The sequence below is a fragment of the Tsuneonella suprasediminis genome (genome assembly GCF_003605755.1).
Lineage (GTDB): Bacteria > Pseudomonadota > Alphaproteobacteria > Sphingomonadales > Sphingomonadaceae > Tsuneonella > Tsuneonella suprasediminis.
The window spans coordinates 57,672-115,012 of record NZ_RAHJ01000017.1 but is presented as its reverse complement, the minus strand read 5'-3'; the positions used below and the strand labels follow the sequence as shown (position 1 = coordinate 115,012).

General features: G+C 63.0%; 56 protein-coding genes (1 of these 56 only partly in view). 38 read left to right on the top strand and 18 right to left on the bottom strand.

Translation table 11 applies throughout. The features are described 5' to 3' along the window. Nucleotides 1–302, top strand: partial view of an alpha/beta hydrolase family protein gene (locus D6858_RS06050; protein WP_338067271.1) — the final stretch only. 1,771 nt of this gene lie to the left of the window's left edge; only the last 302 of its 2,073 coding nucleotides appear in the window; its start codon lies beyond the left edge, outside the window; it ends in the stop codon at nt 300–302. Between the two features lie 103 nt (nt 303–405). After that, the gene (locus D6858_RS06045) at nt 406–1,212 is read left to right on the top strand and encodes an SDR family oxidoreductase (RefSeq protein ID WP_120108294.1); all 807 of its coding nucleotides are present in this window, start codon (nt 406–408) and stop codon (nt 1,210–1,212) included. A gap of 49 nt (nt 1,213–1,261) precedes the next feature. Here the strand turns inward: D6858_RS06045 and D6858_RS06040 are convergent, their stop codons facing one another. Continuing rightward, nucleotides 1,262–1,552: a 4a-hydroxytetrahydrobiopterin dehydratase gene (locus D6858_RS06040; protein ID WP_120108292.1), complete on the bottom strand. Its 291-nt coding sequence runs from the start codon at nt 1,550–1,552 to the stop codon at nt 1,262–1,264. 47 nt (nt 1,553–1,599) lie between these two features. Here D6858_RS06040 and ccmA point away from each other — a divergent pair, with 47 nt between their 5' ends. Beyond that, nucleotides 1,600–2,181, top strand: a complete 582-nt coding sequence (ccmA, locus tag D6858_RS06035) for a heme ABC exporter ATP-binding protein CcmA (RefSeq protein ID WP_120108290.1) — start codon at nt 1,600–1,602, stop codon at nt 2,179–2,181. After that, nucleotides 2,178–2,834 carry a heme exporter protein CcmB gene (locus D6858_RS06030; RefSeq protein ID WP_120108287.1) on the top strand — a complete coding sequence of 219 codons (657 nt, stop codon included), beginning with the start codon at nt 2,178–2,180 and terminating at the stop codon, nt 2,832–2,834. The genes ccmA and D6858_RS06030 overlap by 4 nt, the downstream gene beginning before the upstream one ends. A gap of 178 nt (nt 2,835–3,012) precedes the next feature. On the opposite strand, the gene map is transcribed toward D6858_RS06030, so the two are convergent. Then, nucleotides 3,013–3,840: a type I methionyl aminopeptidase gene (gene map / locus D6858_RS06025; RefSeq protein ID WP_120108284.1), complete on the bottom strand. Its 828-nt coding sequence runs from the start codon at nt 3,838–3,840 to the stop codon at nt 3,013–3,015. A gap of 33 nt (nt 3,841–3,873) precedes the next feature. Beyond that, complete coding sequence (locus D6858_RS06020) at nt 3,874–4,743, bottom strand: DUF3298 and DUF4163 domain-containing protein (RefSeq protein WP_165859648.1); 870 nt, start codon at nt 4,741–4,743, stop codon at nt 3,874–3,876. A 36-nt stretch (nt 4,744–4,779) separates the two neighbouring features. Here D6858_RS06020 and D6858_RS06015 point away from each other — a divergent pair, with 36 nt between their 5' ends. From D6858_RS06015 to glnA, 5 genes are all read left to right on the top strand, one after another. Further along, nucleotides 4,780–6,162, top strand: a complete 1,383-nt coding sequence (locus D6858_RS06015; protein ID WP_120108277.1) for a leucyl aminopeptidase family protein — start codon at nt 4,780–4,782, stop codon at nt 6,160–6,162. A 146-nt stretch (nt 6,163–6,308) separates the two neighbouring features. After that, on the top strand, nt 6,309–6,647 hold the full coding sequence (locus D6858_RS06010) for an SH3 domain-containing protein (protein WP_120108275.1): 339 nt from the start codon (nt 6,309–6,311) through the stop codon (nt 6,645–6,647). 6 nt (nt 6,648–6,653) lie between these two features. Beyond that, nucleotides 6,654–7,589 carry an N-acetyl-gamma-glutamyl-phosphate reductase gene (gene argC, locus D6858_RS06005; protein ID WP_120108272.1) on the top strand — a complete coding sequence of 312 codons (936 nt, stop codon included), beginning with the start codon at nt 6,654–6,656 and terminating at the stop codon, nt 7,587–7,589. Nucleotides 7,590–7,840: 251 nt separating this feature from the next. After that, on the top strand, nt 7,841–8,179 hold the full coding sequence (locus D6858_RS06000; protein ID WP_102156304.1) for a P-II family nitrogen regulator: 339 nt from the start codon (nt 7,841–7,843) through the stop codon (nt 8,177–8,179). A gap of 93 nt (nt 8,180–8,272) precedes the next feature. After that, complete coding sequence (glnA, locus tag D6858_RS05995; protein ID WP_120108304.1) at nt 8,273–9,682, top strand: type I glutamate--ammonia ligase; 1,410 nt, start codon at nt 8,273–8,275, stop codon at nt 9,680–9,682. Between the two features lie 270 nt (nt 9,683–9,952). Here the strand turns inward: glnA and D6858_RS05990 are convergent, their stop codons facing one another. Further along, nucleotides 9,953–10,201 carry a hypothetical protein gene (locus D6858_RS05990; RefSeq protein WP_120108269.1) on the bottom strand — a complete coding sequence of 83 codons (249 nt, stop codon included), beginning with the start codon at nt 10,199–10,201 and terminating at the stop codon, nt 9,953–9,955. Between the two features lie 87 nt (nt 10,202–10,288). On the opposite strand from D6858_RS05990, the gene D6858_RS05985 reads away from it, so the two are divergent. From D6858_RS05985 to D6858_RS05975, 3 genes are all read left to right on the top strand, one after another. Then, nucleotides 10,289–10,864 carry a lysozyme gene (locus D6858_RS05985; RefSeq protein ID WP_120108267.1) on the top strand — a complete coding sequence of 192 codons (576 nt, stop codon included), beginning with the start codon at nt 10,289–10,291 and terminating at the stop codon, nt 10,862–10,864. 74 nt (nt 10,865–10,938) lie between these two features. Next, entirely contained in the window at nt 10,939–12,048 is a 1,110-nt protein-coding gene (locus tag D6858_RS05980; protein ID WP_120108264.1) for a hypothetical protein, read from the top strand. Nucleotides 12,049–12,059: 11 nt separating this feature from the next. Next, nucleotides 12,060–12,650, top strand: coding sequence for a fasciclin domain-containing protein (locus tag D6858_RS05975; RefSeq protein WP_120108262.1), 591 nt, complete (start codon nt 12,060–12,062; stop codon nt 12,648–12,650). A gap of 40 nt (nt 12,651–12,690) precedes the next feature. On the opposite strand, the gene D6858_RS05970 is transcribed toward D6858_RS05975, so the two are convergent. The 4 genes from D6858_RS05970 to D6858_RS05955 form a co-directional block, all read right to left on the bottom strand. Then, nucleotides 12,691–16,923 (bottom strand): translocation/assembly module TamB domain-containing protein, encoded by a 4,233-nt coding sequence (locus D6858_RS05970; protein ID WP_120108260.1) that lies wholly within the window; start codon nt 16,921–16,923, stop codon nt 12,691–12,693. Then, nucleotides 16,923–19,199, bottom strand: a complete 2,277-nt coding sequence (locus D6858_RS05965) for an autotransporter assembly complex protein TamA (RefSeq protein WP_240623719.1) — start codon at nt 19,197–19,199, stop codon at nt 16,923–16,925. Before D6858_RS05965 ends, D6858_RS05970 begins: the two co-directional genes overlap by 1 nt. 1 nt (nt 19,200) lies before the next feature. After that, nucleotides 19,201–20,043, bottom strand: a complete 843-nt coding sequence (locus D6858_RS05960; protein ID WP_120108255.1) for an arginyltransferase — start codon at nt 20,041–20,043, stop codon at nt 19,201–19,203. Between the two features lie 220 nt (nt 20,044–20,263). Then, complete coding sequence (locus D6858_RS05955; protein WP_120108252.1) at nt 20,264–21,514, bottom strand: threonine ammonia-lyase; 1,251 nt, start codon at nt 21,512–21,514, stop codon at nt 20,264–20,266. An 88-nt stretch (nt 21,515–21,602) separates the two neighbouring features. On the opposite strand from D6858_RS05955, the gene D6858_RS05950 reads away from it, so the two are divergent. From D6858_RS05950 to D6858_RS05935, 4 genes are all read left to right on the top strand, one after another. After that, nucleotides 21,603–23,267: an amidohydrolase gene (locus D6858_RS05950; RefSeq protein WP_120108249.1), complete on the top strand. Its 1,665-nt coding sequence runs from the start codon at nt 21,603–21,605 to the stop codon at nt 23,265–23,267. Between the two features lie 377 nt (nt 23,268–23,644). Further along, complete coding sequence (locus D6858_RS05945; protein WP_120108246.1) at nt 23,645–23,866, top strand: hypothetical protein; 222 nt, start codon at nt 23,645–23,647, stop codon at nt 23,864–23,866. Nucleotides 23,867–24,039: 173 nt separating this feature from the next. Beyond that, nucleotides 24,040–24,504 (top strand): PaaI family thioesterase, encoded by a 465-nt coding sequence (locus D6858_RS05940; protein ID WP_120108243.1) that lies wholly within the window; start codon nt 24,040–24,042, stop codon nt 24,502–24,504. Further along, nucleotides 24,489–24,884, top strand: a complete 396-nt coding sequence (locus tag D6858_RS05935; RefSeq protein ID WP_120108240.1) for a PaaI family thioesterase — start codon at nt 24,489–24,491, stop codon at nt 24,882–24,884. Before D6858_RS05940 ends, D6858_RS05935 begins: the two co-directional genes overlap by 16 nt. Nucleotides 24,885–25,825: 941 nt before the next feature. Here D6858_RS05935 and D6858_RS05930 read toward each other — a convergent pair. The 5 genes from D6858_RS05930 to D6858_RS15965 form a co-directional block, all read right to left on the bottom strand. After that, a complete protein-coding gene (locus D6858_RS05930; protein WP_120108237.1) occupies nt 25,826–28,078 on the bottom strand; it encodes a transglycosylase domain-containing protein in 2,253 nt (750 codons plus the stop codon). A gap of 79 nt (nt 28,079–28,157) precedes the next feature. Continuing rightward, nucleotides 28,158–28,358: a hypothetical protein gene (locus tag D6858_RS15780; RefSeq protein WP_120108234.1), complete on the bottom strand. Its 201-nt coding sequence runs from the start codon at nt 28,356–28,358 to the stop codon at nt 28,158–28,160. Between the two features lie 5 nt (nt 28,359–28,363). Beyond that, on the bottom strand, nt 28,364–28,909 hold the full coding sequence (locus D6858_RS05920; RefSeq protein WP_133305249.1) for a hypothetical protein: 546 nt from the start codon (nt 28,907–28,909) through the stop codon (nt 28,364–28,366). 18 nt (nt 28,910–28,927) lie between these two features. Beyond that, a complete protein-coding gene (cobS, locus tag D6858_RS05915; protein ID WP_120108228.1) occupies nt 28,928–29,914 on the bottom strand; it encodes a cobaltochelatase subunit CobS in 987 nt (328 codons plus the stop codon). A 131-nt stretch (nt 29,915–30,045) separates the two neighbouring features. Beyond that, on the bottom strand, nt 30,046–30,744 hold the full coding sequence (locus tag D6858_RS15965; protein WP_205664890.1) for a winged helix-turn-helix transcriptional regulator: 699 nt from the start codon (nt 30,742–30,744) through the stop codon (nt 30,046–30,048). A gap of 63 nt (nt 30,745–30,807) precedes the next feature. Between D6858_RS15965 and D6858_RS05905 the strand changes: the two genes are divergently transcribed. The 4 genes from D6858_RS05905 (at nt 30,808) to D6858_RS05890 (ending at nt 33,536) form a co-directional block, all read left to right on the top strand. Continuing rightward, nucleotides 30,808–31,272 carry a VOC family protein gene (locus tag D6858_RS05905; RefSeq protein ID WP_120108226.1) on the top strand — a complete coding sequence of 155 codons (465 nt, stop codon included), beginning with the start codon at nt 30,808–30,810 and terminating at the stop codon, nt 31,270–31,272. 2 nt (nt 31,273–31,274) lie between these two features. Next, nucleotides 31,275–31,940, top strand: a complete 666-nt coding sequence (locus D6858_RS05900) for a glutathione S-transferase family protein (RefSeq protein WP_120108224.1) — start codon at nt 31,275–31,277, stop codon at nt 31,938–31,940. A 92-nt stretch (nt 31,941–32,032) separates the two neighbouring features. Next, nucleotides 32,033–32,845: a VOC family protein gene (locus tag D6858_RS05895; protein WP_120108222.1), complete on the top strand. Its 813-nt coding sequence runs from the start codon at nt 32,033–32,035 to the stop codon at nt 32,843–32,845. Between the two features lie 58 nt (nt 32,846–32,903). After that, nucleotides 32,904–33,536 (top strand): glutathione S-transferase family protein, encoded by a 633-nt coding sequence (locus D6858_RS05890; RefSeq protein ID WP_120108220.1) that lies wholly within the window; start codon nt 32,904–32,906, stop codon nt 33,534–33,536. A gap of 6 nt (nt 33,537–33,542) precedes the next feature. On the opposite strand, the gene D6858_RS05885 is transcribed toward D6858_RS05890, so the two are convergent. Next, on the bottom strand, nt 33,543–34,133 hold the full coding sequence (locus tag D6858_RS05885; protein ID WP_120108217.1) for a J domain-containing protein: 591 nt from the start codon (nt 34,131–34,133) through the stop codon (nt 33,543–33,545). Between the two features lie 52 nt (nt 34,134–34,185). On the opposite strand from D6858_RS05885, the gene D6858_RS05880 reads away from it, so the two are divergent. From D6858_RS05880 to D6858_RS05870, 3 genes are read left to right on the top strand one after another with little or no spacing between them, the layout of a single operon-like run. After that, nucleotides 34,186–34,464 (top strand): BolA family protein, encoded by a 279-nt coding sequence (locus tag D6858_RS05880; protein ID WP_120108301.1) that lies wholly within the window; start codon nt 34,186–34,188, stop codon nt 34,462–34,464. 35 nt (nt 34,465–34,499) lie between these two features. Further along, nucleotides 34,500–35,315, top strand: a complete 816-nt coding sequence (locus D6858_RS05875) for an SDR family NAD(P)-dependent oxidoreductase (RefSeq protein ID WP_120108215.1) — start codon at nt 34,500–34,502, stop codon at nt 35,313–35,315. Beyond that, nucleotides 35,315–36,211 carry an alpha/beta fold hydrolase gene (locus D6858_RS05870; RefSeq protein ID WP_120108213.1) on the top strand — a complete coding sequence of 299 codons (897 nt, stop codon included), beginning with the start codon at nt 35,315–35,317 and terminating at the stop codon, nt 36,209–36,211. The genes D6858_RS05875 and D6858_RS05870 overlap by 1 nt, the downstream gene beginning before the upstream one ends. 41 nt (nt 36,212–36,252) lie before the next feature. On the opposite strand, the gene D6858_RS05865 is transcribed toward D6858_RS05870, so the two are convergent. Continuing rightward, nucleotides 36,253–37,347 carry a DUF2332 domain-containing protein gene (locus tag D6858_RS05865; protein WP_120108210.1) on the bottom strand — a complete coding sequence of 365 codons (1,095 nt, stop codon included), beginning with the start codon at nt 37,345–37,347 and terminating at the stop codon, nt 36,253–36,255. 43 nt (nt 37,348–37,390) lie between these two features. Between D6858_RS05865 and hisG the strand changes: the two genes are divergently transcribed. The 10 genes from hisG to D6858_RS05815 all read left to right on the top strand — a co-directional run bounded on the left by hisG (nt 37,391) and on the right by D6858_RS05815 (nt 48,126). Beyond that, on the top strand, nt 37,391–38,032 hold the full coding sequence (gene hisG / locus D6858_RS05860; protein WP_120108208.1) for an ATP phosphoribosyltransferase: 642 nt from the start codon (nt 37,391–37,393) through the stop codon (nt 38,030–38,032). Then, nucleotides 38,029–39,318, top strand: coding sequence for a histidinol dehydrogenase (gene hisD, locus D6858_RS05855; protein ID WP_120108205.1), 1,290 nt, complete (start codon nt 38,029–38,031; stop codon nt 39,316–39,318). The genes hisG and hisD overlap by 4 nt, the downstream gene beginning before the upstream one ends. Continuing rightward, the gene (gene nusB / locus D6858_RS05850) at nt 39,315–39,782 is read left to right on the top strand and encodes a transcription antitermination factor NusB (protein ID WP_120108203.1); all 468 of its coding nucleotides are present in this window, start codon (nt 39,315–39,317) and stop codon (nt 39,780–39,782) included. The genes hisD and nusB overlap by 4 nt, the downstream gene beginning before the upstream one ends. An 88-nt stretch (nt 39,783–39,870) precedes the next feature. Continuing rightward, nucleotides 39,871–40,788 (top strand): thiamine-phosphate kinase, encoded by a 918-nt coding sequence (gene thiL / locus D6858_RS05845; protein ID WP_120108200.1) that lies wholly within the window; start codon nt 39,871–39,873, stop codon nt 40,786–40,788. Nucleotides 40,789–40,883: 95 nt separating this feature from the next. Continuing rightward, nucleotides 40,884–43,058, top strand: a complete 2,175-nt coding sequence (locus tag D6858_RS05840) for a sodium-translocating pyrophosphatase (protein WP_120108198.1) — start codon at nt 40,884–40,886, stop codon at nt 43,056–43,058. 204 nt (nt 43,059–43,262) lie between these two features. Beyond that, complete coding sequence (locus D6858_RS05835) at nt 43,263–44,339, top strand: GNAT family N-acetyltransferase (RefSeq protein WP_240623718.1); 1,077 nt, start codon at nt 43,263–43,265, stop codon at nt 44,337–44,339. Between the two features lie 3 nt (nt 44,340–44,342). Beyond that, a complete protein-coding gene (locus D6858_RS05830) occupies nt 44,343–45,215 on the top strand; it encodes a cupin domain-containing protein (protein WP_120108194.1) in 873 nt (290 codons plus the stop codon). Between the two features lie 51 nt (nt 45,216–45,266). After that, on the top strand, nt 45,267–46,172 hold the full coding sequence (locus D6858_RS05825) for an acyl-CoA thioesterase (protein WP_120108191.1): 906 nt from the start codon (nt 45,267–45,269) through the stop codon (nt 46,170–46,172). Nucleotides 46,173–46,257: 85 nt separating this feature from the next. Continuing rightward, the gene (locus D6858_RS05820) at nt 46,258–46,914 is read left to right on the top strand and encodes a helix-turn-helix domain-containing protein (RefSeq protein ID WP_165859647.1); all 657 of its coding nucleotides are present in this window, start codon (nt 46,258–46,260) and stop codon (nt 46,912–46,914) included. A 306-nt stretch (nt 46,915–47,220) separates the two neighbouring features. Beyond that, nucleotides 47,221–48,126, top strand: coding sequence for a GGDEF domain-containing protein (locus tag D6858_RS05815; protein WP_120108185.1), 906 nt, complete (start codon nt 47,221–47,223; stop codon nt 48,124–48,126). Nucleotides 48,127–48,762: 636 nt separating this feature from the next. Here the strand turns inward: D6858_RS05815 and uvrC are convergent. Then, the gene (uvrC, locus tag D6858_RS05810; RefSeq protein WP_120108183.1) at nt 48,763–50,718 is read right to left on the bottom strand and encodes an excinuclease ABC subunit UvrC; all 1,956 of its coding nucleotides are present in this window, start codon (nt 50,716–50,718) and stop codon (nt 48,763–48,765) included. A gap of 204 nt (nt 50,719–50,922) precedes the next feature. On the opposite strand from uvrC, the gene D6858_RS05805 reads away from it, so the two are divergent. Next, nucleotides 50,923–51,915 carry a division plane positioning ATPase MipZ gene (locus D6858_RS05805; protein WP_120108180.1) on the top strand — a complete coding sequence of 331 codons (993 nt, stop codon included), beginning with the start codon at nt 50,923–50,925 and terminating at the stop codon, nt 51,913–51,915. A 61-nt stretch (nt 51,916–51,976) separates the two neighbouring features. On the opposite strand, the gene D6858_RS05800 is transcribed toward D6858_RS05805, so the two are convergent. Together D6858_RS05800 and D6858_RS15615 are read right to left on the bottom strand one after the other, a co-directional pair. After that, nucleotides 51,977–54,988 (bottom strand): TonB-dependent receptor, encoded by a 3,012-nt coding sequence (locus D6858_RS05800; RefSeq protein WP_120108177.1) that lies wholly within the window; start codon nt 54,986–54,988, stop codon nt 51,977–51,979. Between the two features lie 13 nt (nt 54,989–55,001). Further along, entirely contained in the window at nt 55,002–55,190 is a 189-nt protein-coding gene (locus D6858_RS15615) for a hypothetical protein (RefSeq protein WP_133305248.1), read from the bottom strand. Between the two features lie 65 nt (nt 55,191–55,255). Between D6858_RS15615 and infA the strand changes: the two genes are divergently transcribed. Genes infA through D6858_RS05780 form a run of 4 tightly spaced genes read left to right on the top strand, consistent with a single transcriptional unit; the run spans nt 55,256 to nt 57,274 of the window. Then, nucleotides 55,256–55,501 (top strand): translation initiation factor IF-1, encoded by a 246-nt coding sequence (gene infA, locus D6858_RS05795; RefSeq protein WP_057883479.1) that lies wholly within the window; start codon nt 55,256–55,258, stop codon nt 55,499–55,501. Nucleotides 55,502–55,537: 36 nt separating this feature from the next. After that, entirely contained in the window at nt 55,538–56,140 is a 603-nt protein-coding gene (locus D6858_RS05790; RefSeq protein WP_120108174.1) for a Maf family protein, read from the top strand. Beyond that, nucleotides 56,133–57,083, top strand: coding sequence for an Rne/Rng family ribonuclease (locus D6858_RS05785; protein ID WP_120108171.1), 951 nt, complete (start codon nt 56,133–56,135; stop codon nt 57,081–57,083). Before D6858_RS05790 ends, D6858_RS05785 begins: the two co-directional genes overlap by 8 nt. Then, entirely contained in the window at nt 57,080–57,274 is a 195-nt protein-coding gene (locus D6858_RS05780; protein ID WP_120108168.1) for a DNA gyrase inhibitor YacG, read from the top strand. Before D6858_RS05785 ends, D6858_RS05780 begins: the two co-directional genes overlap by 4 nt. Nucleotides 57,275–57,341 lie beyond the last annotated feature (67 nt).

Below are 57,341 nucleotides of genomic sequence, written 5' to 3'. Positions count from 1 at the left end.
GCCCGCTGCTGATCGGACAGGGCGCCAACGATCCGCGCGTCAACAAAGCGGAAAGCGACCAGATCGCCGATGCGATGAAGGCCAAGGGCATCCCGGTAACTTACGTGCTGTTCCCCGACGAAGGGCACGGTTTTGCCAAGCCGACCAACAACATCGCCTTCAACGCGATCACTGAGAATTTCCTCGCCACGTGCCTCAATGGCCGGTCGGAACCGATCGGGGAAACAGTGAAGGACTCGACTGCGGAAATCATCCAGGGCGGCCAGTTCGTGAAAGGGCTGGACGACGCGACCGCGAAGTAACGCGTAACCCCCGTTGCATTACGCAACGGATCGCTGCACACACTATAACCGCGCGATGGGAACACCCTTTCGCGCGGTTATATATTTCGGGGAGAGTGCAAGGATGAGCGAACGCAAGGCGATCTTCGTCACGGGTGGCGGTTCCGGTATCGGGCGGGCCATCGCGGAATATTTCGCCGGGCGCGGATGGTATGTCGGTCTGGGCGATATCGATGGCGATGCGATGACGACCACGTGCAACGCAATCGGCGCGGATAGATGCTTCACTCACAAGTTCGACGTGCGCGACCGGCCTGCCTGGGACATCGCCCTCGATGCCTTTTCCGAAGCCGCCGGCGGGCGGATCGATGTGGTGGCGAACAATGCAGGTATTCCGCTGGGCGGTTCGCTGTCGGACAACACCACCGACGAAATCGACCGCTGCATCGATATCAATCTGAAGGGCGTGCTCTATGGCGCGCAGGCATCTCTGCCCCACCTGAAGAAAACTGCACCCGGCTCCTGCCTGCTCAACACCGCCAGCGCGGCGGGGATTTATGGCACCGGCGGCGCATCGGTCTATTCAGCGACCAAGTTCGGGGTGCGCGGTGTGACCGAAGCGCTCGATGCGGAATGGGCCGAATTCGGCATCAATGTACGCAGCCTGTGCCCTGGCTTCATCGACACCCCGCTGATCGAGAAGGCACCCAACCAGTCGAGCAATGAATCGATCCGCGAACGGGTGATGGCCGCCGGGCTGGAAATCACCCCGCCGCTGGCAGTGGCGCAGGCGGCATGGGATGCCGTGCATGGCGATAAACTGCACACGCTGGTCGGCAAGACAGCGCAGCGCATTGCCTTCGGTGCGCGCTGGATGCCGGGCCGGGTCCGCAAAATGGCCCGCGATAATGCGCGTCCGTTGGGGCAGTAAGGCGGACTGATCCGCCGCCCTTCCCCAACTCTCCCCATTTCGGGGAGGATTACAGCAAGCGATCTATAGCGGTGGCCATGTCTGCATCGCGCTGGCTCAGGCCGCCTGCGTCGTGCGTGGTCAGAGTAATTTCCACCCGGTTGTAAACGTTGAACCATTCGGGATGGTGATCGGCCTTTTCCGCCAGCAGCGCGATTCGCGCCACGAAGCCCCACGCCGCGCTGAAATCGGCAAATTCGAACGTCCGTTCTATCGCCTTGTCATCGCGCGCCAGCTGCCATTCGGGCAGCCCTGCCATCATCGCAGTGCGTTCGGCGGCGGTCAGTTCGGCAATCGGCATACGGGACTCCTTGTTCACCGGCAGGCTTTCGCTTATCGCGCTGCCCCATGCAAGCCAGCCTCGCCGCCACGGATATTGCCTGCCGACGCGGCGACCGATTGTTGTTTCGCGGCCTGAGCTTTGCGCTCGGCGCGGGGGAAGCGATGCAGGTGCTGGGTGCCAATGGCACGGGCAAGACCAGCCTGCTGCGAATTCTCGCCGGATTGCTTGCCCCTTATGCGGGATCGGTCAGCGCCAGCGGACTGCCTGCGCTGCTCGATGGCCGCCTGCCGCTGGACGAACATCTGCCGCTGGGCGAAGCGCTGGCATTCTGGAATCGCATCGATGGCGGTGCCATTTCACCCGAGGTGCTGGCGATGCACGGGCTCGACACTTTGCTCGATGTGCCGGTACGGTATCTCTCCACCGGGCAACGCAAACGCGCGGCGATTGTGCAGTCGAACGCGCGACAGGCGGCGATCTGGCTGCTTGATGAACCGCTCAACGGGCTGGACATTCATGCAGGCGAGCGGTTGCAGTCTGCGGTCGCTCATTATTGCGCGCAAGGCGGCATCGCGATGATTGCATCGCACCAGCCGTTCGCCGTACCCGATCTGCAGACGCTCGATCTGGCGGAGTTCGCGGTATGAGCGGTTTCGCACGCCTGTTGCGGCGCGATTTGTCGCTGCTGCTCGGCAACGGACGCGGCGGGCCTTTGCTGCCGATGCTTTTCTTTGTGGCGGTGGCGGTGCTGTTCCCGTTTGCCGTGGGGCCGGACGCGCCATTGCTGGCGCGCACCGGCGGCGGCGTGTTGTGGATCGCGGCGCTGCTGGCCAGCATCCTGCCGATAGACCGGCTGGTGACCCCCGATGTCAAAGCCGGGGTGTTCGATCAGCTCGCCTTGCGCGGTCTGTCGGAAGAACTGGCGATGGCCGCGCGATTGCTGGCCCATTGGCTCAGCTTCGGCCCGCTGCTGTTGCTTGCCACTTTGCCTGCCGCTGCTTTGCTCGGGCTGGACGGGCGGACATTGCAGACCCTGCTGCTGGGCCTGCTGGCAGGCACACCGGGGCTGGCGGCCATCGGGCTGGTGATCGCCGCCCTGACCACTGCGCTGCGGAGCGGAGCGGCCTTGGGCGGGTTGCTGCTGGTGCCGCTGGGCGTGCCGATCCTGATCTTCGGTGCAGGCGCCCTCGCCCGCCCTGACGATACAGGGATTGCCCTGTGTGCCGCGATCAGCCTGGCGTTATGCGCGGTGGCACCGTTCGCGGCCGGGGCCGCGATACGCGCGGGGCGCGAGGGGTAAGCCGCCCGGTCTGGTTGATGAAAGCGGTGCTGGGCGACGTCCTGTGAACCCGCAATTACCCGGCCATTACCCCGAAGGCGGGACTGCGGATTGCCGCGTCGCCTACGGCTCCCTGTAATGACGAGTTGATCGAATTGCGGGCACGTGCGCAATGCAGCATCACCCGCAACCGCTCGATTTATGCGTAAGGCGGCTTGTCCAGCCCCCTGGGGCTCAGCGTGAAAATCTCGCAGCCGTCTTCGGTGATACCGATCGAATGCTCGAACTGCGCGGACAGGCTCTTGTCGCGCGTCACCGCCGTCCATCCGTCGCTGAGCAGTTTGACCCACGGCTTGCCGAGGTTGATCATCGGTTCGATGGTCATGAACATACCGGGGCGCAGTTCGGGTCCGGTGCCTGCCTTGGCCGCGTGGACCACTTCGGGGGCATCGTGGAACAGACGGCCCAGTCCGTGGCCGCAGAATTCACGGACCACGCCATAGCGGAACTGTTCGGCGTGGGCCTGAATCGCCGCGCCGATATCGCCCAGCCGCGCGCCGGGCTTCACCTGATCGATGCCGATCATCAGGCATTCGTGGGTCACATCGACCAGACGGCGCGCCTTCAGCGAGACATCGCCCACCAGATACATGCGGCTGGTATCGCCATGCCAGCCATCGAGCAGCGGGGTCACGTCGATGTTGACGATGTCCCCGTCCTTCAACTGCTTGTCACTGGGGATACCGTGACACACCACGTGGTTGATCGAAATGCAGCACGAATGGGTATAGCCGCGATAACCGAGCGTAGCAGGCACCGCCCCGCCATCCAGAGTCATCTGGCGCACGACATCGTCCAGTTCCGCCGTGGTCACGCCCGGCTGCACCATCGGCGCCAGGGCGTCGAGGATTTCCGCAGCCAGCCGCCCGGCCCGGCGCATCCCTTCGAATGCCTCCGGGCCGTGGAGCTTGATGGTTCCGTCGCGGATGACGGTTTCGTCGCCGGTAATGGTCTGGTATTCAGTCATGCCCGCCCATTTAGCGACTGTGCGCGCAAATTGCTACTTCGCAGCGAAGGCCGCCTTGTATTCGGGCTTCACCGTTGCCAGCACCGCCTTGGTTACCGGCAAAGTCAGCTCATAATCGCCTTCGGCGTAAGGGCCGGCGACATATGGCCCGAAATAGATGCCGACGCGATCGAAGGCCTTGCCATTGCTGGAACCGACGAACACCGTCGCATCTTTCACGTGCTGGCAATCGTCGAACCCGTAATCGGCATTGGGCTTGAAATCGCCCCGCCGTTTCGCGCGTTCGACATCCAGCGCCTTGCACAGTGCGGGCTGCAGTGCCTTGTCCAGAGCAGCGGCGGACGTGAACAGATCCACTCCCTTCACCAGTTTCTTGCCGCCTTCGACCCACACGCTCGATTCGCGACCATACATACCGTGTGCGCCGCCGGTATAAGTGGAAATGTTGGCCGACAGGCTCAGGTAGCCGGGTACACTGGCCACGACTTTCCATTCTTTTTCGTAACTGCGGCTGCGGCAGGAGGTGCAATCAGGCGGAGAGTTGGCGATAGCATCCGCATACTCAGCCCGTTCGCTCTTCAGTGCGGCATCGCTTTCTTTCTTCAGAATCGCAGCGAGTTCGGGGCGTGCGACCACCGCACCGGGCCAGGAATATGCGAATTCCCATTCACCGCCGTCCTTCTTTTCTTTCTGAACGATAGCCACGCCCTTGGCACTGCTGGTAGCAGTGGCGCTGGCGGCGGCGGTGCTCGCGCCATCCACTACCGTCGCACTGCTTGCCGCGCTGGATGCAGCGACGTTATCGGGCCCCGCACTCGCAGTATCGTCGGCCGTACCCTCGCTGACCGAGCAGCCAGCGACAGCGAGGACCGCCGCAATCGACAATAAGGAACGAACAGGCATTGGAATTCTCCAGTCAAACGGCAATATAACGTAGATATGAACAGCAAGAACCAACTGGTCCAGCCTGATCGCGGACAAGACGCCACCCCAATTCATATCGTTAACCAGGACAGCTTCGGTAACTGGATGAAATCACTTGCCGCTGGCCAGAAAGCCACACTCGCTGCACAAAAGTTCGAAGGAAATGGTTATCAGACCGCTATTGTTCCCGATGGCGACAAATGGTTTGCTGTAGGCGGTGTCGCCAACCCGGATGAACTGTCGAGCTGGTGCCTTGCCAAACTGGCCGAAACGCTGCCGGCAGGCACTTATCGCCTCGCTACCGGCAGCCCCGGCCCGGCGGTGTTCGGCTGGCAAACCGCGCAGTATCGTTTCACCCGCTATCACGACGATCCCGATTCCACCGGCCCACGCATATTGCTGACCAGGGACGTGAAAGCGATCGACGCCGTTGTGGCAGAGGCGCAGGCGACGATGAAAGTGGCCGATCTCGTCAACACCCCGGCCGAAGACATGGGGCCGGCCGCAATAGAGGCCGAATGCGAAGCGCTGGCCAAAAAGCACAAGGCGAAACTGTCGGTCGTGAAGGGCGATCAGCTCGAACGCGAATATCCGATGGTGTACGCAGTGGGCCGTGCCGCATCGCGCGAGCATGCGCCGCGCCTGCTGCACCTGACATGGGGGGATGAAAAGCACCCGGTGCTGGTGCTGGTCGGCAAAGGCGTCTGCTTCGATTCCGGCGGGCTGGATATCAAGGGGGCCAGTGGCATGGCTCTGATGAAGAAAGACATGGGCGGCGCAGCCCACGTGATCGCGCTGGCCGGGCTGATTATGGAAGCCGGGCTGAAAGTGCGGCTGCATATGATCGTACCGGCGGTGGAGAATGCTATCGCGGGCAATTCTTTCCGCCCCGGCGATGTGTTGCAAAGCCGCAAGGGGCTGACAGTGGAAATCGGCAATACCGATGCCGAAGGTCGCCTGATCCTGGGTGATGCCCTGACCCGCGCGAGCGAGGAAAAGCCCGATCTGATTATCGATTTCGCTACGCTGACCGGCGCAGCCCGTGTCGCGCTCGGCCCCGATCTGCCTGCGCTGATGGCACGGCGCGATGCGACGGCAGAGGCGCTGATCGCGGCGGGCAAGGCGCATGACGACGAAACCTGGCGTCTGCCGCTGCCCGCCGCCTATCTCGAATATCTCAAATCCGATATTGCCGACACCAACAACGCGGCAAGCAATGGCTTCGCCGGGGCCAGCGTGGCGGGCCTGTTCCTCGACAAATTCGTTGGCGAGAACATCGACTGGGCCCATTTCGACACATTCGCCTGGCGACCGGTGGCAAAGCCGGGGCGACCCAAGGGCGGCGCGGCGCTGGGCCTGCGCGCGGCGTGGCACATGCTGTGCGAACGGTATGGCTAGACTCAGACATACCAGCGTTATCGGGTGTGCTGAAAAGAACCATTGTGGAGCTATCAGGGGGCAACTCGCGCGGTGCGCTTGCCCGCACCGCCGCCACAGTATAAGCGCGCAAATCTTTCACCCTTGGGGGCAAGAATAGAAGTTTCGTGACGAATACTGGCGAATATACTCTGCCCGTCGGCCAGCTTTCGCTGTCCGGGCCTGTCGCGCGCCCTGAACCCGGCACGCTGCCGCTGCGTGGTGACATCGCCCATATCGCGTTAGCCAACCGCTATCTGGTCGCGGCATATGTCATTCCGATTCTTCGCGAAATCGGGGCAGCAGGGGCGCAACTGCTGCTGACTCCATCGGACACCGCCGAAGTGGTCGCGACGCTCGAACCGGGCGCCGGGTTCGAAGCGCTCGACTATGCGGGCGACTGGTGCTGGGGATGCTGCGGGCCGGATGGTCCTACCGGCTATCTGCATATCACTCAGCTTGCCTGATCCGCCATGACCGCCAGTGTATTTATCGACGGAGCTGTTGGCACCACCGGGCTGGAAATTGCTGAACGGCTCGCTGGCCGCAGCGAATTTGCGCTTGTCACGCTCGACGAAGCGCGGCGCAAGGATGCCGCCGCCCGCCGCGAAGCGCTGAACGAAGCCGATTTCGCGATCCTCTGCCTGCCCGACGATGCCGCCCGCGAAGCCGTCGCGCTGATCGATCCGGCCAGCAAAGTGCGGGTGATCGACGCATCGAGCGCGCACCGCGTGGCCGACGGGTGGACTTATGGCTTTCCCGAACTGATCGGGCGCGATGCTGTGGCCGGGGCCATGCGAGTGTCCAATCCCGGCTGTTATCCCACCGGATTCCTCGCGCTGGTCGCGCCGCTGGTGCGTGCCGGGCTGCTGCCTGCCGACTGGCCATACACCGTCAATGCCGTCTCGGGATATTCGGGCGGTGGCAAGGCGCTGATCGCCCGGTTCGAAGCGGATCGGGACATTGCGTTCCGCGATTATGGCCTGACGCTAGAGCACAAGCATCTGCCCGAAATGCAGCGCCATGCGGGGCTGGCCTATGCACCGGTGTTTGCGCCCGCCGTAGTGCCCGCCCATCGCGGGATGGTGGTGGAAGTACCCCTGCCGCTGGCGGCCATTCCGGGTGCGGGCAGCGCGGACGCGATGCGCGATGCGCTGGCGGATTTCTGCGGCGACAGCGCGATCGTGCGGATGGGAACACCCCCCGAAGATGGCGAAATTCTGCTGCGCGGATCGCGCGCGCCGGGCGACAGGCTGGAACTGTTCGTATTCAGCCGCGCAGACGGGTCGCAGGCACGGCTGATCGCCGCGCTCGACAATCTGGGCAAAGGAGCCAGCGGCGCCGCAGTGCAGAGCCTGAACCTGATGGCCGGACTGCCCGAAACCGCCGGGCTGTCGCTCAACGACTGAGCTCACTGCCTGAAAATTAGGCAGTGCCTGCCTGTTCCGGCGGCAGATATCGTCGGCACGGCGATATGCAGCCACACCACGCCCACCCGATCCTATACCAAAGTGCCCTTTAAACGCGCGTTTCGTTGCCCTAGGGTCTTCCGCATCATCCCTTGGCACGATTCTTGAAGAATTATTACCAAGGCAAATTCAGCCACCCGGCTGCGGCGCGCGAAACCGCGCATGCAGGCGGTCCTTTCTGCGGGGGTCATGTGAAAAAGATCGAAGCGATCATCAAGCCGTTCAAGCTCGACGAAGTGAAGGAAGCGCTGCACGAAATCGGCGTGTCGGGTATCACTGTGCTCGAAGCGAAGGGCTTTGGCCGGCAGAAGGGTCATACGGAACTGTATCGCGGTGCCGAATACGTCGTCGATTTCCTGCCTAAGGTGAAACTGGAAGTGATCGTGCCCGATGCCATCGCCGAACGCACGGTGGAGGCGATTGCCGGTGCCGCCCAGACGGGGCGCATCGGTGACGGCAAGATTTTCGTATCCACCATCGACAGCGCACTCCGCATCCGCACCGGCGAGAAAGACGACGACGCGATCTGACGCGCCGTTCGCATCCGTCCTTCGACGGATCGCAACCGAATTTCGAAAATCCCCCGGCAGACTTGCCGGGATATACTGAAAGGGATGATTAAAATGGCTTCTGCGAAGGACATCCTCAAGAAGATCAAGGATGAAGAGATCGAATGGGTCGATCTTCGCTTCACCGACCCCAAGGGTAAGTGGCAGCACCTCCAGATGCTGGCCGCCCCGCTGGGCGAAGACGAGCTGGAACAGGGCCTGATGTTCGACGGTTCGTCGATCGAAGGCTGGAAGGTCATCAACGAATCCGACATGATCCTGAAGCCGGACCTCGACGCATGTTATGTCGAACCGTTTTCAGCCACGCCGATGCTGATTCTGTTCTGCGATATTGTCGAGCCGTCTACCGGCGATCTCTACGCGCGTGACCCGCGTTCGACCGCGAAGCGCGCCGAAGCCTATGTGAAGGCCAGCGGCGTGGGCGACACGGTCTATGTCGGGCCGGAACCCGAATTCTTCATGTTCGACGACGTGAAGTTCTACGACGGATATGATGGTTCGGGCTTCAAGATCGACGACATCGAACTGCCCGGCAACACCAACCGCGATTACGAAGGCGGCAACATGGGCCACCGCCCGCGCGCCAAGGGCGGTTACTTCCCCGTTCCGCCGGTCGACAGCAGCATGGATATCCGCGGCGAAATGGTTTCGACAATGGTCGAAATGGGCCTGCCGATGGATAAGCATCACCACGAAGTGGCCGCCGCGCAGCACGAACTGGGCATTACCTTCGGCACCCTGACCCAGACCGCCGACCGCGTGCAGATTTACAAGTACGTGGTGCAGATGGTCGCGCAGGCATACGGCAAGACGGCGACGTTCATGCCCAAACCGATCAAGGCCGACAACGGTTCGGGCATGCACACCCACATGTCGATCTGGGATGGTGGCAAGCCGCTGTTCGCAGGCAATGGCTATGCCGGTCTGTCGGACACCTGCCTCTATTACATCGGCGGTGTCATCAAACACGCCAAGGCGCTGAATGCCTTCACCAACCCGACCACCAACAGCTACAAGCGACTGGTGCCGGGCTTCGAAGCACCGGTGCTGCTGGCCTATTCGGCGCGTAACCGTTCGGCATCGTGCCGCATCCCTTACGGTGCGGGCGAGAAGGCGAAGCGCGTGGAATTCCGTTTCCCCGATCCGCTGGCCAACCCGTACCTCGCGTTCGCCGCGCTGCTGATGGCGGGCCTCGACGGGATCCAGAACAAGATCCACCCCGGCGAAGCGATGGACAAGAACCTCTACGATCTGCCCCCGGCAGAACTGGCAGAAGTTCCCACCGTTTGCGGATCGCTCCGCGAAGCGCTCGAATCGCTCGAAGCCGACCACGAATTCCTGCTGAAAGGCGACGTGTTCTCGAAGGATCAGATCGACGCCTACCTCGAACTGAAGTGGGACGAAGTCAGCCGCTGGGAAACCACCCCCAGCCCGGTCGAATACGATATGTATTACAGCGCCTGAGCCAGCTAACGGCTCAATCGCTGCCGAAGAAGAAAGGCGTTCGGGAAACCGGGCGCCTTTTTTCGTGCGGGTATTGTTGTGCGGCTGGCGGCGTACCCGCTCCGGCGGGTAACGGTTTCCTACAGGCGATGCGGTGGTCCATACGCGGGCCATGATTGCCGCGATGCTCCGGCGCAGATTGAGGAGGCGAAACCGAAGTCCACAGTGCCGCCCGACGAAACTCCCATAAGCACCTGTTTGTTTGCCCCTTTTCTCCGAAAGTCACAGATTTCAAAACTCAAAGGAGCGGTCCATGTCTCCGCTCAGGAACAGGTGATCGGCCGGGATCGGCGTGGCGCGATGGATCGGACCGCGAAGATCGACACGATGCCCCGCCCACCCCACCCACGCCTCCTCGTCACCCCGGCCCCCGAGCCGGGGTCCAGCTTCCTCTGGCCCGGTGCGGAACGAAAAGCTGGGCCCCGGATCAGGTCCGGGGCGACGCAGTGAGGAGGCGATGTGGTCATAGACAGCCGCCATGCCTGCGCCGCCGACACTGGGCGGGTTTCCTACTCGCCCCGATGATGCCAGATGGTGCGGCCTCATTCACCAGCGAAGGGGCCAGCTATGCACCGCAAGACCATTTTCGACACTGTCCGCCACATGCTCCGCCGGGGATTCACCAGCGGCGAAGTGAAGGCACTCGATACAGCCATCGATGCCGCTTTGGATGGAATGCCGGTCCGCAGCGTGTCTGCCGATGGCATCGCGCTGATCAAGCGGTTCGAAAGCTGCGCCCGTTTGCGCGGCGATGGCACTGTCGCCGCCTACCCCGATCCGGGGACCGGTGGTGCCCCGTGGACCATCGGCTGGGGCGCGACGGGCAAGGGGATCGGCCCGGATACGGTCTGGACACAGGCGCAATGCGATGCCCGGCTGGAAAGCGATCTGGCCCGCTATTCCGCTGAAGTGGCCGCCGCAATCGGGCAAAGTCCGACTACGCAGGCGCAGTTCGATGCGCTGGTCAGTTTCCATTACAACACCGGCGCCATCGCCCGCGCTACTCTGACCGCCCGCCACAACGCCGGCGATTATGCCGGTGCCAAAGCCGAATTTGCCCGCTGGAACCGGGCCGGAGGCCGGGTGTTGAACGGCCTGATCACGCGGCGGGCGGCAGAGGCCAGACTCTACAGCAGCGAATAGCGCGCAAATCATTGAGACTTCAGGCCGGAACAACCCGACAGGATCACCCGTTCTATCGGCCAAAGGAGACGATCATGCGTACCATACTAGCAGGTGCGGCGACGCTGGCGTTTGCGGCGACCATCGGCGTGCTGCCAATAACTGCATTTGCCAACCCCGGCGGCGGGCACGGAAACGGCAACGGTAAATCCGCCGACAATGGCCCCGCTATGAAGCAGGGTAACGCTGCAAAGAATGACAAATCCGCTCAGAACCCGCAAAGGGAGCCTCAAAAGGGCAATTCCGCCAACGGCCCTGCGATGAAGGCCACACAAGCCGCCGCTGTAAACGGGAATCGCAATGGCAATGGCACCAATGCCAAATCCGCGCCCGACAAGCGTACCGCATCTGGCGCAATGAAACCGGGCAAGCCGGACAAGGCCCAACACGCGGCTGGCAATAGCCCTGACCGCGGCAATTCGGGCAAAGCCGTGCCGGTGAACAAAGCAGGTGGGAACAACGGCGCCAGGGGGCTGGCCGACCGCAGCGATCTGCGCGGTGGCGATGCCAGTCACCCTGTTCGCCGGGTAACGCGGATCGCGCATATCAACCGGACCATCAACCGTGGCCTGATCGACGGGTGCCCGCCCGGCCTCGCCAAAAAGGGCACCGGCTGCACCCCTCCGGGCCAGTTGAACAAGCGCCCCGATACCTGGCACGCGTTTTACGACCGCCCGTCATGGTGGGGATATGACCGATTGTCGGGCAACGATTACCGGTATGACAACGGGTATCTTTATCGCATCAGCGGGGATTCGATCCTCGGCTATATCCCTCTGCTGGGTGGTGCGCTGTCGATCGGGAACCAGTGGCCGAGCTATTACCGCCAGACTGAAGTGCCTGGCTACTATGCCGATTACTACAATCTGGGGCAGCCGGACGCCTATCGCTATGCCGATAACGTGCTGTACCGGGTCGATCCCGGCACGCAGGCGATCACTTCCATCGCCGCATTGCTGACCGGCGATGAGTTCAATGTGGGCCAGCCGATACCTGCCGGATACGGCGTGTATAACGTGCCCTATGCCTATCAGGCTCGCTACTACGACAGCCCCGATGCCCATTACCGCTATGCCAATGGCTATGTGTATCAGGTTGATCCCAAGACCCGGCTTATCACGGCTGCAATCGAGCTGCTGAGTTAAGGAACCATCTGATGAAAAACGCAAAAATGCTTGGCACCGCCGCGCTGGTCGGCTTGATGGTTCCGCTCGCCGCCTGTTCGGGCGGCGGGGAGGAAACATCGGATAAGGCCAAAACCGCCTTGGCCGATAAGACCACCCGCACCCTCGCCTCTGTCATCGCGGGCCAGAACGAACTGTCGCAAGTGTCCGACGCGATGGCGGAAGCCGGGCTGGCCGGGGTGTTCGATGGCCCCGGCAGTTATACCGTGCTGGTGCCAGAAAACAGCGCGTTCGATGAATTGGGCGAAGCGGGCAAAACATTGACCGATGCCGCCCATCGGCCCGAACTTGTCGCGGTGTTGCGCGATCATATTCTGCCCGGCGCGCTGACCGCCAAAGCGATTGAAACCGCCATCGCGGAAAACAACGGCTCCGTCGAAATGCGGACGATGGGTGGCGACACTGTCACCTTCACGCAGGAAGACAGCAAGATCCTCGTCACGGGCGCAGACGGGTCGCGCGCAACGCTCGACGGGCAGGCCATCGTTGCCAGCAACGGTGTGGCGATGCCGATCAGCGGGCTGCTGAAGAAAGCTGCCCCATCCGCTACAACGCAGCAATAAAGCCGCCGCTTTCCGCCGCACGATTCAATCGGGGCGAAGATCAGTAATCCTTACTGGCCTTCGCCCCGATTGAATCGCGCCCGATCGTCGAAATAGACCCCAGCAGCGACAGCCACGAAGTAATGCGGAATTCGACATTCGTGGCGCTGTATCCGCGCCCGTCGGTGATAATCTCGACGTAGAATTTGCGCCCGATGTTCTTGCCCAGCGCGACCGAGGTTTCGCGGTTGATCGCGGGGTCCGCGCTGACGATACGCAGGCGATCCAGCCCGATGGCGCTGCGTAGCTGGTTGATCGGGTCCAGCCCGCCACCGCCCTGCAGCGATGCGACGGCCGCGCCCAGTTGCAGGGCATCGGTGGCCGAAAGGCTGGTGATCGATCCGCCGAACAGCAGCCGCGAAAGGATTTCCTCTTCCGGGTAGGCCGGGTTGGAGGAGAAGGTGATTTCCGGCTGCATGGCATTGCCCTGCACCTTCACCGTCACCGTCAGATCGTTCTTGGTCGTTTCGGCCACGATATCCAGACGCGGATCGATCGGAACGCTTTCGTCGAAGGTGATCCGCCCACGGGTCAGGTCGAACTGCGTACTGGCGAACGTGTAATCGCCGCGCACGACTTGCGCCCGCCCGCCGATGCGCGGATCGTCGGTCGTGCCGCGCAGGCGGATATCGGCATCCCATTCGCTATCCAGACCCATGCCGCGCACATCGACCCCACCTTCGGCCGTGGCATCGATCATATAGCGCCACGGACCGGTGCGCGCCTGACGCGGCGCCATATCGGGCGGGACGTTGATTTCGCGGGTGCGGATCTGCGGCAATTCCGATGCCGCCGTGGCCATCCCCATGCGCCAGCTGGCCCGGTTGACCCGCAGCCGCCCCGCAATCGTGCCGCCGAAGCCGCGCGATACGATCCGCATCGGCCCGGTAACAGTCGCGGTCAAACCGTTGGCATCGAGCAAGGCCGCGTTGCGCGCGGCCAGCCGCAAATCGAGCTGCGGCCCGCGATCCGCGCTCATCTCGCTGAGATCGACTGTGCCGCTGCCGACAACGGTGCCGCCATTGGGCGCGGTGCCGGAGAACGACGTGAGCCGCAGGCGCGAGCCGGAGAACGTGCCGCGCGCTTTCACTTTGCTGATATCGGTGCCCGACAGCCCGCTCCGCAAACGCATGTTATCGCTCGCCAGCGAACCGCGCACCTGCGGGCTGGAGAGTGTGCCGGTCACGTCTGCCGCCACCGACAGCGGGCCGGTGAGGTCGAAGGTGTTGATCGCCGCCAGCCGCCACAGTGCATCCGCCGGACCGGAATAGCGCAGTTGTGCGAACAGGCTGCCCGCGCGCAGCCGGTCGGCCAGCCCGCCATCCTGTGGCAAGCCCGATATGCGGCCCTGCAACCGACCCAGCCGCTTGCCATCGGCATCGTCGATCACGGCGCGGGTGGCGAGCTGATCCTGCGTCAGCTTGAGCACCAGCGCCAGATCGACCGGCCGCGAGGTGAGCACGAGGCCCGAACGCGAAAGCCCGTCGATCTTCACCCGTGCTTCGCCGGTGGGCAGGCCGCCGCGTTCGCCCGCGATATCGACCACGCCCGAGACCTTGCCATCCAGCCCCAGATCGGCCCCGGCGAGATCGGCCAGCGACAGCGGCATATCCGCCAGTTGCAGGCGCCCGGCCACTTGCCCGTTATCGAAAGTGCCCTGTGCGATCATCGCGCCACCGGCAAAGTTGACCTGTGTCGGCTGCAACTGCCAGCCGCCATCTTCCCGCTTCACCACAACAGCGCGGCGCGGCATTGCAATCGCCTTGCCCGCATAGTTACCCCGCGCCGCCACGGCATAGCGGTCTGGCGCGATCTTCGCATCGAGCTGCAACACGAACGGGCTGCCGCGCCGCCCTGCCAGCGCCGCTGTGACTGTGCCGCTGCCGTTCACCAGCTTCGCCTGCGCCGACATCCGCGACAGATACATCCCGTCGTAACCGACGCCCTGCGCCACGATATTACCGTTGATCGTGCTCGACCCGTCTTTCAGCAAGCCATTACCTGTGATCGTGGCGCTGGAAATCGATAGCGGTGTCGCGCCACCGAAGGCCGCCTTGCGCGCTTTCAGATCGACAGCAAACGCCTGCCCGCCATCGCGCGGGGAAATCGCCACTGTCCCGTCCAGCCCGCCGCCAGCCAGCGTCAGCGTGCCATCGGCACCGCCGTCGCCCAGCACCAGTTCGCCGGTGACCGAAGTCTTCCAAATGTCGAGCTTTTCAATCGCCAGCCGGGTCGGGCCATTGGCGGGGGAATAGAGGCCAAGCGTGCCCGCGAACGGGCCGAGCATCGATTCGCCCTTCGTCTCGATGCCGAAGCCGCCCTCTATCGGGGCGAGCGCGACGCGCACATCTTTCAGCCCGGCAGCGGGCAGCGGATCGGCAAATACCAGCACCGCTTCCGGCCCGCGGCTGGTATAACCGCCCTCCACCGTGAACGGGCCGTAATCCGCGCTCTTGCCTCGTCCACGCAATGTGCTGCGATCAGGGCCGACCGTGCCATCAGCGAACAGCGTCAGTCTGGCGGCATTGACCCGCAGATTGCGGAATGTGATCGCGGTGTTGGCCGCCATCGTCACCCCGCCGCGCAGGCGGATGTCCGGCCCGGCCAGATTGGCGATCGTGCCATTGGTGACCCGCGGAATGCGACCCTGAAAATCGGCGGAAAGCGTCCACGGCCCCTGCCCGTAAGCGAAATCGATATCGGCCGCGGCGTTGATCGTGCCGACATTATCCAGCGCCAGCCCATTGGCCACGACCGGGCCGCTCAGCCGGTAAGTTCCCTTGGCAGTATCGCCCGCCAGCGCGAGCTGCGCCTCCGCACCGGGGAATTTCAGCGCCAGCCGATCCGATGCCAGCTTGCTGCCCGCATATGTCACTGTGCCGCTCAGCGTGCCGCCGATCAGTCGCGGATCGACTTGCGCCGATCCGGTAACCACCCGGCCCACGGTCGCATTCAGCGGCAAGACCCAGCGCGCACCGTCGTATGTCGCCGTGCCTTTTTGCACTACGTCGCTCAATTGCGTGGAGCCGGATGCGAATTTCGCCAGCGACAGCGTGTGCGCGACAGACAGGTCGCGGAACTTGCCATCCAGCATCGCCTTCAACGTCAGCCCTTCGATCCGCGAATCCGGGCCGAGCAGCGCCGGATCGGTCAAGCGGGCATCGACCGCCAGCTTACGCGCCAGATTGTTACCCAGATCGAGTGTACCGTCGGCCGAACCGCGCAGCCCGCTGGCAACCAGTTGCAGCTTCCCGTCGAGCACGCTGTTATCGAGTGTACCGACAGCGAGGTAGGACACCGTCTTGCCCGCCAGCCGTGCGGGAATGCCATCGAGCAGCGGCGCGGGCTGCGCCTGTCCGGCAATCGAATATGTCCCGGCATAATTCCTGAGCTGGAAAGCAACGAAGCGTTCGCCGTCACGGGTAACGACGCCGCCGCCCTTCCACTGGGTCCACGTGCCATTGCCGAACACTTTGCCGCGATATCCGGCATCGGCACCGATCAGCCCGGCCAGCACCCCATCCTTCGCGGCGATATAATCGGCATCGATATCGAATTTATCCCCATCGGGTTCGGCATCGATCAGCGCATGCAGCCGGTCTTCCGCGCCCAGCTTGCCATCGGCCTTGAGATAGACTTTACCGCTGCGAATATTGGCCTGTGCCAGCAAGTTCACTTTGTGCGATTTGTCGCCTGCGATCCCCTTGGCAATTGTCAGATCCCTGATCTGCAGGCGATCCACCCGGATATCGAAATTGGGCAGGATCGGCGCATCGGGATCGCCCGGCAGAAGCTCTGGCCGTCGCAGCAGAGTTCCGCGATGCGTCACCAGTTCGCGCACGTCCAGCCCGCTGGAAAACCAGTGCAATGGTCGCCAGTCGAGATCGACCCGCGGCACCCGCAGGAACGCGCCCTTCGGATCGGACAGCGTCACATCGTGCAGCGTGGCGGTGCCATACAGATTGCCGTCGATCCGCCCGATCTTGACCCGCAGCCCCGATGCCGGTGCCACTTTGGCGATCTGATCGACCACGAAGCGGTGGCCGATCGGGCTGTTGAGGATCGCGACCCCGGCGGAGATCAGCAGAACGATGCCGACGACGATGCCAATCGCCCATTTGCCCAGCTTGCGGCCCAGCGAACGGCGCGGCGCACGGGCCTGCTCCGCCACACTTTCGGGCGTAGTCTCCACTGCGGCATCGGGTGCGGGCTGAGGGGTTTCGCTGTCGTTCATCAGAATGCCTGCCCCAGCGATACGTACACCGCGACCGGGCCGTCGCTCGGTTCGGGGTTCAGCGGTGTGGCAATATCGAACCGCAGCGGGCCGAACCCGGTCAGATACCGCACCCCGATCCCCGCGCCGATGCGGATATCTTCGAATGTCGGCGTCACGCTCTGGCTGACCGATCCGGCATCGATGAACGGCACGACTTGCAGTGCACCGCCGAAGAAGCCGGTCTTGATGCGGGCTTCCACCGATGCTTCGACCAGCGAACGCCCGCCGGTGTTCGCGCCGAACTGATCGCGCGGGCCAATGGCGTCGTAGCCATATCCGCGCACCGACCCGCCGCCCCCGGCGTAAAAGCGCCGCGACGGAGCGATTTCATCGAGCGGCGCGCCGGGGATCGAACCAACTCTGCCGCGCCCGGCCAGGATCACGCGGCTGCCCACCGATTTGTAAATCGCCGCATCGATCTGGCTGCGGACATAAAAGCTCTGCACCCCATTCCTGCTCGACACTTCGGGCGAGAGCTGGCCGGCGATGCGGAACCCCTTGGTCGGGTTCAGCAGATCGTCCGACGTATCGAATTCCACCAGCCCCGGAATGGCCGCGATGAAATAGGTATCCAGCGGAATGACAAGGCCCAGTTCGGGCAGCCTGAGCCGTTCCTTCGTCGCTACCAGTTCCAGGCCGATGCTCCAGCTAAACGGTTTCTGGAACAGCAGCGTCGATGTCTTCTCCAGCGATCCGACCAGCGACAGCGTGTTCGCGTCATACGCATCGGTATCGATGGTCGAAGCGAACGCATCCACCGTCAGGACTTTATCGCGCCCTTTGAAATTGTTCTTGCGGAACGTCACGCCCAGCAACTGTTCCCGCGTGCCCGCGATACCGCGCACCCGCAGCATCCCTTCGGGCGGGAACAGGTTGCGGTGTTCCCAGCTTGCCTCGACCCGGAACCCCTCTGCCTTGCCATAACCGATGGCGCCGGCTATTGTCCGCAGCTTGGCCGGGGTCATTTCCACGTCCATCGCCACGGTGCCCGGCGTATCGCCTGCGGGCGGGGTCACAGCGCGCGGGGTAATCGTGACCGACGATACCAGCCCGGTGGCGACAATGGCCCGGCGCAAGTCTGTCGACAGGCTGCGCTGATAGACATCGCCGCGTTCGAACCGGGCGATTTCTTCCAAATGGCGGCTCGACAGGAAATCGGGCATTTTCGACACGACTTCACCGAACACGAATTTGCCGTTGGGGCTGACCGGCATCGTCAGATCGCCTTCGACCCGATCATGATCGATCAGCAGCGATGGCGCCCGGATGGCGGCAAACGGATACCCGGTTTCGCCCAGCGCGGTGTCCAGATCGGCCTGTTCTTCCACGATCTTGTCGCTCGACATCGGATCGCCGGTCTGAATTTCGAATGCCTGACGCAGCGTTTCGGCGTCGGGCGCGGTCGCCAGATCGCCCATGTCGATCGCGCCGAACCGGTAATGCTGCCCCGGAATGATATCGAACCGGACCTGCGCCTTGCCATCCGCGTCGGGGCTATCCCCGCTGTTATCTTCGACGGTACGGATAATCTGCGCGTCGTAATAACCATAGACCCGCAGCAAAGTGGCCAGCAGTTCTTCGTCCGACTTCGCACGGGCGGCGAGCTGCGCCAGATTATTCCCGTTCTTGTTCAGTTCGGCAATGGTCGACATCGAACGGAACCGGTCGGTGAATTCGCCGCGTTTGGGGAATGCCGCTTCATCTTTGGGGAAAGCAAGCTTCAGATTGCCTGCCACCGAGCGGACATCGCCATCTTCCAGCGTCGGCGCCTGCATATCTTCATCGAGATCAGCGAACTGGATCGTGTCGTCCGGTTCGAGCGGAGCCAGTTGCGGCAGATCCAGCTCGTCGGGCCAGGGAATGGCGATCTGCGGCGCATCGTTGAGCGGCGAATCCGCGGCAAGGCTTTCGCCCGCGATGGCATCGGCATCGGCGCTGGCATCCTGCGGCGCGCCTTGCTGCGCCCACGCCTCCGGGTCAGCGACGGCAGTATCGGGGATCAGGTCTTGCAGGGTTCGCGGGGCGCGGCGCGGTCTGGCGGGGTTCTCGCTATCGGGATCGCCGGGCAGGCGCACCGTCGGCTGATCCGCGCCCTGATCCGCAGTGGCGGCGGCATCGGGTGCCGTAGTGTCCTGATCATCCGAACTATCCGCGGTAGCGGCGCCGGCATCCTGCGCCACGGCACCTTGCGGCGCGGCCACAGCGGCCAGTGCCGCCGCGATTATCGTCAGCAAGCTACTGTGCGAAGCCCACTTGCGGCAGCGCGGCGTCTTTCGCGGCGCTGGCACGGGCATCGTCACGCGGGGGAGCAGCCACTGCGCGGGCAATGAGCGCGTCCTGCTCTGCCCGATCGAGTCGCCGCCAGCCATCGCGTTCAAGCAGTTCGAGTGGACGATAACGCACCTTGTATTGCATCCGGTCCGACCCTTCGACCCAATAGCCGAGGTACACAAATCCGAGCCGTTCGGCCGCGGCCCGCCGGATGTGGTCGAGGATGATGTAATTACCAAGCCCGGATCGCACCTTATATTCCGGGTCGTAGAACGAATAAATCATCGACAACCCGTCGCCCTGACGATCGGTCAGACAGGCGCCTACCAGGCGGCCCGCCTGCGACCCAATCGCGGGCTCCCTGTATTCTATAACACTACTTGTTACCGGCGTATGCTCTACCATGTCGGCATAATCAATATCATCCATCGCCGCCATTCCGCCGCCCGGATGGCGCGAAGCGAGGTATTTCCGCAACAGTTCGAATTGTTCCGAAGTCGCCCACGGGCGGCATTCGGTTGCGATCAGGTCGGAATTTCGTTTCAGGGTCCGCTTCTGTGCATTCGACGGGCAGAAATCGGCGGCCGGAATCCGCACCGAAATGCACGCCTGACAATCGGTACAGCTGGGGCGATAGGCCACTGTCTGGCTGCGGCGAAAACCGATCCGGCCAAGCGCTTCGTTCAACTGGTCGGCATGCGGCCCTTTGAGTTCGGTGAAAACCTTGCGCTCGCTCCGCCCTTCCAGATAGGGACACGGAGCGGGGCTCGTCACGAAGAAGCGGGGGAATCTGACCGGTGCCGTCACGGTGAGTGCTGCGCTCTCTTTGGAGTGAAATGACGGGAGGGGTTATGCCCCGCCGATGGCCACGGTAAAAGAGTCTTAACCATCTATCTTGGTTAACAAGGACTTATTGCACAGGAAATAGCGAATCACCGCTGAAAATCGCCGGGCGAAGGTGCCCGGCGATTCTCTGTTCCCGCAAATCCCGCAGATAATTCGGCGGATCGAACCCCCGAACCCCCGCTCAGTTCAGCTCGACCGGGCTGACCGAATATCCCTTGGCCCGCAGACAGGCGATCAGTTCGCTGATCTGTTCGCCATCGCGCGCCTCGCATTCGATATCGGTAATCAGCCCCTTGGCAGGCAGCGTGGTGAAGATGCGCTGGTGATAGATTTCGATGATATTGACATTGTGCGCATCGAATTCGCGCATCACCTTGAACAGCGCGCCGGGGCGATCCTGCAATGTGATCCGCAACCGGGCGAGACGGCCCGACCGCGCCAGATCGCGCAGCAGGACGTTCGCCAGCAGGCGGGTGTCGATGTTGCCGCCGCACAGTACCAGCCCGATCTTGCGACCGGCGAAGCGTTCGGGGTGCGACAGGACCGCGGCCAGACCGGCAGCGCCCGCCCCTTCCACCACGGTCTTTTCGATCTGCAACAGCAGGCTGACCGCGCGTTCCAGCGTGCCTTCGTCCACCAGCAGGATTTCGTCCACCCGCTTGGCGATCACTTGCGACGTGAATTCGCCGGGTGCCTTCACTGCGATCCCTTCGGCCAGCGTATCGCCGCCGCATTCCATCTCGTGCCCGTTGATCTTCGCATACATCGACGGAAACAGCGCGGCCTGCACACCGACGACTTCGATGTTCGGGTCGGTCGCCTTTGCGACGGTCGCCATGCCCGAAATCAGCCCGCCGCCGCCGATGGGCACGACCAGGCAATCGAGATCGGGCCGGTCCTCCAGCATTTCCAGCGCGACTGTGCCCTGCCCCGCGGCGACTTTCGGATCGTCGAACGGGTGTACGAACGTCAGGCCCAGTTCCTGCTCCAGCTTGCGGGCATGGGCATAGGCTTCGTCGAAAGTTTCCCCTTCCTGCACGACTTTGCCACCGACGCTTTCGGTCTGCATCACTTTCACCGTGGGCGTGGTGCGCGGCATGACGATCGTCACCGGCACGCCCAGCCGGCGCCCGTGATAGCTGAGCCCTTGCGAATGGTTGCCCGCCGATGCGGCGATCACGCCTTTGGCGCGTTGTTCATCGGTCAGTTGCAGCAGAGCATTGAGAGCGCCGCGTTCCTTATATGCGGCGGTAAATTGCAGGTTTTCGAACTTGAGCCAGATTTCCGCGCCGCAAATTTCCGACAGAGTAATCGAATGCATCATCGGGGTCCGCACGACAGCGCCGCTAATTCGTTCGGCGGCGGCGCGGACATCTTCGATGGTCAGGGGCAGGTCGTCTGCCGGGGCGATTGCGGTGTTGCTTTCGTTCATGATGGCGCGCGCCCTAGGGCATAACGCGCGCGGGGGGAACACGGCTTGTTTGCATTTGCATGTGCGAAAAACGCGCTATTGGGGGGCCATGACTATCGTTCGTCCTTTTGCAATTGCCCTCGCCGCGCTTGCGGCCGCTCTCGCCCCGGTCGCTCAGGCCGATACGCTGATTGAAAACATTCAGGGAATTTCTGTCGATCGCGACGGCAAAGTCACCCGCTTCACTGCGATGTGGATCGATGATGACGGGCGGGTGAAGCAATTGCTCGACCGGAAAGACAAGCGGCCCAAGCGCACCGATTTCGCGGTCGATGGCAACGGGGCCTATGTCATCCCCGGCCTGATCGATTCGCACCTGCACATGATGGGGCTTGGCTTTGCCCAGCTCACAATCGACCTCAGCGATACGAAGTCACTGGCCGAAGCGCAGGCGAAAATCCGCGCCTATGCCGCCAAACACCCCGACCGGCGCTGGATTGTCGGCGGCGGGTGGAATCAGGTCAACTGGGGCCTTGGCCGGTTCCCCACCGCCGCCGAACTCGACGCTGCCGTGCCCGACCGGCCGGTGCTGCTCGAACGGGTCGATGGCCATGCCGTGTGGGCCAACAGCGCCGCGATGGCGGCTGCCGGGATCACCGCCAAAACCGCCAATCCGGCAGGCGGGCGGATCGAACGGGTCGCCGGTGGCAAAACCCCCGCCGGGGTATTCGTGGACCGGGCCACCGCGCTGTTCGACGCGGTCGTGCCCGCTCCGCGCCCCGAAGATCGCGATCTGGCGCTGGCAAAGGCGCAGGAACTGCTGCTGTCGAAAGGGGTGACCGCCGCCGCCGACATGGGCACCAGAATCGAAGACTGGCAGAGCTTTCGCCGTGCGGGCGACCTCGGCTGGCTGCGGATGCGGATCATGTCCTATGCATCGGGCATCGATGCGATGGCGCTGATCGGCGGCCCCGGCCCGACCCCGTGGCTGTATAAGGACAAGCTGCGGCTGAACGGTGTGAAGCTCTACCTCGACGGGGCACTGGGTTCGCGCGGCGCGTGGCTGAAGCAGCCCTATGCCGACGATGCGGGCAACACCGGTCTGCCGCTGATGACCGGGGCACAGCTGCGTAATATGATGAGCCGCGCCGCGCTCGATAAATTTCAGGTGGCGGTCCATTCGATCGGGGATGCCGCCAATGCCGAAGTGCTGGATGCGATTGCCGAAATGACCGATACGTACAAGGGCGACCGGCGCTGGCGGATCGAACACGCGCAGATCGTCAGTCCGTCGGATATCGCGCGGTTCGGCAAATACGGGATCGTCGCATCGATGCAGCCGACGCACCAGACATCCGACCGGATCATGGCAGAGGCGCGGCTGGGGCCGGACCGGCTGGCGGGGGCCTATGCATGGCGATCGATCGCCGCGGCCGGGGGCCATCTGGCGTTCGGCTCCGATGCCCCGGTGGAAGCGCCCGACGCATTCGCCGGGATCGCCGCCGCGATCAGCCGCACCGATGCCGATGGCCAGCCGTTCGGCGGGTGGATGCCACAGGAAGCCATCACGCGGGAGGCTGCGCTGGCGGCCTACACATCGGGCGGCGCATGGGCCGGGTTTGCCGAAGGGCGCTTTGGCGAACTGAAGCCCGGCGAATGGGCCGATTTCGTGATCGTCGACCGCGATCCGCTGATGGCCAGCCCGGCGGATATCCGCGCCACCAAAGTGCAGGAAACATGGGTGGGCGGCGAACGCGTCTATTCCGCGAAATAAGGCCGTTAGGCTCAGGACCTTTACCAAAATGTAACTATAGCGGGTTACCCAGATGGCATAATCGCCACAGCTGGTGATTTTGTGAGGGGAAGCGCCCGATATCGGGAACCGACCCGCGCAATTGATGTTTGAATGGTCAAATGGGGTTCTTCTGAAGAATTTCTGGCGCGCTATGGCATTCCTGCCACACTCACGGGGAAGCATGGCAAAATACCGAAGTACTTGAGAGGAATGAGCTGAATTATTGTGGTTTTCCGGGGCGTGAATTATCCGTAAAATGAGTTTACTGCCCGGAATTCAAGGTTGCCTGTGTATAGTGATTGGCATAGGGAACCTTCCGACCAAATTTGAATCGCTTCATCTAAGGAGATTGCAGAATGAAGTTCCGTAACCTCGCCGCCGCTGCAGCGGCTGCGACTCTCGTGACCGCACCTGTGGCCGCTCAGGCTGCTAACGCTGATCGCGCTTCGGCTCCGTCGAAGGATGCCAGCGAACTGTCGGGCGGCTCGCTCGTTCTCGCAGTTCTCGCTGTTGCTGCGATCATCGCAGGTATCGTTATCGCCGTTGACGGTGGTGACGACACCCCGGTCAGCCCGTAGTCGCTGACTTCTTTAATGAAGCGAGAAACGGGGCTTTCGGGCCCCGTTTTTTATTGTCTGGCGGAAATCTGCCGCGGGACCATGTGCGTGGCACACTGGCGCAGCGCCGAACCCGATCGCGCATGGCAATAAGCCCTTGTCATCCCACCCCCAACCCGGCACCCCGTTTCGCGATGGACCGATACCCCGACAAATTCGATCCGCAGGTCATGGCATCTGCGGCTTTTCAGCGCAGCCACACCGGATGGCTGGGCCTGCGATACAGCGACCACGGCGAAGACTGGGTGGAACTGGAACTGCCCTGGCGCGCCGATCTGCTGGGTGACGAACGCCGCCCGGTGCTCGCATCCGGCCCGATTATCAGCCTGGTCGATATGGCATCGGGCATGGCCATCTGGACCGCAGCGGGCACATTCGTGCAGATCGCCACACTCGACCTGCGGGTCGATTACAACCGGCCCGCGCGCGAACATGCATCGGTGTTCGGCCGCGTCCGTTGCTACCGCCGCACCCGCTCTGCAATCTTCGTCAACGGTATCGCCCACGATGGCGATATCGACGATCCGATCGCGCACGTCGCCGGGGTGTTCATGGTGATCCGGCCAACCAAGGGGGACGTGCGATGGAAAGCCTCCTGACCGCATACGCCCGCTCGCTGGGCATTCGCGTGGCTGGGGAAAGCGATGGCGCGCCGCTGTTGCAGATCGATTTTTCCAGCGATGTGGAGGGGCGCCCCGGCGCGTTCCACGGCGGGGCGACGGCGGGCCTGCTGGAAACCGCAGGCTACGCCGCGCTACGCCAGCGGCTGCGCGAACTGGGCCGCGATGCCGCGCTGAAACCGATCAATATCACCGTCGAATACCTCTCCGCCGGATTGCCACAGACCAGCAATGCCCGCGCCCGCATCGTCCGCCTCGGCCGCCGCAACGCCAATCTGGTGGTCGAAGCATGGCAGAGCGATACGGAAAAGCTGATCGCGATGGCGACGATGAACGTGCTGATCGTGGACGAGGAATAGCGGGGCGTTTTTTGGGCAGGTGTGCTGCGTGGTCTTAACCACAGGGCACCGCCCCTCACCGTCTCCCCGGACCTGATCCGGGGCCCCGTTGTTCTTCCGGCGTTGCGCCTCAAGAAGCTGGACCCCGGCTCGGGGGCCGGGGTGACGTTGGGGGGAGATTTCGCTCCTGCCTCACCGGGGAGCAATCGCCAGTATCCCGCGAAACCGCCCCCCGGCGATTGCCAATCGCGGCATTCAGCGCTTCGGGCACCCCACCAACCCGTCATTGCGAATGCAGTGAAGCAAACGGTTCCGCCCATCGCGGCGGCCGTGATGGAGGCAAACCCCGCACCATGGATTGCCACGTCGCCTGCGGCTCCTCGCAATGACGAGGATGGGGATGCGTGACAGCATCGGCCAGCCATCGGCAGTGCGGCCCCTACTCCAAACCAAACCCACTCCGTGCCTTCGTGCCTTCGTGTGACAATCTCCCACCCGACGCCCCATCCCATCGCAGCGGTTGCGGTAAAGGCAAACCCCGCGCTATGGATTGCCACGTCGCCTGCGGCTCCTCGCAATGACGAGGATGGGGAGGCGTGGCAGCATCGGCCAGCCATCGGCAATGCGGCCCCTACTCCAAACCAAACCCTCTCCGTGCCTTCGTGCCTTCGTGTGACAATCTCCCACCCGACGCCCCATCCCATCGCAGCGGTTGCGGTAAAGGCAAACCCCGCGCCATGGATTGCCACGTCGCCTGCGGCTCCTCGCAATGACGAGGGGATGGCGGGCGGGTGACGCCGCACCCCGTATCACGTCGCCCCGGACCTGATCCGGGGCCCCGCTTTTCTTCCAGCGCTGCGCCTCAAGAAGCTGGACCCCTTCTCGGAGGCCGGGGTGACGTTGTAATTGCGGCCGGAGGAACGCGCTATGCCCCACCACTTCCGCAAGCTGCCAGCCGCCGCCTAATTCCCCACAGGTTCCGCAGGCGCGGCGGTCGGCGCGGGCGTGGGCGATGAAGCACCCGGCCCCGGTGTCACTTGCAGGCCATCGCGGTTGATCCGCAAGTCCACCGGCACCCCGCCTACCTGAGTGGAGACAGTCGCGCCGCCGTCCTCGACATTGAGCCGGGTGTTGCCATCGCCCACCGGCAAGTCGCGCAGATCGGGGATGTCCATCGGTTCCACCGGCCCGCCCGGATCGGCGCTGGCAGTGGGTTGCGGGGCGCGCCTGGGCGCGGCGGCGCCGCGTTGTGCCTGCACCATGAAATCGCGCCAGATGCGCGCGGGGACGCCGCCGCCGTGAATCCCCTTCAGCGGGCTGTTATCGTCGTTGCCGATCCACACGCCCACCACCAGATCCCCGGCATAGCCGACGAACAGCGCGTCGCGGTTATCCTGCGTGGTGCCGGTCTTGCCATAATTGGGGATCGCCAGCGTCGCCGCGCGCCCGGTGCCGCGATTGATCGCCGCGCGCAGCAATTGTTCCATTTGCTTGTGCGTCGATGCAGAGAGACTGTGGCTGTTGCCCCACCGCCATGCGCGCGCCAGCCACCCTTCGTCGGGCGTGGCGAAGGCGCGGGGCAGCACGGGAAATTCATTCTGCGCCACCCCGGCATAGGCGGCGGTGAGTTGCAGCAGATTGGTGGATGCGGTGCCCAGCGCCAGACTGGGATCGCCCTCTGCCATCGGGCCGGTCATCCCCAGTTCGCGCGCGGTTTCGATCACTTTGTCGCTGCCGACAAGCTGGAACAGCCGCACTGCCGCGACATTGCTGGAATGGGCGAATGCATCTTCCAGCGTGATCGTAGGCGAATACTTCCCGCTGGCGTTCTGCGGGCGATAGCTGCCTTCGGTGATCGGAGTGTTGGCGATCCGGTCGCCGGGCGACATCCCGCTCCGCAACGCCGCCAGATAGACAAACAGTTTGAAGGTCGATCCCGGTTGCCGCTGCGCCTGTGTCGCGCGGTTGAACGGAGTGCTGGCGTAATCCTTGCCGCCGATCATCGCCACCACTTCGCCGTTGGGCCGCATCGCCACCAGCGCGACTTGCGCATCGCCCACCGGCGCGCGGGCCACCACCCGCCGGGCAATCGCCTGCAACCGCGAATCGAGCGTCGTGGTCAGCGTTTGCCGGGCATAGCTGGCTTCGGTCAGCGCGCGGGCCTGCGGCAGCGCCCAGTCCGCGAAATAGGTGCCGGTGGGCAGATCGGGCGCATTGTGCACTTTCAGCCGCGGCGGGCGCATCTCTGCCGCCTGCGCGGGGGTGATATATCCCGCGTCGACTTGCGCGGCGACCACCATCTTCATCCGGTTGGCCGCGCGCTCATAGTGCTTCGTCGGGGCATAGGCCGATGGCGCCTGCACCAGCCCGGCCAGCATCGCCGCCTGCGCCCGCGTCAGATCCTCCGGCTGGCGCGAGAAATAATGCATCGACGCCGCCCGCAAACCATAGGCATTGTCCCCGAAATAGGCGTTGGAGAGATAGCGTTCGAGGATCTGATCCTTGGTCAGCCACGCCTCCAGCCAGAACGCGATCAGCATTTCGCGCGCCTTGCGCGTCAGCGTCTGTTTCGGAGTCAGGAAAGTGAATTTGGCGAGCTGCTGCGTGATCGTGCTGCCGCCCTGTGTGCGGTCGCTGGTCAGGTTCGACCATGCCGCACGCGCGATCCCACGCGGATCGACGCCCCAGTGATCGTAGAACCGCCGGTCTTCGATAGCGACAAACGATTGCGGCACGTAATCGGGCAAGCGGGCGATCTCCACCGGCTTATCGATATTGGCCCCGTTGCGGGCAATCGGCGTGCCGTCCGACGCCAGCAGAGTAAGCTGCGGCGGGGCAATCGGCTGCAACGATTTGGAGAGCGGCGCTGTCACCGCCAGCCATGCGACCAGCACCATGAACAGCGCCAGCATCCCCGCCACGATCCGCACCGCCCACCACCGCTTGCCCCGGCGGTGCGAAGGCGCCTCATGTTCCTGCGGCAACGGACCAGAGCGGTCGAGCCGCCGGTCCCAGTCGTCGAACCGGTCGTCGTCGATATAGGAATCGCTGTAACGCTGGTTGCGGTATCGGTCGTTGCGATAGGGGGCGTCGTCATATCCGTCATCGTCGTACCCGCCGTCGCCATAGGCATCGTGCACCGCGAAATACCCGCGATGCCCCGCCTCCTCCGCAGAGGCCCGATCGCGTTTCTTCGATGAATCGAATGGCCACATGGCCGACTGTGTTAACAGAACAATACAGCCAAGCCTAGATGGGAATGACGGAGGTGGACAGAGAACCGGGCAGGCCGTGTCAGTAATTCCCGGAAACCGGCGCAATACCCGCAGCCATCGCCCGCGTATCCGCCCGCTTCAACGCAGCCCGCTTGCCAGCGCTACGACGCGCACCACTATTGCGGCACACCTCAGCGTCAGGAAACGCGCCCACGCGCTCCAACTTAGCCTTCCGCGCCTGAATGCTATCGAGATAGCGATTAAGATCGAGCGTCTTCATAAAGTTTAAGATAGTCTCAGATGGGCCGGATTTCCACCCTCTTCGGTTATACGCCGATGTAGGTAATCAAGGTCTAAACCCTCAGACAGCCTGAAAAGCGCCAACGCCTGTTGAAGCATGGATGGATCGCCCGCGGCAATCTCATGCTGACCCAACCGATCTGCAATCATGTCTTCGACAGACGGCAGTACCACAGCGGCATCTCTCTTCACCGTTAGCCGCAGACACCGCGACCGGGCCGCGCGCCCGTCGAAAAAGTCCCCGGAAACCTGCTCCACCCCGAATTGGGGGTGAGCGGGGTGATACCATCCACCTTTACCGTGAATGGCCATCTCGTCATCGAGAAATCCTGCGGCGCGCATTGCCCGTGCAAAGGCATCGTCATTGCCGGCCACGACATCGAAATCTGCGGACATGAAATTGCCATTGGTATGGATCGCGGCCGCAGCTCCGCCCACCAAAACCGGTGTTTGCCCTGTTTCTGTCTCGTAAGCCGAAAATGCCTCGGCCAGTGGCCTTAACGCAGCGATATATTCATTTGGCAGGGACATCTCGCTCGCCCCTCAACCTCACCCGTGGTTGGAGCCGACCACGCTTTCGGGCAAGTCCACACCGAACACGCGCTGGTAATATTCTGCCACCAGCACCCGTTCCGCTTCGTCGCATTTGTTGAGGAACGACAGGCGGAAGGCGAAGCCGACATCACCGAAAATGGCCGCGTTCTGCGCCCATGTGATGACGGTACGCGGGCTCATCACCGTGGAGATATCGCCGTTGATGAAACCCTGTCGCGTAAGGTCCGCGACCTTGATCATATCGGCGATCACTTTGGGATCGGTGTCGGGATTTTTCGCGCCGACGATTTCCTGTTCGGTTTCCGTAGGCAGATAGTTGAGGCCGACGACGATGTTCCAGCGGTCCATCTGGCCCTGATTGATGGCCTGCGTCCCGTGATACAGCCCGCTGGTGTCGCCCAGCCCCACGGTGTTGGCCGTGGCGAACAGGCGGAAATACGGATCGGGGCGGATCACGCGGTTCTGATCGAGCAGCGTCAGCTTGCCCTGCTGTTCCAGCACGCGCTGGATCACGAACATCACGTCGGGGCGGCCCGCGTCGTATTCGTCGAACACCAGCGCGACGGGGTGCTGCAACGCCCACGGCAGCAGACCTTCGCGGAATTCGGTGACCTGCAACCCGTCGCGCAGCACGATGGCATCGCGCCCGACCAGATCGATACGGCTGATATGCGCGTCGAGGTTAATGCGGACGCACGGCCATTTCAGCCGCGCGGCAACCTGTTCGATATGGGTCGATTTACCCGTGCCGTGATACCCCTGCACCATCACCCGGCGATCGTGCGCGAATCCGGCCAGAATGGCCAGCGTGGTATCAGGATCGAAAACATAGTTTTCGTCCAGATCGGGCACGCGCGGATCGGCTTCGCTGAAGGCAGGAACCGTCCAGTCGATATCGATACCGAACGTCTCGCGAACGCTGACTTCGATATCCGGTGCGGGCAGGACAGTCTTGTTACTGGTGTCGAGGTTTTCGCTCATATCGCCGGGGTGACTAGACGCGGGCGCGGCAGGCCGCAAGCGGGATACGCGGGCAATTTTCCTGTCAGCGTTTAAAGCCCATGCCGATGTCGCCCTGCCCGCCGCCCGCTCCCGCTACGGCACCCACGGGTTTATGGCGTTAACCTCTCGGGAAATGCGAACCGGGCAATCGCCGCCTGTGCCGCGGCAATGTCACCCCGCGCGTGCAACGATCCGGCCAGATTGCTCAGCCCGGTCTTGCGGTAAAACGCCGCCAGAATCGGTAATGGCTGTTCGGCGGACAGCACGATCTGCGCCTCTGCCGGATCGCCCCGCTCCACCTCCATCGTCTCGCCCAGCCGGGCCACGAACCGGGCATCGCCGATCTCCAGCCCCACGGTGATCGGATCGCCCCCGTTGGCGCCGGTGTAATTCGCCTTGAGCGACAGCACCGCCGCCACCGGCGACACGCCGATGGCGGGATCGTGCGCCCGCGCCGACAGGCCCCAGCGGCACAGCGCCAGGATCGCCGGTTCGGCGGCCCTGCCCCATTCGGTTAATGCGTAGAACCGGGCAGGCACCGGCTCATCAATCTCCTGCCGCGCGACCACTTGGTGCCGTTCCAGACTCTCCAGCCGTTCGGTCAGCACCCGCGCGCTGATTTTGGGCAAGCTGGCCCGCAGTTGCGAAAACCGCCGCGGCCCCAGCATCAGCTCGCGCACGATCAGCATCGCCCATCGCTCGCCCAGAATTTCCAGCGCGAAGGCAGCCCCGCAGCCATCGGCATACCAGCGGCCATGTTCGGCCCGTCGTGGCTCCGAAACGGTCTGAGTTACTTTTTGTGACTTCATGGTTGTAATAAGTAACTACTTGTCGCACCAATCGCAAGAACCGATTCGCCTGAGGAGAGCGGTATGGCCCGGATGATTTTTGTGAACCTGCGCGTGTCCGATCTGGAGCGCGCCAAAAAGTTCTATTCTTCCATAGGGTTCGTCAACGAACCCAGGTTCACTGACGATACCGCGGCGGGAATGACGCTGAGCGAAACGATCCATGTGATGCTGTTGACACCCGAAAAATTCAGACAGTTCTCTCATAAGGTCAATTCCGACCCCTATCGGGAGAGTTCGGCAATCTATGCGGTGACATGCGAAAGCCGCGATGCGGTGGACGAGACGCTGGCGCGGGTCGCGGATGCGGGTGGAACACCTGACAGCAATCCGCCGCAAGACTTTGGATTCATGTACAGTCGCAGCTTCGAAGACCCCGACGGGCACGACTGGGAACTGTTCTGGATGGACCCGGTGGCTGCTGAAAAAGGGCCACATGAATTCAATGACTTAGACGAATCATATAGTGGTGAAGAAGGTGTAAAGTGACAATGATCGACCCTGCCGCCGAACTGGAGATCACTGCCTTCGAATGGGTGCCGAAATTCGCTCAGGGATACGTGCGCGACTTGCGCTTGCGGTGGGCTTGTGAAGAGGCAAAACTGCCGTATTCCGAGCGACTTATCAGCGCGGTGAAGCGGCCCGAATGGTACTTTGCCGAACAGCCGTGGGGCCAGGTTCCGGTGCTGCGCGACGGCGAAATCACGGTGTTCGAAAGCGGTGCCTGCCTGATGCACCTTGGCGAAAAGAGCGAGGCGCTGCTGCCGCGCGATCCGGCGGCGCGGGCGCGGGTTGTTTCGTGGCTGTTCGCGGCGCTTAACTCTCTGGAACCAATGGCATTTGAGATGGCGCGTGTGGCTTTCTTCTCCGCCGGAGAAGAATGGGCCCCACTGCGCCGCCCTTCGCTGGAAAAACAGATCGCCGGTCGCCTCGCTCCGGTGGAGCGATATATGGAGGCAAGTGATTGGATTGCAGGCGATTTTTCCATCGCTGACATTGCGATGGTGACGGTTTTGCGGGACATCGCCAGCAATATTTCGCTCGATCCCTACCCGGCGCTGTCGGCCTATCTCGAACGCGCTGTCGCACGCCCCGCTTTCGCCCAGGCGATGGCCGATCAACTGGCCCCGTTCGCCAGCAACTCCCCGCCGGAATAAGGCGAGTTTCATTATATATTTCAATGATATGGCGGCAACAACCCCTACCACCAAGCCAACCGTCTGAATCAGAAGCCACAGGAGAAATTGCCATGTCCGACCAACCCGGCGCATTCATCTGGTACGAACTGATGACCTCCGATCCCGATGCAGCAAAATCGTTTTATGACAGTGTGATAGGATGGGATATCGAACCGTGCAGCTCCGCTGCGGAGGCCGGGCTGGACTATCGCATGATCCGCCGCAGCGATGGCGGTTTCGCCGGGGGAATGCTGGCCTTGTCGGCGGAGATGATCGCCGCGGGAGCAAAGCCCGGATGGTTCGGTTATATTCACGTGCCCGATGTCGATGCGACCGCCGCCGCACTTGTCGCAAGTGGCGGAAAAATATACCAATCTGCGCGTGATCTGGAAGGTGTCGGACGCTTTGCAATGGTTGACGATCCGTGGGGCGCGCCGTTCTATCTGATGAACCCCACCCCGCCCGCCAACGCCCCCGACGCGCAAAGCGACGTGTTCTCGGTCGATCAGCCGCAACACGTCCGCTGGAACGAGTTGCAGTCAGGAGATTCCGCTGCTGCGATAACACTTTACTGCGACCTGTTCGGATGGAATCGCGAGGGTGAGATGGAGATGGGGCCGCTCGGCACATACCGTTTCGTCGCCTGCGATGGCATCGGCATCGGCGCGATCTGCAACACGATGCCCGGCAACAGCGATGGCCCGCGCTGGACCCATTACATCGGCGTCGACGACATCGACCGGGCAGTGGCTGCAGTCATCGCTGGTGGCGGTCAAATCATTGATGGGCCACAGGAAATCCCCGGCGGCGAATTTTCCGTCGATATACGTGACCCGCACGGCGCCAGCGCCGGACTGGTCGGCCCGCGCAAAGCCGGGGGATAGCGGTTCAGACAGGATAGCGGTACGCCCACCCTGACCTGTTCTGCTGCGGAGTTTTCAAATGCCCGATTTTACGTTCTACACCAACCCTTTAAGCCGTGGCCAGATCGCCCGCTGGGCCTTGCACGAGGCGAACGCGGATTACGATACGGTGTTCGTCGAATGGCAGAACAAGTCGGAAGAATTCCTCAAAATCAATCCGATGGGCAAAGTACCTACTATCGTCCATCACCACGGCGGGCACGATCATGTCGTGACCGAAGCAGCGGCGATCTGCCACTATCTCGCTGAAACTGCCGCGCCCGATCTCTTGCCGTCTGCCGAGGAAAAAGCGGATTATTTCAGGTGGTTATTCTTCGCTGCGGGGCCTCTGGAACAGGCGATTACCAACCGCAGTTTCGGGCTTGAGGCGGCCCCCGAACGCTCGATCATGCTGGGATACGGCACCTTCGATCTGGCGATCGATACGCTGGAGGCGATGCTGGCAACCCGCGAATATGTTTGCGGAAATCGCTTCACAATGGCCGATGTCTATGTCGGATCGCATGTCGATTGGGGCATGGCCTTCGGTTCGATGCCGAGCCGCCCCGCATTCGAAGCTTACGCCGAACGCCTGCGTACCCGCAATGCCTACAAAGCGAGCAAAGCCATCGACAACGCACTGGGCGAGGAAATGCAGGGCAACGCGGGGTAGCAGGCGTCAGGCGAACGCCTCGCTCCTCCTAAGCAACTGATACGCTTCGACAACCCGGCCCAGCAGCGCCTCGTGACTGCGATCGCCGCCGTTGCGGTCGGGGTGGTATCGGCGGACCAGTTCGGAATAGCGCCGCCGCAACCCTTGCCGGTCGACATCGGGGGACAGGTTCATCGCCGTCAGCGCCTCCCGCTCACGCGGGGTGAAGCGGGCAAAGTGCGAGCTGGCCGCAGCGCGGCGGCGGATATCGGCGGCGCGCGCGCCGATGGCGTCCAGCGGATCGTCGAAATCGGCCCAGCGCGGCACCCCGCCCGCGCCGCCATCGGCGCGAAAAGCTCGCTTTGCGCTGGTGTTAGACCAGTTGGCGCCGGGGGCCTGCGCCTCCCAGATTTCCTCTGCGCTCATCCCTTCGAACCAGTCGTAACCGGCGTTGAATTCGCGCACGTGTTGCAGGCAGAACCAGCGCCAGTCCCCCGGCCCGTCAAACCCCGCAGGATTGTTTCCCGGCGCGCGATATTCGCCCGCTTCGCTGCAACCCGGCGCGTCGCAGGTGCGCCCTGTATCCGTATGTCTTCCGTGAAACCGCATTTGCCGCATTCGGTTTAGGATGGGCATGGACAAGCCGGTTGTGAAGCCCCAAACCGGTTGCATGACAGGATCGATTCAGACCGAGATGGAAACTCTCCTCACCAACGCCTTTTCCCCCAACCACTTGCAGGTCGTGAACGACAGTGCGCGGCATCACGGCCATGCGGGCGACGATGGCAGCGGCGAATCCCACTTCTCTATCGTGATCGAAAGCGACGCGTTCACTGGCAAGGGCCGCCTCGACCGGCAACGCATGATCAATGCCGCGCTGGGAGATATTCCCGGCCAGCGGGTCCATGCACTGGCGATCCGCGCGCTCGCCCCGGATGAGGTGGAATAGCCCCCCGATAGTCCTTCCAGAACAGCGAGATATCCATGAACCCATCCGCACAGACCGCATGGATTACCGGCGCATCGAGCGGGATCGGCGCCGCCCTCGCCCGCGAATGGGCGGCACGCGGCGGGCACGTGGTCCTTTCGGGCAGAGATGAGGCGCGATTACAGGCGGTTGCGGCCGATATCGCAACCGACACGCTGATCCTGCCGTTCGATGTGCGTGACGAAGCGGCGCTGGCCGGTGCGGCATCCAAGGCATTGAACTGGAAAGGCAGTATCGACTTCGCGGTCGCCAACGCGGGCATATCGCAACGCTCGGCGGCGCTCGAAACCGACATGAAGGTGAACCGCGAGATTATCGAAGTCGATCTGATCGCCCAGATCGCCTTCGCGCAGAGCCTGATCGGGCCGATGAGCGCGCACGGATCGGGGCGTCTGGCCTTCGTCTCCTCCATCGCCGGGAAAGTCGGTGTGCCGATGCGAACCGCCTATTGCGCGGCCAAGTTCGGGCTGGCCGGATATGCCGATGCCCTGCGCGCCGAACTGTCGCAGAGCGGGGTGGAAGTGCACACGATCTACCCCGGATCGATCCGCACCGATGTCAGCCGCAACGCCCTGACCGCCGACGGTTCGGTGCGCGGCAAAAGCGACAAGGCCATCGAGGAAGGCATTCCGCCCGAAGATGCCGCAAAGACGATACTAGACGCCATCGCCTTGAGCCAACGCGAAATCATCGTCGCACGCGGCATGGAAGAGGCGATGGGCGAGTTGCGCCGCACGCCCGACCAGTTGCTCGATCAGGTCGCGAACATGGTCGCACAGGGATATATGGAGCGGCTTAAAGGAGAGGATTGATGGAAATGCAGCGCGTTACGCTTGCCAACGGGATAGAACTCGATGTCGTCGATACCGGTCCACGAGATGCGCCTGTGTTGCTGTTCCTGCACGGCTTTCCCGAAAACCATCGCACCTGGCGCCACCAGATCGCGCACTTTTCCGACCGTTTCCGCTGCATCGCCCCCGATCAGCGCGGATATCGCGGATCGTCGAAGCCGCAGGATGTCGCATCGTACACCGCGGACAAACTGATCGGCGACATCTTCCTGCTGGCCGATGCGCTGGGCGTGGATACGTTCACGATTGTCGGCCACGACTGGGGCGGCGCCATCGCCTGGGGCATCGCGCTGACCGGGCAGGCCAGTGGCCGCGTCACCCGCGCTGTGATCGCCAATGCGCCGCATCCGATGACATTCCAGAAGCTGCTCTATACCAACCCCGCCCAGCGTGAGGCGAGCCAGTATATGCGCGGCTTCAAGGATACCGCGAACGATGCGCTGGTGCGGGAACATGGGCTGGCGGCACTACTGCTACAGGAAATCAAGTGGGACCGCGCCGACGTGATGGAGCCGGAGGAGCGCGAGGCTCTGTTTGCCGACTGGCAGGATCGTGACGCGGCGTTCGGTATGCTCAACTGGTATCGCGCCAGCTCGGTCGACGTTCCACCAATGGATGCGCCATTCGCTATTCCCGAAGGGTGGAGCCCGCCGCCCCTGCCGCCGCTGACGATTCCGACGCTGGTTATCTGGGCGATGGACGACCTCGCTCTGCCGCCGGAAAACCTCGATGGGCTGGACGAAATCGTCACCGACATGACAGTGGTCGAAGTGCGCGATTGCGGTCACTTTATCCCTTGGGAAGCGCCTGTGGCCGTGAACACAGCGATGGATGCATTTCTGGCGCGAACCGCCTGACGCGGCGCTGTCGGCGCCCCTTGGCTCAATGCGGTGGGGGGTTACCCTTCCCACCTGATCCATGCGCCGTGCGGGTGCGCCTCTGCCAGCAGGGCACCTTCCGCTCCGCCCGGCCAATAGCGGACTCGCAGTTCATGGCGATGGGTGTCGCGATTAGCCTCCACCGCGATCCACGCCAGCGCCCTGTCGTCACGCGCCCGTTTGCCTGCCGCCTCCATAGCCGCAGTCACCCGCGCCTGTTCGTCTTTGGGAACATATTGCCAGACAATCGAGTGCATCAGAACGCGGGTGGCCCCCTCCTCTTGCGGCCTGGCGAGTTCTGCCTCGACGAAATCGGCAGCGTTCATTTTCACGATATCAGGAGCGCGATCCCTGGCGGCGGCAATCGCCGCCTCGATCCTGTCAAAACGGACCGTATGTTCCGGCCAGATATAGGCTTTCAAGCGTAATGCCTGTTGCGGATCGGTCAGATCGACCGGAGCGACATCGCATCCTTTCAGCGAGAGGATTTCGACATCCGAATGCGGCGGGGCGTCACCCTGCCATTCGGGCGCGAAGTGCATCACCGACGGACGTGAGCCGAAACGTGTTCCGCCCAGATCGTAGGAATACCGGTCCATCATCAGGTTGATGCCCGCGCTGGACCCAATTTCGCGGCATTCGAAACGCGGTGGCAATCCTCTGTCCGCAAGCCACAACATCGCGGCCGCAAAATTGCTCGACCGTCCGGCTTCGTTGGTCTGTGGCGGCCCGGCCAGCCACGCCATCAGCGGCGCCTCGTGTGCGCGGATGGTATCGGCAATCAGGGCCACGTCGTCCGCCGATGGCCGCTGGTAAATCGCGCGCAATTCGGGCTGCTGTCCTGAAAGATAGAGCGCGTGGATACCACCTGCGACCCGCAATGGCAGCGCATCGGCCAGAGGTGGCCCCTGCCATTTGCGAATACGGTCGAGCAAAGCACCCGACGCATCGCTCTCCAGCAATTTCGCCACTGCCCCCACGACACGGGCAGTGATCGGGGCACCGGCATGTTCGCAATAGGCCACCTGATTGGCGAAAGCCGTGGCGACCGCATCCGGCCCGACCATATCGATGTCGGTGAACTGATACTTTCGCTTGTCACCCTGATCGGCCATAGAAGTTGCCCTTTTCCTGCCCGCGCCCTAAGTGCGCCGCGCCATGACCAAACCGCTCACCTTCGCCGTACCCAAGGGCCGCATCCTTGACGAAGCGCTGCCGCTGATGGCGCGCGCGGGCGTCGTGCCCGAAGCCGGCTTTCACGACAAGGCCAACCGTTCGCTTTCGTTTGCGTGCGAAGATCCCGGCCTGCGCGTGATCCGGGTGCGCGCATTCGATGTTGCCACGTTCGTGGCGCATGGCGCCGCGCAAGTAGGCATCGTCGGCGCGGATGTCATCGAAGAGTTCGATTATTCGGACCTCTACGCGCCGGTCGATCTCGATATCGGATATTGCCGCCTGTCGGTTGCGGAACCGGCCAGCGGAGTCGATCCGATTGATGGCGCCACACACGTGCGCGTCGCGACGAAGTACCCCAACCTTACCCGCCGCCATTTCGAAGCGCGCGGCGTACAGGCCGAATGCGTCAAACTGAACGGTGCGATGGAAATTGCCCCCGAACTGGGGCTGGCCGGGCGGATCGTCGATCTGGTGTCCAGCGGACAGACGCTGAAGGACAATGGGTTGGTCGAAGTATCGACCATCATGGAAATCACCGCGCGGCTGATCGTCAACCGCGCGGCGTTGAAGACCGATCCGCGTGTCGCCGCACTGGTCGAACAATTCCGCGAGATTGCCGGATGAAGCGCCTCAGGATCACCGATCCCGATTTCGACAAGGCATTTCGCCGTATTGTCGAAGATCGCCGGGAAAGCGCCAGTGGCGTGGCCAGCGACGTGGCGGATATTCTCGCACGGGTGAAGGCGAAGGGCGACGTTGCGCTGGCTGAATACACGCAGCGGTTCGACGATCACCAGTTGACCGACGACACCGACTGGCAGATCGCCCCGGAAACCTGCAAAGCCGCCTACGATGCGCTGGAGCCGGAGCTGCGCGATGCGCTCGATCTCGCGGCGGAACGCATTCGCGCCTATCACCTCGCGCAAATCCCGGAGAACCGCGACGAGGTCGATCCGGCAGGGGTGCGTCTGGGCGCACTCTGGCGACCTGTCGATGCCGCCGGGCTCTACGTACCGGGCGGGCGGGCCTCCTACCCCTCGTCGCTGCTGATGAACGCCATTCCGGCAAAGGTGGCCGGGGTGGAACGGCTTGCCGTGGTCACTCCCACGCCCAAGGGGCAGACCAACGCATTGGTGCTGGCCGCCGCGCATATCGCTGGCGTGGACGAAATCTGGCGGGTCGGCGGCGCACAGGCCATCGCCGCGCTCGCCTATGGCACCGACCGGATTGCTCGCGTCGATGTCGTGACCGGCCCCGGCAATGCATGGGTCGCGGAGGCCAAGCGCCAGCTTTACGGCGTCGTCGGGATCGACATGGTCGCAGGGCCGAGCGAAATCCTGGTGATCGCCGATGGGCAGAACGATCCCGACTGGATCGCCGCCGACCTGCTGAGCCAGGCCGAGCACGATCCCGATGCGCAATCGATCCTGATTACCGACGATCCGCTATTCGCGGAACAGGTGGAAGACCGCATCGATGTGCAGTGCGCCATGTTGTCCACCCGTAAAGTCGCCCGGCAGAGCTGGGACGATCACGGAGTGATGATAGTGGTCGACCACCTCGATCAGGCAATCCCCCTCGCCAATGCGCTGGCCGCCGAACATGTCGAGCTGGCAATGACGGAACCGGAACCGTTCCTCGATGCGATCCGCCACGCAGGCAGCGTGTTTATCGGGCGGATGGCGCCGGAAGCGATTGGCGACTATGTAGCCGGGCCGAACCACGTATTGCCCACCGGGCGGCGCGCACGTTTTGCCAGCGGGCTGTCGGTGCTCGATTTCATGAAGCGGACAAGCTTTATCCAGCTCGACCCTGCATCGTTTCAGCGGATCGGCCCTGCCGCCGCCGCACTGGCCCATGCTGAGGGGCTTCCGGCCCACGCACAATCGATCGAAGTGAGACTGAAGTGAACACTCCCAAGCGCAGTCAGGCCCGTTCTTCCGCTCGCCTCGCGGCGGTGCAGGCGCTGTACCAGCACCAGATGGAAGGCACCGCCACCATCCGCCTGCTCGACGAATTCCATCAGCACCGCCTTGGCGCAACAATCGACGATGACGAATTCGACGATGCGACGTATGCCGGTGCGGAAACTGCGTTTTTCGACGACATCGTGCGCGGCGTTATCGCGCGGCGGGACGAGATCGACGATCTGATTTCCTCAAAACTGGCCAGCGGATGGACAGTTGCCCGGCTCGACAAAACGATGCTGCAAATCCTGCGCTGTGGGACATATGAATTGCTGGCGCGGGCCGATGTCCCGGTCGCCAGCGCGATCAGCGAATATGTCGATGTGGCCAAAGCATTCTTCGACGACCGGGAGGCGAAATTCGTCAACGGTGTGCTCGACGCAGTGGGGAAAGAGGCGCGGCGCTGATTGGTTTTGCGCGAGCGGACGGTCAGCTCCCGACACATCGAAAGCTTGATCCTCGGCTACGCATCGCGGAATGTCGGCGGTTAGAACCATGACCGAAGCCGATTTCATCTCCACCCTGCGCCATCTCGCCACCGCGCCCGCCGCGCGCGGGCTGGCGGACGATTGCGCGGTGCTGGATATCGGCAACGAAACGCTGGTGCTCACGTACGATATGCTGGCCGAAGGGGTGCACTACCTCCCCGATCAGGACATGGCCGATGTCGCTTGGAAACTGGTGGCGACTAACCTGTCCGACCTCGCCGCCAAAGGGGCAAGTCCGGTTGGTGTGTTGCTCGGCTTCATGCTGGGCGACAACGACGACCGCTTCGCCAGCGGCCTGGCCGAAGTACTGGCGACTTACGATGTGCCTTTGCTGGGTGGAGACACAGTCTCTGCGCCCGGTGCGCCCCGCGTGTTCGGACTGACGGCGCTGGGCACGGCTACCCACTGCCCGCCCCCGTCGCGCGCTGGCGCTCAACCCGGAGATGCCGTGTGGATCACTGGGCCGGTGGGTGGTGCGATGATGGGGCTGGAGGCATTGCGCGCCAGCAACGGCGCTGGCACCGACAGCACCGCCTATCGCCGCCCGACCCCGCTGTTGGCGGAGGGGCAGGCATTGGCCCCACTGGTAACCGCGATGATGGATGTCTCCGACGGATTATTGCTCGACGCCAGTCGGATCGGCACCGCCAGCGGGGTGACACTGGCAATCGACAGCAAAGCCGTGCCGATCGCCGCACCGGAAGATCGCCGTGCCGACGCATTGCGCTGGGGCGATGATTACCAGTTGCTGTTCACGATGCCTACCGAGCTGACACCGCCTGTCTCCGCTGTTCGCATTGGTACGGTGGAGCGCGATCAGGGTGACGGCCCGCTCTTGATAGACGGCAGGGTGCCCGCAGCGGATCGCCCGCTGGGATATCGGCACCAGCACTTACCTCCACGACACGACGCCCCGCAGGGATAAGGGCTTGCGCGCCTTTGGTGCTGCCTTATACCTTCGTGTTGCCGTAAAGGTAATAAACCTGCGGCGGGCAACATCCATTATGGAGGGGGACGTCCGTGAACTTAGTTCTGATCTCAATAATCCTAGGGTTGCTGGCTGTAGTGTACGGCTTCGTGACCAGTCGTCAGGTACTCGGCAAAAGTGCCGGTAATGAGAAAATGCAGGAAATCGCCGGCGCTATTCAGGAAGGCGCGCAAGCTTACCTGAAACGGCAATATACCACCATCGGCATCGTCGGTGTGGTCGTGGCCGTTGTGGTCGCGGTATTCCTGGGAACGATCAGCGCGACAGGTTTCGTGCTGGGCGCAATCCTTTCGGGGGTTGCCGGATTTATCGGCATGAACATCTCCGTCCGGTCCAATGTCCGCACTGCGGCGGCGGCACAGACCGGGTTGCAACAAGGGCTTACACTGGCGTTCCGCGCCGGGGCGATCACCGGGATGCTGGTGGCCGGGCTCGCGCTGCTGGCTATCGCAGTGTTTTTCTATGTGCTGGTCGGCCCGATGGGCATGCAGGCCAACGACCGGGCCGTGATCGAAGCGCTGACCGCGCTGGCATTCGGCGCATCGCTGATTTCGATCTTCGCCCGTCTCGGCGGTGGTATCTTCACTAAGGCGGCTGACGTCGGCGCCGATCTGGTCGGCAAAGTGGAAGCGGGCATTCCCGAAGACGATCCGCGCAACCCGGCCGTGATTGCCGACAACGTGGGCGATAACGTCGGTGACTGCGCTGGCATGGCAGCCGACCTGTTCGAAACCTATGTCGTCACAGTCGGGGCAACGATGGTACTAACCGCGCTGTTGCTGACTGGCCTTGGCACGATGCTACTGCCGATGATGTCGCTGCCTCTGCTGATTGGCGGGGTTTGCATTGTCACTTCAATCATCGGGACATATGCGGTTCGCCTGGGCGGCGGCACCAATATCATGGGTGCCATGTACAAGGGCTTCCTGCTGACCGCAGTACTCTCTGTCCCCGCCATCTATCTGGCGATGACGATGGCGCTGGGCGATATGAATGCGATGATTGGCGGCGAAGCCGTCAGCGAAGCGGGTTATGCCATCCAGAATGGCGTGATCACGGAAGTGCAGGAAACCGCCAGCATCGGCGGATTCACCGGGATGGATCTGTTCTGGTGTGCGATGCTCGGCCTCGTCATCACCGGGCTGATTATCTGGATCACCGAATACTACACCGGGACCAATTATCGCCCCGTGCGCTCGATCGCCAAATCGAGCGAGACGGGCCACGGCACCAATGTGATTCAGGGTCTGGCGATCAGCATGGAAGCGACTGCGCTGCCGACGCTGGTGATCGTGGCGGGCATCATTATCGCTTACCAGCTCGCCGGGCTGATCGGGATTGCGTACGGCGCAACCGCGATGCTGGCGCTGGCGGGAATGGTCGTGGCGCTCGACGCCTATGGCCCTGTCACCGACAACGCAGGCGGCATTGCCGAAATGGCCGGTCTCGACGATTCCGTGCGGGAGAAGACCGACGCCCTTGATGCAGTGGGCAACACCACCAAAGCGGTGACCAAAGGCTATGCCATCGGTTCCGCCGGGCTGGCGGCGCTGGTGCTGTTCGCGGCCTATACCACCGATCTCAAGGAGTTCTTCCCCGGCATGAATGTCGATTTCAGCCTGGAGAACCCTTACGTGATCGTGGGCCTGCTGCTCGGCGCGCTGCTGCCATACCTGTTCGGTTCGATGGGTATGACCGCCGTGGGACGCGCTGCGGGCGACGTGGTGAAAGACGTGCGCGAACAGTTCGCCGCCGATCCGGGGATCATGGCGGGCACGAGCCGCCCCAATTATGCCCGCACGGTGGATCTCGTCACCAAAGCCGCGATCAAGGAAATGATCGTGCCTTCGCTGTTGCCGGTACTGGCGCCGATCGTGGTCTATTTCGTGATCGCTGCGATTGGGGGTCAGGCCAATGGCTTCGCCGCCCTGGGCGCTTTGCTGCTGGGTGTGATCGTCGGTGGCTTGTTTGTCGCCCTGTCGATGACCGCCGGTGGCGGTGCGTGGGATAACGCCAAGAAGTACATCGAAGACGGCCATCACGGCGGCAAGGGGTCCGACGCGCACCACGCTGCGGTGACCGGTGACACCGTGGGCGATCCTTACAAGGACACGGCAGGCCCGGCGGTGAACCCGATGATCAAGATCACCAACATCGTCGCGTTGCTGCTGCTGGCGGCGCTGGCTGGCGGCCACATGGCAGGCTGATAAAACCTTCCCATTTCGGGACACCGTACCCCGCCCGGCGCAAGTCGGGCGGGGTTTTTGTTGTACGTTAAATTTTCCGCAGCCTTCTCCGGGTATTGGCAAGGCACAGCGCATGAAGGCGCAATGGGTGAAGGTTAACGTATCGACGTGGAGCAGCCGCTCGCAATCATAGCAGAGATCAGCCCCGCTGATTTGCACTTCACCGTGCAACCGTGGCGCACGCGTGGGATCGATGCGGCGTGGGATGCGCTGGCCCAGTGCGCGGTCGAACCCAACCCGTTTGCCGAACGCTGGTTCATGCAGGCCAGCCTCGACGCCTTCGATCAGGCTGGCGAAGTGCAACTCGCCACGCTCGAACATGATGGCGCACTGGTGGGGATCGTCCCGCTGGCCCGGTTGAATCGCTATGCCGAATATCCTTTCCCCCACATTACCGGCTGGGTACATCACAACGCCTTTTGCGGCGCGCCACTGGTCGCCACCGGATACGAGCATGCATTCTGGCGCGAACTGCTGATCTGGTGCGACAGCCACGCTGGCGCACGTTTGTTTCTGCACCTGTCCCACTTGCCCAAAGATGGGCCGCTGTTTTCCGCTTTGCGTGAAGTCACCGCGTCGCAGCACCGCGCCTCGGCTATCGTCCATCGCGAAGAGCGCGCCCTGCTCGCTTCCGATCTGGCCCCGGACGCCTATTTCGAAGCGTCGATGAGCAGCAAGAAGCGCAAGGAACTGCGCCGTCAGGCCAAGCGATTGAGCGAAGAAGGGGCGCTGCGTTTCGAACGGGTGACCGACGCCACAGCGCTCTCCGAATGGATTGGCCGGTTTCTCGCTCTGGAACAGACAGGGTGGAAAGGGGCCGAAGGCTCCGCGCTGGCTTGCGCGAGCGACACCCGGCAATTCTTTCGCGACGCGCTGATCGCCGCTGCTGTTGCGGGCAGGCTGGAACGTCTGGCGCTCTATCTCGACGAACGGCCGATTGCGATGCTGGCCAATTTCATCACCCCGCCCGGCGCATACAGCTTCAAGACCACATTCGACGAAGACTGCGCGCGCTATTCGCCGGGTGTGCTGCTTCAGCGCGAGAACCTCGACATACTGGCAAACGATGCGGTTGCATGGTGCGACAGTTGTGCAGCGGCGGATCATCCCATGATCGAGCGCATCTGGCGCGAGAAACGCCCGATTGTGCGGGTATCGATAGCAATCGGCGGGCAAGTCCGCCGCACCCTGTGCAAAGCCATCTTGCGCGCCGAGACAGGCGCATTTCCCAAAGGACTGTAAGCGATGGATGCTGTTACTGGATTTACCGATAGCGACCGGGCCGTGTTCGGGGCAGAGACGCGCGCGCAATTCGCTGCTGCCTATCCCGAAACACCGGTAAAGCTGCGCCACAACCTCGAACATCATCCGCTGCTGACGCTGGAGGCACTGGCCGGGCTGGCGGGTAAACTGCCCGACGATCAGATCGAGTATAACCGCGGCGACCTGCCGATCGGTCTGGACGGCAAGCCCGCGCCCACAGGCCTGTCGATTGAAGAGACCATCCTCCACGTTGCCACCAGCAACAGCTGGGCAGTGCTCAAGAACATTCAGCAGGTGCCGGAATACGAAGCGCTTCTGCTCTCGCTATTGGGCGAGCTGAAACCTGTGATCGAAGAGAAGACCGGCGCGATGCTGCGCCCGCAAGGGTTCATCTTCATTTCCAGCCCCAGTGCCGTGACGCCCTATCACTTTGACCCCGAACACAATATCCTGCTGCAACTCACCGGCAGCAAGACGATGATGCAATTTCCGGCGGGCGACAATCGGTTCGCCCCCGATACCACTCACGAAACCTACCACTCCGGTGGCCCGCGCGAACTGACCTGGGTCGACGAGCTGGCAGCCGGGGCGATGGAATTTCCCCTTGCCCCCGGCGAAGCGGTGATGGTGCCGGTGATGGCGCCGCACTACGTCAAGGTCGGACCGGAAAGCTCGATCTCTCTGTCGATCACCTGGCGCAGCGACTGGAGCTTTGCCGAAGCGGACGCCCGTTGCTGGAACGGAGTGCTTCGCAAAGCTGGCCTCAACCCGCAGGCTCCGGGCCGCTGGCCGCATTCCAACAAGGCGAAGGCCACCGCGTTTCGCATCTGGCGGCGGCTTGGCCTTGGCAGCTAGCTTCGCTGCGGTTGGTTGACGTATGCGTAAGCCTGTCGCAAGGCAGAACGCATGATTGACCGACCGACCGACGAACAGCTTGTTTCGGGGCTTATCGCCCTGCTCGATCCCGCCCCGCAAGGGCCGGACCGATTCGAAGGGCCGCGCAATCCCGGCGGGGTCGGCCGGGTGTTTGGCGGGCAAGTGATTGCACAGGCGCTGGTCGCTGCCGAACGGACTGTCAGCGAAGATCGCGCGGCCCATTCGCTGCACGCCTATTTCCTGCGGGGCGGCAGTGAAGACCACCCGATCACTCTCGACATCGAACGCGATTTCGATGGCGGCAGCTTCTCCAATCGCCGCGTCGTGGCACTGCAGCCGGGCAGAGACGGGAGTCCCAGCCCTATCCTGAACCTGACCGCCAGTTTCCAGCGTGAACAGCCGGGGCCGGAACATCAGGAGGCCGTTGCCCCCGATGTGCCCGATCCCGACGATCTGGAGCCGGACGATGTCCTGCGCGCCCGCTATGCCGAGAAGCTGGAAGGCCCCGCCCGCGCGTTCTTCCTGCGCCCCCGGCCGATCGAGATTCGCGCCACCGCTCCGGCCCACTGGACCAGTCGCGAACCACAGAAACCCACGCAGGCCAGCTGGTTTCGCGCCCGCACCCGGTTGCCCGACGATCCCCGGATGCACCGTGCGGTGCTGGCCTATCTATCGGACATGCAACTGCTGGGCACATCGCTGCTGCCCCACGGCATTTCGTGGCTGCGCGGCGAAGTGAAGAGCGCCAGCCTCGACCATGCGCTGTGGTTTCACGCCCCGTTCCGCGCCGACGAATGGCTGCTCTACGTCACCGACAGTCCGTGGAGCGGCGGCAGCCGCGGCTTCAACCGGGGGCAGATCTTCCAGAACGGTCGACTGATCGCCAGCGTCGCGCAGGAAGGGATGATCCGCCGGGTAGATCCCAAAGCGACATAATCCACAGGTATATCTGGTAGCTTTCTAACTCCTTCTTAACCACCGCAGCGCCATTCTCTCGTCGATGTTCGAGGAGTTTCGCCCGTTGCCCATTTCTGCCCGCTTCGCCCCTGCCCCCAACGATGACCGTCGCATTTCGACGCGCCATACGCTGCAGCTTGGCGTGAACGGACACGCAGACGGCAGCGATCCGCATGCGGCGCGAGTGCTCAACATTTCGAACACCGGAATGTTGGTCGAATGCCCGCTCGCTCTGACGCAAGGCGATGTCTTCACAGTCGATCTCCCGCAATCCGGCGAATGCGAAGCCGAAGTGGTTTGGGCCGATGCCCCGCTGTTCGGCTGCCGTTTCCACAGCGAACTGAGCGATGGTGCACTGGCCGCTGCCCGGCTGGCAGGAAAGGCAGAAACGCGCACTATCGAACCATCGCCCGGCACCCCTGCCGATATGGAGGATTTCGGGGAGCGCCTGCACCGCCTGCGGAGCGAACGCGGCCTGTCGCTGTCCGATGTGGCCGACCGACTGGGCGTGAGCAAGCCAACGGTCTGGGCATGGGAACACGGCAAATCGCGCCCGATCGAACGCCGCCTTGCCAGTCTGGCCGAGGTATTGGGCGTGACACCCGCCGGCCTGCAACCTGCCCCGCCCAGCCAGGACGAGATCGTTGCACGCCACCGCCGCCGCATTGCGGACATGTACGGCGTGGAGGCGGAACGGGTCCGCATCATGATCGACCTGTAACCGGCGCAGTCAGCAGCGATCATCGCGCTCCAGCCCGCGCAAACAGACCCACGCCCGCAAATTTCCCTTGCCTCGACCCAGCCTGTTCGGACAAGACCGGGATGGTTAACGAAACGCAAATTATTGTGGATATTCATTAGGTTAATCACAGCCTAACGCCACACTAACCCGCTTTTCGCTGATCCCGACAGTGGGCATAGCCCCACCGCCGGGCGCGTTAGCTGCAAAGCGCGCGAATGGGACAAACGGACCAGAGGGGCGACCGATTCGCGTTCTTTGGCCAGGCGAACAGGGGCACGGTTTCGCATGTGGGGTGATTTCTCGCCGGGTGAATGCACGGCACTTTATCGACTGGTGGCAGGCAGCGCGCGCGATCTCGTGCTCAAGCTCGACCGGCGCGGACGGGTGGTGCATGCATCGCCCGCCAGCGCACGGCTGGGCCTCGCATTCGCAGGCGATCCGGTCGGTCGGCATTTGCTCGAACTGTTGCATCCGTCGTGCGCCCATACGGTGATGGAAGCCCATCGCGCAGTGCAGGCGGGCGAGATCGAAGACAGCGGCTGGATCGAAGTGCTGGCGCAAGTGCAGAACGGCGATCGGCAATGGTTCGAACTCAAGCTCGGCCCCTTGCCGTGCGACGGCGGCACAGTCGGCCTGCTGCGTTCGATCGACGATCGCCGCGCATTGGAAGACCAGTTGTTCACCGCAGCGATGACCGATCCGCTGACCCATCTCAGCAATCGCGACGCGTTCGTGCGGATGCTGCACCACCTGATCGATGCCGGGGCGCATGGCCATGTGGCGCTGTTCGATCTGGATCACTTGCGGACCCTCAACTTGCGTCACGGCCACAGTGGAGGTGACCGCGTGCTGGTCGCCTTCGCTCACCTGATGCAGAAACTGCTGGGGCCAGACGACATTCTCAGCCGCATTGCAGGCGGCACGTTCGGTGTGCTGCTGACCGAAACCGCCGAAACCGAAGCGGCCAGCGCGTGCTACCGGATTCTGGAAGCGCTTGATGCGGCATCGCCCACTGGCCACAGCCACCTGCACCTGACCGCAAGTGCCGGGCTCGCTCCGTTCGGCAGCAGCCCCGACGCCACCTTGCGCGCCGCCGAACTGGCACTGGTCAATGCCAAGGCGCGGGGTCGCAACCGTCTCGAACGGGCCGAAGCTCACCACCAGCGGTGGGGCATGGCAGTGGGCTGGTAAGGTCACAAATCGATGGACCGCATCTCGCAGTTTTGAAAGGTGTGACTTTCCTCCGGTGAGAGTGCGTTCGCGTGTGGACTTCGAATTCGCCCAAATCGCCGGGATGCGTGACTTTTCCACCTGCCGAAAATTGATTGTCGCGCGCGCCATGCAGCGGTGAATACGCCCGTCGACCCATTGTAGGAAAGCGACGCACGGCTTCCGCCCCCATGCCGCGCACCGGAATGGCGGCGCCCTGCCAGCGCAGCGCCCAGGAAGCTGGCCCCCGGCTCAAGGCCGGGTTGACGGTGGGGCCGCGGGGATTGGAAGATATTTGGAGCGGTCTTCCGCCTCCATCTCAGCGGAAGCAATTGCCAGTGCCCCCACGAAGCCAACTCTGGCAACTGCCGACCGCGCTATCTCAGACCTCGGGCACCCACCTACCCACTCGTCATTGCGAACGCAGTGAAGCAATCCATGACCCGACAGTCCCGCCCATCGCGCCGGTTGTGGTGGAGACAAAGGGCGGTCCATGGATTGCCACGTCGCCTGCGGCTCCTCGCAATGACGAGTGTTGGCGGGATGAGTGAAGCCATCCCACACGTCGCCCCGGACTTGATCCGGGGCCCCGCTGTTCTGCCAACCCACCAACATCGTTCACCCGCCGGGGTGGTAGAAATCCCATATCTTCTGCGCCACGCCTGCGCTGATGCCCGGCGTGCGTTTGAGGTCTTCCAGTGCGGCGGCGCGCACTTTGCCTGCTGTGCCGAAATGCAGCAGCAGCGCGCGTTTGCGGTTGGGGCCAATGCCGGGGATCTCGTCCAGCGGCGATGCGGTGATCGCGCGGCTGCGTTTGGCGCGGTGGGCGCCGATCACATAGCGGTGCACTTCGTCGCGCAAGGTCTGGAGATAGAACAGCAGCGGCGAATTGACCGGCAGTGTCTTCTCTCGCCCATCGGGGAAGTGGAACACCTCGCGCCCTTCGCGCCCGTGGTGCGGCCCCTTGGCGATGGCGATCAGCGGCACATCCTCGATCCCCATTTCCTCCAGCGTGTCGCGCACGGTGCTCATCTGGCCTTTGCCGCCGTCGATCAGCACCAGATCGGGCCACGTGCCATCTTCACCGCTCGTCGTATGGTCGGGGTCATCCTCCAGCGCGCGGGCGAAGCGGCGCTGCATCACTTCGCGCATCATCCCGAAATCGTCGTTCGTCTGCGCGCTGCGAATGTTGAACTTGCGATATTGCCCTTTCACAAAGCCCTCTGGCCCGGCAACGATCATCGCGCCCACTGCCTTGGCACCCTGAATATGGCTGTTGTCGTACACTTCGATCCGCTGCGGTGGTTCGGGCAGTTCAAGGAATTCGGCCAGTTGGCGCCCGATCTGCGCACGGGTGCCGCTTTCGGCCAGTCTGCGGTCGAGCGCTTCCACCGCATTGCGGCTGGCCTGTTCCATCAGCCGCCGCCGGTCGCCCCGCTGCGGAACAGAGATGTCCACCCGGTGCCCCGCCGCTTCGCAAAATGCCTCTTGCAACAGATCGCGATCGGGCAAATCGCGATCGACGAGGATGTTTTTCGCCGGAGGAACTTCTTCGTAAAACTGCGCGAGGAAGCTGGACATAACCTCTGCCTCGCTCAGCCCGTCGGTGTGGCTGGGGAAGAATGCCCGGTGGCCCCAGTTCTGCCCGCCGCGCACGAAAAACGCCTGCACTCCGATATGGCCGCCTTTGCTTGCCATTGCGAAAACATCGGCATCGCCCACCCCGGCGGCATTGATCGCCTGGCTGCCCTGAATCGCAGTGGCAGCGCGCAGCCGGTCGCGCAGCATCGCCGCCCGTTCGAAGTCGAGCGCCGCAGCCGCCTGTTCCATCTGCGCTTCGATCTGGGCCTGCACCGCGCCCGATTTGCCGCCGAGAAAATCCTTCGCCTGCTGCACCAGTTCGGCATAGCCCGCTTCATCGATCCGCCCGACGCACGGCGCACTGCACCGCTTGATCTGATAAAGCAGGCACGGGCGGTCACGACGGGAGAAGAATCCGTCGGTGCAGCTCCGCAGCAGGAACAGTTTCTGCAGCGCGTTGATCGTGGTGTTGACACTGCCCGCGCTGGCAAAGGGGCCGTAGTAATTCCCCTTCGCCCGCCGTGCCCCGCGATGCTTCATGATCCGTGGGAAATCGTGATCGGCGCGCAGCAGGATGAACGGAAACGATTTATCGTCTCGTAGCAGCACATTATACGCCGGGCGGTAGCGCTTGATGAGCTGCGCTTCCAGCAGCAGCGCCTCGGCTTCCGAATTGGTGGTGACGATTTCCATCCGGCGGGTCTGGCTGACCATGCGTTGCAAGCGGTTGGTCAGGTTCTGCACTTGCGTGTAGTTCGTCACCCGGTTCTTCAGCGCCCGCGCCTTACCGACATAGAGCACGTCGCCACGCGCATCGAGCATACGATAGACGCCCGGAACCGGCTTTAAGGTTTTAACCGTGTCGCGGATCGCCGCTACCCCTGCCGCGAGATCGGGCTGGCTGGAGCCTTTGACAACAAAAGTCGCCCGCTCCTCGTTGAAGCGTTCGGCACCTCTGGGGTCTGGCGGGGATCCGGCTTCTGTGCGGCTCATATGCGCGCCAAGATAGGTTTCGCAGCGAAATTGGGAAGGGATTGGTTCGCAAGTGCAAAATTGTTCGTCAATGAATTCAGCCGCCTGTTCGCAATAAAGGCGAATTATCTCGGTTTTTCAGAGACTCTAGCTTGTGGATAACTCTGGATTACGGGACAATGGCTCAACCGTGAAGTGATTCGCCAAGCCAGGGGTGGGGGCGCGATGAAGTACGATTACACGATGCATCGGACCGATGCATTTCCGGATATATACGGAAACGGGGAATGTCCGGAACGGATACTCGAAGAAATATCCCGTAACCGTTTACCGCATGGCCATGTGATTACGTTCGCCAATGAAAAAGGCGGCGTGGGCAAGACCACGATGGCTTTTCAGGCGGGCGTAGCGCTGGCATCGCGTGGTTTGCGGGTGCTGGCGGTGGACCTCGACGCCCGCCAGCGCAGCCTGTCGCGCACACTGGAGGCGCGCCACGCCACCGCCCATTGTCTGAATGCAAAACTGCCTGCGATCCGGTCGATCCGCATCGATAATACCAGCACCGCCATGCTGCAGCAGGAAATCGCCCGCCTCGGCACCGAAATCGATGTCGTGATTATCGACGTGGCCGGGCGCGACTGCCCGCAGGCGCGGCGTGCGATTGCCTTGGCCGATAGCCTCGTCACTCCGATCAGTGCGTCGCATTACGATCTCGATGCTCTGGGCCATTTCGATCCCGTGACACATGAACTGCGCGAACCGAGCGCCTTTGCCCGGACAGTCCTTGCCTTGCGCGCGGAACAGCTTGCGCGCGGATTGAGGCAGGCGGAATGGGTGGTGGCCCGCAATCGTGTGCGGTCGGTCGATTCCGCTCAGATGGAACGGATCGGCGCGGGGCTGCTTCAGCTATCCGAAAGCTATAACTTGCGGATCGCGGAAGGGCTGAGTGAACGGGTGGCCTATCGCGGCCTGCTGCAATTCGGGCTTACTATGGCCGATATCCCTCTGATTCCCCAACTGCGGAAACACGCACGCAAAGGCAGGCAGGAAATCGACCGCGTTCTGGCGACCTTCGATCTGCCCGAACCGCCGGAAACCGCCACGCCGCATCGTTCCGAGACTGCCCCCGCACGCCGCGCACCGGTACTGAACCGCACCCGCGACAATTATGTACGCGCGGTTCTGGAAACGCTTTGCCCGACACGGGTGGAGGCATAGCGGCATCGCCGGGCATTGCGTACCGGCAAGCAACCATGCCTCCCCATGACGGGGCGTTCTTTTAGAACACCTTGCGGAATTCGATTTCCACGAACCGCCCGACCGGATCGATCAATGCGGGCTGATAGCGCAGCGGAACTGTTCCAGTGGAATCGGTCACTTTCTGGCGCGTATCGAACAGGTTGTCTGCCCGCAGCGACATCCGCCAGCCCTTCCAGAAGCCTGGATCGCCCCCGCCGGTCAGCCAGTCTTGCTGAGCGAGGTCCATAAACACGCGCAGGTTGAACGTCGTCAGCGAACCGAACCGCAGATCGCTCGACCCCGGCAGTCCGCTGCCGTTCACGGTCGTCGCGTTCTGGTAATTGGCGGACAGACGGCCGCCGATACCGCCGCGGAACAGGCCGCCTTCCAGCTCCAGCTTATGGCGCGGTGTGCCGCCGCTGCCGGTGGCATCGCCGTTGAGCATATCGAGTTCCGGCCCGCCCGGTGCGATCAGCACGCGATTGGTCAGCTCGACCGTGTGATAGAGCGAGAGGTTCCACCGTCCGCGCCCATCGTCACCCCGGCCAAAGCCAGGCACCCCGCCACCGCGACTGCCTCCACGCGCGCCATTGCCCGACTGACCACCCTGCTTCGCGGCATCACCCGCAGGTGCACCGCTGGGCGGGGTCATCGAACACAGCCGCTGCTGCAAAGCCTTGAGCCGCGCCGGATCGACCTGCCCGTCGGGGCCCTTCAACCGTTCAAGCACGCGTTCCGGCAAAACAGTAAGATCGGGCTCCTTGCCCGGTTCGGGGCACAACGCGATCCGCAGCTTTTCAAACCGGGCCGGGTCCATTTGCGGGCGTGGATTCGCGCCATCGGCCGAACAGATACGTTCGCGCGCCTGCGCCACCTTGGCCGGATCGACATTTCCGTCTTCGCCCTTCAGACGTTCCTGCATCCGTTCGGGAAGCTGGGAAATATCGGGCACCTGCCCTTCGGGAGTGCCGCAGAATTGCGCCCGCATCGCGGCAAAGCGCGATGGATCGAAAGCAGCGACACTTCTCGGCCCACCAGCGCCCTGCCCACCCGGCGGAGGCCCGGCCTCGCCCGCCGGTGGCGAAGCAGGGGCCGGGGCAGAGGTGCCACGCCCGCCGCCACTGTCGCCGCTTGGCTCAGCTTCCTTCGCTTTGCCAAATCGCCCGAACAGGTTGACGCCATAGCGAATGCGCGAACTGTTTTCCTCCGCAAAGGTCACCGGACGCTGATCGATCGCCAGCAAAGTGCCGTCGGCTGCCCGCGTCACCCGATCAGGGAACGCCGCCTCGATCGCCGGGGTCAGCACCGGGAAACTGTTGGTGGTGTTGGTCGAATGATTGCTGAAATATTCGACCCGGAAGCTTGTGCGGTCGAACAGGTCGATGTCGTAATTGGCCGACAGTTTCCAGTCGCGCTGGGTTTCCGCTGTCAGGTTGGGATTGCCGCCGCTGGTCACTGTGGCCAGCACAGTGGTCCCATTGGTGAAATCGTACACCGGCACATTGTAATCGATCACTGTGGGGTTGCCGAGCTGGCTGAGACCCGGTGCCGCTTCGCGCACGATATAGCTGGCCTGCAGCCCCAGTCGCTCGGTCGGTCGCCAGTTGATGCCGGTCGTCCAGTTAGTCAGCGTGCCGAAGTCGGACAAGTGATCGATCCCGCCCGAAAGGTTGAGCGAGATATCGCCCAGCCCGGCCAGCACATCGTTCCGGGTGCTGCTGATCGGAACACCGATATTAATCCCGCCCGACAGATCGCCACGCGTCAGTTGCGTCGCGCCGGTGGTGGTGCGGGTATCGGTGCTGTCGATCCGGGTCCAGTCATACCCGGCCGTCAGCGTCATACTGACATCGCCCGCTGGCAACGTGATCGGATTGCCAATCAATGTGGTCTTGTTCGACACCGAATAGACTTTGCTGAGCGCGCGATCCTGCCCCGCATAGGCGACGGACGGCAGATCGCCATCGATCGCCAACGTTCCCGCCGCGGCGGCATCCACCAGCGCCGTGGTATCGCGTCGCCGGTCGATCTGGCTGTCGGTGTCGGTGCGCGTCGCGTCCAGTGTCGTTTGGAACTGCCACGCGCCCAGCGGCAACGCCAGCGAACTGCCCACCGAATAGGCATCGGTGGTGGTACGCCGCGTGATCGGATCGGCATCGAGCGTCCGCAGGGCGGTGTTGCCGACACCGTCTGTCAGCAGAACCGTGTCGAGCCCGGAAAGGCTGCGTTTTACATTACGCGTGACCTGACCGTTGATCGTGAACTGGCCGCCCAGCCCATCTTTGCCCAGCCCGCGTGTCCAGGTGAGGTTCCCTTCCATTTCCTGATTTTTCGCCACCAGAGTGCGATAATCCGCCGGGTTCGGATCGGTGGCCACCGTGGGTTCGCTGCCGTCGGCCTGCACCACTCCGCGCTCCCCTTCGGTCAGAGGCGTAGTGGTGGTATATTCAGCGCTGGCGTTGAACCGGTTCGGCCCGGCAATCCGCAGCATCGACAGTTCCACCTCCCCGGTGCTGGTCCCGCCTTGTGTTGGCATGCCATATTCCGCCTCTATCTCGCGGTTGGCGAAATCGCTTTTCAGAATAAAGTTCACCACTCGTGCATCAGCGGGATAGCCGAATTTCAGCGCCACTTCTTCAGGCAGCACTTCGACCTTGCGGATCGCTTCGGGTGGGTAACGGCGAAATTCGCGGAAATTGGCAATCCGCTGACCGTTGACGAGGAACACCGGACGCCCTCCGCGCCCGCGCCCCGATCCGGTCTGCGGGGAAAGCTGTGAGATCAGATCGTCGATCGACGATGCACCATAGGCCGCAATGTCGGCTTCAGCGAGTTCAAGCACCGGAGGCACATCGGTATCGACCTGACCCGGCAAACGGGTGGCAGTCACGATAATTTCGTTGGCGAAATCATCCGCATCGTCTTCCTCCGGTGCGGTTGTCGGCGTCGGGGTGCCCTGCGATACAGGTGCGGCATCGGCGGCGGCGGCCACTGCGGGCGCGCCGCATACGGCCAGAGCGATCAGCGAAACTGTGGTCGAGGTTATACGCAAGAGTCAGTTACTTTCATTTTCCAAATGCTTTTGGCATTTTCCAAGTGCTTCTGGTTCCCCCCGGTCCCAGCGCAGATTCCTGCAAATTCGCAACTGCGAAAACAACAGCGCAAAGCGTAACTTTTTGTCGCAGGCTCATTGCCCGCATGTGAACCGGGATATTTTCGGCAAATGCGGCAGGCACTTTCTTTTTCGCGATCACCGGTCTATGGGGCGCCACCGGTGCAAGGCGCACCTAACCCCAAAATACAGGAACCGACTGGATACATGGCAAAAGAAGAACTCCTCGAAATGCGCGGCAAGGTAGTCGAACTGCTGCCAAACGCGATGTTCCGGGTAGAGCTTGAAAACGGCCATGAAATCCTCGGCCATACAGCAGGCAAGATGCGTAAGAACCGCATTCGCGTGCTGACGGGGGACGAAGTCCTCGTCGAACTGACGCCGTATGATCTGACCAAAGGCCGCATCACATACCGCTTCATGCCGGGACGCGGCGGCCCCGGCCCGCAATAAGCGCCGTGGCCCCGGCGGCCCGGTGATACTGGTCCGGTGAATACGCCCCCTGCCCCCCAACTCGTGCTCGCTTCGGCCAGCCCCCGGCGACGGGAGCTGATCGCTCGACTCGGCATTGCGCCCGATCGGGTTGCCCCTGCCGATATCGACGAAACCCCGCACAAGGCGGAAATCCCGCGCGATTATGCTCAGCGCATGGCTCGGGAGAAAGCCGTTGCCGCTGCCACGATGATCGGGAATGCCAGCGATGGCGCCTTCGTATTGGCGGGCGACACAGTTGTCGCCGCCGGTCGCCGTATCCTGCCCAAAGCGGAAGACGAATCGACCGCGCGCCAGTGCCTCGAACTGCTGTCGGGCAGGCGTCATCGCGTGCTATCCGCCATCGCCCTGCGCGCGCCGGATGGCACGATCCGCGAAAAGCTGAGCGAAACGGTAGTCCGCTTCAAACGCCTCTCCGACGACGAACTGGCCGCCTATCTCGCCAACGGTGAATGGCACGGCAAGGCAGGCGGATACGCGATACAAGGCGCGGCCGAAGGGCTGATCGCGTGGATACAAGGCAGCCATTCGGGCGTCGTCGGCCTGCCGCTGTACGAAACCCGCGCTCTGCTGCGCGCGGCGGGGTTTCCCATTGCCTGAATGGCTGGTCGAACACGGCATCGGCGAAGACCGCGCGGTGCTGATGGATGGCGACAGGGTATTGGCGGCAAAGTGTCGCTGGCCGGGCGAACTCTATGCCGGGCAATCGATCGATGCGAAGCTCGTCCGCAAGGAAGCGGGCAAGACCCGTGGGCTGGGCGAACTGGCCGATGGCCGCACGATCCTGATCGACCGCCTGCCGCGCAATGCGCAGGAAGGGGCAACGCTGCCGCTTACCGTTACGCGGGGCGCAATTGCCGAACGCGGTCGGTATAAACTGCCTGCCGCACGCCCGGCGGATATGGCCACCCCCGCCAGCGATGTGTTCGCCAGTGCACGCCCGGTGCGCCGTCTGCCGCAGGGCGTGTGGGAAGATGCGTGGGATGCGGCATCTTCCGGGGAGATCGCCTTCGCGGGCGGATCGCTGCTGTTTTCCGCCACCCCGGCGATGACGCAGATCGATATCGACGGTACCCTGCCCCCACGTGAACTGGCGCTGGCGGCTGTGATGCCGCTGACGCGCGCACTGCGCTGGTTCGATCTGGGCGGTTCCATCGGAATCGACTTCCCGACGATTGCCGACAAGCCGGGCCGCCGCGCGGTGGACGAATCGCTGGGCGCCGCGCTGGCCGACTGGCCGCACGAACGCACGGCGATGAACGGGTTCGGCTTCGTTCAGATCGTCGCCCGACTGGAAGGGCCATCATTGCTGCACCGCATGGCCACCGCGCGTCTGGGCGCTGCGGCCCGCATGGCACTCCGCCGGGCGGAGCGAATCGATGGCGCGGGCGAAACCCTGCTCACCATACACCCGGCGCTGTCAGCCAAGCTGCGCCCCGAATGGCGCGAAGAACTGGTACGGCGCACGGGGCGGCCATTGCAGGTACAAACCGATCCGGCCCTTGCCATCGAAGCGGCCCATGCCCAGCTTGTCTCCCGATGAAGACCGCCCGACCCTGCCCGATCTGCAAGAAACCGCGAACCGAGGAGTTCGCGCCGTTCTGTTCTCAGCGTTGCCGCGACCGCGATCTGGCGCAATGGTTCAACGATGGATACGCCGTACCCGGCCCGCCTGCCGACCCGGAAGCGCTTGCAAGCGAAGGCAGTTTCGACCGGGATCGCACAAACGACTGATTCCCCCCTTGCCAAGCGGCGCTTGCTTGGCCATAGGGCCGCACTCCAACCGCCCGGCGCATTCTGG

Bases quoted from the DNA above. Each gene is read 5' to 3' on its own strand.
- D6858_RS05980 (WP_120108264.1), top strand. From the start codon at position 10,939: ATGCGTACCATACTAGCAGGTGCGGCGACGCTGGCGTTTGCGGCGACC.
- D6858_RS05955 (WP_120108252.1), bottom strand. From the start codon at position 21,514: ATGAACGAAAGCAACACCGCAATCGCCCCGGCAGACGACCTGCCCCTG.
- D6858_RS06030 (WP_120108287.1), top strand. From the start codon at position 2,178: ATGAGCGGTTTCGCACGCCTGTTGCGGCGCGATTTGTCGCTGCTGCTC.
- thiL (WP_120108200.1), top strand. From the start codon at position 39,871: ATGACCGAAGCCGATTTCATCTCCACCCTGCGCCATCTCGCCACCGCG.
- D6858_RS05825 (WP_120108191.1), top strand. From the start codon at position 45,267: ATGATTGACCGACCGACCGACGAACAGCTTGTTTCGGGGCTTATCGCC.
- uvrC (WP_120108183.1), bottom strand. From the start codon at position 50,718: ATGAGCCGCACAGAAGCCGGATCCCCGCCAGACCCCAGAGGTGCCGAA.
- D6858_RS05895 (WP_120108222.1), top strand. From the start codon at position 32,033: ATGTCCGACCAACCCGGCGCATTCATCTGGTACGAACTGATGACCTCC.
- cobS (WP_120108228.1), bottom strand. From the start codon at position 29,914: ATGAGCGAAAACCTCGACACCAGTAACAAGACTGTCCTGCCCGCACCG.
- D6858_RS05830 (WP_120108194.1), top strand. From the start codon at position 44,343: ATGGATGCTGTTACTGGATTTACCGATAGCGACCGGGCCGTGTTCGGG.
- argC (WP_120108272.1), top strand. From the start codon at position 6,654: ATGACCGCCAGTGTATTTATCGACGGAGCTGTTGGCACCACCGGGCTG.
- D6858_RS15780 (WP_120108234.1), bottom strand. From the start codon at position 28,358: ATGAAGACGCTCGATCTTAATCGCTATCTCGATAGCATTCAGGCGCGG.
- D6858_RS06040 (WP_120108292.1), bottom strand. From the start codon at position 1,552: ATGCCGATTGCCGAACTGACCGCCGCCGAACGCACTGCGATGATGGCA.
- D6858_RS15965 (WP_205664890.1), bottom strand. From the start codon at position 30,744: ATGAAGTCACAAAAAGTAACTCAGACCGTTTCGGAGCCACGACGGGCC.
- D6858_RS05880 (WP_120108301.1), top strand. From the start codon at position 34,186: ATGACAGGATCGATTCAGACCGAGATGGAAACTCTCCTCACCAACGCC.
- map (WP_120108284.1), bottom strand. From the start codon at position 3,840: ATGACTGAATACCAGACCATTACCGGCGACGAAACCGTCATCCGCGAC.
- D6858_RS05990 (WP_120108269.1), bottom strand. From the start codon at position 10,201: ATGGCGGCTGTCTATGACCACATCGCCTCCTCACTGCGTCGCCCCGGA.
- hisG (WP_120108208.1), top strand. From the start codon at position 37,391: ATGACCAAACCGCTCACCTTCGCCGTACCCAAGGGCCGCATCCTTGAC.
- D6858_RS06045 (WP_120108294.1), top strand. From the start codon at position 406: ATGAGCGAACGCAAGGCGATCTTCGTCACGGGTGGCGGTTCCGGTATC.
- D6858_RS05945 (WP_120108246.1), top strand. From the start codon at position 23,645: ATGAAGTTCCGTAACCTCGCCGCCGCTGCAGCGGCTGCGACTCTCGTG.
- D6858_RS05930 (WP_120108237.1), bottom strand. From the start codon at position 28,078: ATGTGGCCATTCGATTCATCGAAGAAACGCGATCGGGCCTCTGCGGAG.
- D6858_RS05890 (WP_120108220.1), top strand. From the start codon at position 32,904: ATGCCCGATTTTACGTTCTACACCAACCCTTTAAGCCGTGGCCAGATC.
- D6858_RS05815 (WP_120108185.1), top strand. From the start codon at position 47,221: ATGTGGGGTGATTTCTCGCCGGGTGAATGCACGGCACTTTATCGACTG.
- D6858_RS05905 (WP_120108226.1), top strand. From the start codon at position 30,808: ATGGCCCGGATGATTTTTGTGAACCTGCGCGTGTCCGATCTGGAGCGC.
- infA (WP_057883479.1), top strand. From the start codon at position 55,256: ATGGCAAAAGAAGAACTCCTCGAAATGCGCGGCAAGGTAGTCGAACTG.
- D6858_RS06020 (WP_165859648.1), bottom strand. From the start codon at position 4,743: ATGCCTGTTCGTTCCTTATTGTCGATTGCGGCGGTCCTCGCTGTCGCT.
- D6858_RS05970 (WP_120108260.1), bottom strand. From the start codon at position 16,923: ATGAACGACAGCGAAACCCCTCAGCCCGCACCCGATGCCGCAGTGGAG.
- D6858_RS05875 (WP_120108215.1), top strand. From the start codon at position 34,500: ATGAACCCATCCGCACAGACCGCATGGATTACCGGCGCATCGAGCGGG.
- D6858_RS05805 (WP_120108180.1), top strand. From the start codon at position 50,923: ATGAAGTACGATTACACGATGCATCGGACCGATGCATTTCCGGATATA.
- D6858_RS06015 (WP_120108277.1), top strand. From the start codon at position 4,780: ATGAACAGCAAGAACCAACTGGTCCAGCCTGATCGCGGACAAGACGCC.
- hisD (WP_120108205.1), top strand. From the start codon at position 38,029: ATGAAGCGCCTCAGGATCACCGATCCCGATTTCGACAAGGCATTTCGC.
- ccmA (WP_120108290.1), top strand. From the start codon at position 1,600: ATGCAAGCCAGCCTCGCCGCCACGGATATTGCCTGCCGACGCGGCGAC.
- D6858_RS05950 (WP_120108249.1), top strand. From the start codon at position 21,603: ATGACTATCGTTCGTCCTTTTGCAATTGCCCTCGCCGCGCTTGCGGCC.
- D6858_RS05870 (WP_120108213.1), top strand. From the start codon at position 35,315: ATGGAAATGCAGCGCGTTACGCTTGCCAACGGGATAGAACTCGATGTC.
- D6858_RS05985 (WP_120108267.1), top strand. From the start codon at position 10,289: ATGCACCGCAAGACCATTTTCGACACTGTCCGCCACATGCTCCGCCGG.
- D6858_RS05920 (WP_133305249.1), bottom strand. From the start codon at position 28,909: ATGTCCCTGCCAAATGAATATATCGCTGCGTTAAGGCCACTGGCCGAG.
- D6858_RS05935 (WP_120108240.1), top strand. From the start codon at position 24,489: ATGGAAAGCCTCCTGACCGCATACGCCCGCTCGCTGGGCATTCGCGTG.
- D6858_RS05865 (WP_120108210.1), bottom strand. From the start codon at position 37,347: ATGGCCGATCAGGGTGACAAGCGAAAGTATCAGTTCACCGACATCGAT.
- D6858_RS05940 (WP_120108243.1), top strand. From the start codon at position 24,040: ATGGACCGATACCCCGACAAATTCGATCCGCAGGTCATGGCATCTGCG.
- D6858_RS05885 (WP_120108217.1), bottom strand. From the start codon at position 34,133: ATGCGGCAAATGCGGTTTCACGGAAGACATACGGATACAGGGCGCACC.
- glnA (WP_120108304.1), top strand. From the start codon at position 8,273: ATGGCTTCTGCGAAGGACATCCTCAAGAAGATCAAGGATGAAGAGATC.
- D6858_RS05975 (WP_120108262.1), top strand. From the start codon at position 12,060: ATGAAAAACGCAAAAATGCTTGGCACCGCCGCGCTGGTCGGCTTGATG.
- D6858_RS05780 (WP_120108168.1), top strand. From the start codon at position 57,080: ATGAAGACCGCCCGACCCTGCCCGATCTGCAAGAAACCGCGAACCGAG.
- D6858_RS05900 (WP_120108224.1), top strand. From the start codon at position 31,275: ATGATCGACCCTGCCGCCGAACTGGAGATCACTGCCTTCGAATGGGTG.